Here is a 57305-nt window from a genome sequence, read left to right on the forward strand (position 1 = left end):
TTCAAACCGGGCAGCAGCCACGTGATGCTGTTCAAACTGAGCGAACCGCTGGTGGCCGGCGAGCATTTTCCGCTAACGCTGATTTTCGAGAACGCCGGTGAGGTGATCGTCGATGTCGCAATTCAGGAGCAGGCGCCGGAGCCAAGCACCCACGTGCACGAACATCACTGACATCGCCGATCCGGGAGCGGAAGCCTTGTCAGGTTTCCGCTCCCGGATCGGATCGGCTGAACGACGGCCCCTCCTCCTCGCTCCTTGTATCCGCGGTCAGAACCGCAGCCCCGACCGTTCTCTGCATAAAAAAGCAGCGTCGGTTCGTGATCAGATCCCCGTGGGCGTGCGCATGGTCACGAACTCTTCGGCCGCCGTTGGGTGGATACCGACGGTATCGTCGAAGATTCGCTTGGTAGCGCCCGCCTTCAATGCTACGGCCATGCCTTGGATGATCTCGCCAGCTTCCGGTCCGGCCATATGGCAGCCCAGCACCTTATCGGTTTCGGCATCAACCACCAGCTTCATCAGGCTGCGCTCTAGGCTACTAGTCATGGTCAGCTTCATCGGGCGGAAGCGGCTCTCGAACAGCACTACCTTGTGGCCCTGCTTGCGCGCTTCCTCTTCGGTGAGGCCGACCGTCGCCATGTTCGGCAGGCTGAACACCGCCGTGGCGATGGTGTTGTAATCAACCGGCCGATATTCCTCGGGTTTGAAGAGCTGACGGGCCACCGCCATACCTTCTGCAAGGGCGACTGGCGTCAGTTGAATTCGACCGATCACATCGCCAATCGCCAGGATCGATGGCGTCGAGGTCCGGAACTGCTCGTCAACCGCAATGAAGCCGCGGTCATCCAACGCGACATCGAGCTTCTGCAGCCCTAGCCCGTCGAGCATCGGCCGACGGCCCGTGGCGTACAGGATGCAGTCCGCCTCCAGCGTCCGACCATCTTTCAACGTGGCGAGCAGGCTGCCATCGGACTGTTTGTCGATCCGCGCAATGTCGGCGTTGAATTGCAGGTCGATGTCCTTCTTGATCATCTCGTCCTTGAGATGGTCGCGCAGCGAACCATCAAAGCCGCGCAGGAACAGCTCGCCCCGATACAGCAGTTTGGTATCGGCGCCACAGCCATGGAAAATCGATGCGAATTCAACGGCAATGTAGCCACCGCCGACTACCAATACGCGGCGCGGCAGCTTGTCGAGATAGAAGGCTTCGTTGGACGTGATGGCGTGCTCGCGACCCGGTATCTCCGGCACGAAGGGCCAGCCGCCGGTGGCGATCAGAATATGTTCAGCACTGTAATGCTGACCTTCGACTTCGACGGTGTGGGCGTCGATCAGGCGCGCATGCGCCTGCAGCAGCGTAACGCCGCTATCGATCAGTAAGTTCTTGTAGATGCCATTGAGCCGCTGAATTTCGTGGTCCTTGTTGGCGATCAGGGCCTTCCAGTCGAAGGTCGCGCCGTCGATAGTCCAGCCGTAGCCTTGGGCTTGGCCGATGTCTTCGGCATAGTGGGCGCCGTAGACCAGCAGTTTCTTCGGCACGCAGCCGACATTCACGCAGGTGCCACCCAGATAACGGCTTTCGGCGACCGCGACGCGGGCACCGTAGCCGGCTGCGAAACGGGCCGCACGGACGCCACCGGACCCTGCGCCGATGACGAATAGATCGAAGTCGTAAGCCATGAACTGTTGTCTCCCTTGTAGAACGCACAGCATAACCCAGGCTATCGGCCTGATTCATTCAAGGAGTGCCGCATGCGCCCTACCCTGACCCACCTCGCGTTGCACGTACCCGACCTTGACGCGTGCATCACCTTCTATGCGCAGTTCTGCGCAATGCGCGTGTTCCACGAGCGCGCCGGAAAAGGCTCGCGCATCGTCTGGATGGCTGAGCCCGGCAAAGAGCGTGAGTTCATCTTTGTGATCATGCCGGGCGGCCAGGATCGTAAGCTTGCTGACAACGACTACAGCCATTTCGGTTTTGCACTTCAGAGTCGCGGCGAAGTCGATGCGATTGCGGCACGTGCGCGCCAGGCTGGCTGTCTCATCTGGGAACCACGCGACGAACCCTATCCGGTCGGCTATTACTGTGGCGTTCGAGATCCGGCTGGCAACTACGTCGAGTTCAGCTACGGGCAGCCTTTGGGGCCGGGTGCCGAAGACATGCCGACCCCATGAAAACGAACGAGGCCACCCGAAGGTGGCCTCGTTCTCGACACGGCGTGGATCAGAACGCCTTGCCGGTGAGGTAGAAGTTCTCGTAGCAAAAGTTGGTAGCCGCGATGTAACCCTCGGCGCTACCACAGTCGAAACGCTGGCCTTTGAACTTGTATGCCAGAACGCAACCGTCCTGTGCCTGACGCATCAGCGCGTCGGTAATCTGGATCTCCCCACCCTTGCCTGGCTCGGTCTGCTCGATCAGGTCGAAAATGTCCGGAGTGAGAATGTAGCGGCCGATGATCGCCAGGTTGGACGGCGCGTCTTCCGGCTTGGGCTTCTCGACCATGTGGCTGACACGGAAAATGTCGTCGCGGATCATTTCGCCTGCGATCACACCATACTTGCTGGTCTCTTCCGGTGGCACTTCCTGAATGGCGACGATCGAACAGCGGAACTGGTTGTACAGCTTCACCATCTGGGCGAGCACCGGGTCGCCATCCACGTTGATACACAGGTCGTCCGCCAGGACTACGGCAAAGGGCTCGTCACCGATCAGCGGGCGACCGCTGAGAATCGCATGGCCCAGGCCCTTCATTTCGACCTGACGGGTATAGGAGAAGCTGCACTCGTCGATCAGCTTGCGAATGCCGACCAGGTACTTTTCCTTGTCGGTGTTGCGGATCTGGTGCTCGAGTTCGTAACTGATATCGAAGTGATCTTCCAGCGAGCGCTTGCCGCGACCCGTGACAATCGAGATTTGGCTGAGCCCTGCGGCCAATGCTTCTTCAACCCCGTACTGAATCAGGGGCTTGTTCACTACCGGCAACATCTCCTTGGGCATGGCCTTGGTTGCAGGAAGGAAGCGCGTGCCATATCCGGCCGCAGGAAAAAGGCATTTCTTGATCATGTGAGTCCTTGAAAAGATAGTTCCGGTTGATGCACTGCGCCTGGATTGGTCAGCAGCCATCCCTGCATGTCCCGCCGCCAGCGGCTGACTAGAGGCTACGACCATCGAAACGGCAAGGGGTTCGCAGGGTTCTACAGCTAAATTCGGTGGTACCTTCGAGCCAACGAGCTGACCGATGGCCGTTGACTTTCCAACAGGCATAGATTGATCGGTACCGAGCCGCTTGCCAAGTAGGCGCATGAAAGCCGTGAGGCTGGGGCTGGGTTTCGACTCGCCAGAAAATCGCGCAGCGCGGCAGCCTGGCATGGCATGGCATGCCATGGCACAGCGACACAGTATTCGAAGATCCGCTCTGATTCTTTCGAGCGCTTCGACGCGATTGTTTGATCCAAATCAGTGAACAGCAAATAGCGCCCCCTCACGGCGAGAGTCGCTAATCCCCAACTGATCGCTGCCTCTACCATATCGCCATCTGACCGCGTGCCTGGTAGCCCCCTCCCCTTGTTGCTGCGGCTCCGCGCTTGTTGCGGTAGGAGCGCGTGCATTACGCGGTTTCGACTCCGTGCAGTACTAAAGGAAAGACAATGCGCAACGCCCCCGCTAATCGACAACTGTCCGACTCGCTGGGCAAGCTCGACGAGCACGTTGCCGATGGACTGGTGGAGATCCGCGACGACGCTGTGGTGCTGATGCCCCTGGGGCATCTGATGATGCGTAACGTCGCGATGGCCTTCGACGCCTACCTCGGCGGTGAACAGCGCGGCCGGTTCTCGCGCACGGTGTGACGAGCGGTCCGCGGCGAACGCGGGCCGCAGGCCCGCCAAGAGTAAAAGCTTCGCCCCGAAAGCGAGCTTCCCACGAAAAAAAGGGCGGCCCCGATCATTTTGGCGCCCACGAGCTTGCCGATATCGCGTGACTACACCCGATCAAACCGTCGATCGTCCAACCGTTGCCAAATCGCCGAACAACTGTATAAATACCCAGTCAGTCGGGCCGACGCGCCCGTGTATGACCGAACCGGATGTTCGATGCGCCAGGCCCTGGAAAACCCCTTCTATTATCTCGATAACTTTCGGCAGGTGCTTGCCTGGGTTGGCGAACGCCATGGCGATCTGCTGGACGACGACGAGCGCGCGTTTCTCGACCGATTCAGCCAAGTCTCCCAAGCGTCGCAGGCGCTACTGGTCCGCATGGTGATGCGCAAGGGGACGCTGTTTCGTGCCAGCAAGCTGCGCTATGCGGAGATCGGCTGCCCACTGGAGGCCGCCGCCTCGCTGATCGAGCACGGCTGGATCGATGTCGACCCGACGCTGGATCTGGTTCAGCTCTTCAGCCTGCTGAAAAAGGACGAGCTGATCAGAGTATTCGGTGCCGCAGCTTGTCGCGGTCAGCGTAAGAGCGACCTGCTAACCGCTCTGATGGCGGAACATGCCGAGCCCAAATCCTTCCGCAGTTGGTGTGAGGCGCTCGACGAGGTCGCCTTCGGACTGAACATCAGCGAGCTCAGTGACCGGCTGCGGTTGATGTTCTTCGGCAATATTCATCAGGACTGGACCGAGTTCGTGCTCGCTGACCTGGGCATCTTTCGCTACGAGCAGGTGAGTTTCTCCGCTGCTTCCCGCGCGTTCCACAGCCGCGATGAGGTGAGCGCCTATCTGCATCTGCATCGTTGCCGCGAGCGCTTCGAGGCCGGCGAGGGCCCGGATCAAGTGCTGGCCGATATTCCAAGCGCGCCCTACGCCAACGAGTGGCTGGAGCATCGACGTGGCAAACTGCACCTGAGCATCGGCCGCCAATGCGAGCGTATCGGCGACCTGAACCAGGCCCTGCGTCTGCATGCGGCCAATGCCTATCCCGGCGCGCGTGAGCGAGCAATCAGGGTGCTCGAACGTTGCGGTCAGCCCGAGGCGGCGTTGCAGCTGGCAAACGAAGCGCATGCCGCTCCCGAAAGCGAACATGAAACCCAGCAGCTACAGCGCATCCTGCCACGCCTGCGCCGCGCCCTCGGTGTGCCTGGTGTACGTCGCGTCACGGTAGCCGAAGCGGAGCGCATCGACTTGCTTCTGCCCAGACAACCAGGCCTAAGTGTTGAACATGCGGCGCGAGAGCATCTGTCACACAGCGAGGCGCCGATTTACTACGTTGAGAATGCCTTGATCAATTCGCTTCTGGGCCTGCTGTGCTGGGACGCGATCTTCGCGCCGCTGCCGGGCGCATTCTTCCACCCATTCCACGCGGCGCCGGCGGACCTCGCCCGACCGGACTTCTATAGCCGTCGGGCCGGGTTGTTCGATGAATGCCTGGCCAAGCTGAAAACTGGCGAATACCGCGATTGCATTCGCCGGGTATATCGGGAGAAGTTTGGCGTTCAGTCGCACTTCGTCAGCTGGGGGCTGCTCGACGAGCAGCTGATGGAGCAAGCGCTGGCGTGCGTGTCCGCTGAGCATCTGCGCGTGTGCTTTCAGCGCATCCTGCTCGACGTACCGAATCACCGCAGCGGGTTGCCAGACCTTATCCAGCTTTGGCCCGGCGAAGGTCGCTACCGGATGATCGAGGTGAAAGGCCCCGGAGATCGTCTACAGGACAATCAAAAGCGCTGGATTGACTTCGCCTTGCGTCACGCTATTCCCATCGCCGTCTGTTATGTGCAATGGGCCGAGGACACGCCTTGAGCTATCGCGTTGCGGTCCGCGCGCTGTGCGAGTTCACCGCCAAAGAGGGCGATCTGGACCTTCGCTTCACGCCCTCTCCCACCGCGCTGGAAGGCATGGCCGGGCATGCCACCGTTACCGCTCGCCGAGCGGAAGGTTACGAACGAGAGGTGGCGCTGGAAGGCCAGCATCTGGACCTGCTGGTTCGTGGCCGTGCGGATGGCTATGACCCCGCCCAGAACCGGCTGGAAGAAATCAAGACCCATCGCGGCGACCTTGCTCGACAGCCCGCCAACCACCGTCAGCTGCACTGGGCCCAGGCGAAGATCTACGGCTGGCTTCTTTGCGCATCACGCGCACTGGCCTCCCTGAATATCGCCTTGGTCTACTTCGAAGTCGCCAGCCAGAAGGAAACGGTACTGGTCGAGTCTTTCACCAGCGAAGAGCTACAGGCCTTCTTTGATACCCAATGTCAGCGCTTTATCGCTTGGGCCGCGCAGGAACTGGAACATCGGAATAAACGCAATCAGGCACTCACGACGCTGAAGTTTCCCCATGGGGAGTTTCGCCGGGGCCAGCGGCAACTGGCCGAAGCGGTGTACAAGGCGGCATGCACCGGAACGCATTTGATGGCGCAGGCGCCGACCGGCATCGGCAAGACCCTCGCCACGCTGTTCCCGCAACTGAAATCGTTTCCCGGCCAGCAACTAGACAAGCTGTTCTTCCTTACGGCGAAGACCTCCGGGCGGCAGCTGGCTTTGGATGCGCTTCTCAGCCTGACGACGGGCTCCACGCCCCTGCGCGTGCTGGAACTGATCGCACGTGACAAGGCTTGCGAACACCCGGACAAGGCTTGCCACGGAGAATCCTGCCCGCTGGCTCGCGGCTTCTACGATCGGCTCCCCGCTGCGCGCGCAGCCGCCATCGCCCGCCCGATGCTCGATCGGCAGACGCTACGTGAGGTGGCCCTGGCGCATCAGGTCTGCCCTTACTACCTCAGCCAGGAACTGGCCCGTTGGGCCGATGTGGTGGTCGGCGATTACAACTATTACTTCGATCTGAGCGCCCTGCTCTACAGCCTGACATTGGTCAATCAATGGCGTGTCACCGTGCTGGTAGATGAAGCGCACAACCTGCTGGAACGCGGGCGAAGCATGTACACAGCCGAGCTTGATATTCGGAATTTCAAAGGTTTACGAACGGTATCTCCAAGTAACGTGAGAAAACCGATCGAGCGTATTTTGCGCTGCTGGAGTGAGCTGCATAGCGCGCAGATCGACTGTTACCACGTTCATCCGGAACTGCCGCAGAAGCTCATCGGCGCGTTGCAGCAGGCCATTAGCGCAATCACTGATCATCTGGCCGAGCAACCGGCGGGCCTCGATCCAGCGGTGCAGAGAGCGTACTTCGATGCGATGCATTTCTGCCGCCTGGCGGAGCTGTTCGGAACGCATTCACTGTTTGACTGCACGTTACTGCCCCAGCGTACCGCGCGCGACGGCCGCACATCGATTGTCTGCATCCGCAACGTGTTGCCAGCCCCCTTTCTCGGCCCGCGCTTTCTCGAGGCACGGTCCTGCGTGCTGTTCTCTGCCACGCTCAACCCGAGACGGTTCTATTCCGACACCTTGGGGTTTCCGTCGAATCAGATCTGGATCGACGTTGAGTCACCCTTCCGCGCTGAGCAGCTGGAGGTTCGCCTGGCGCGCCATATCTCCACGCGTTATCAGGACCGTGTCGCTTCATTGGAGACGATTGTCGAGTTGCTTGCACAGCAGTATCGCCAGCGCCCCGGCAATTACCTCGCGTTCTTCAGCAGTTTCGATTATCTACAGCAGGTGGCCAGTCTGCTGTCGGCCACCCATCCGGATCTCCCAATCTGGGAACAGACTCGTGGAATGGACGAACCTGCCCGCGTGGCATTCCTGGCGCGCTTTACTGGCGACAGCCGAGGCATCGGTTTCGCCGTATTGGGCGGCGCCTTCTCCGAGGGCATCGATCTACCTGGGGACCGGCTGATTGGCGCCTTCATCGCCACGCTTGGCCTGCCCCAAGTCAACCGGGTCAACGAGCAGATGAAGGTCAGGATGGATCAGCTGTTCGGCACCGGCTACGACTACACCTACCTCTACCCCGGCTTGCAGAAAGTCGTACAGGCTGCTGGCCGGGTGATCCGCACCACGGATGATCAAGGCGTGGTGCATCTGCTGGACGATCGTTTCGCACGTGCACAGGTCCGACGACTTCTTCCCGACTGGTGGCGTATCACGCAGTGAGCCAGGAGTCATCGCATCTCCTGCTTTTTCATGGCTTTCTCGCCTGCGCATCGGGCGATACGCCGCAGCCCCCTATTTCCATAGGGAAGAGTGATTAGACGAAGGTCGAAGGCCTAAAAAATCTTTACAAATTGCATTGACAAGCGTTTGTCTGCCGCCATAATCCGATGCGTCGTATGACAACTGATAACAGTTTTGTCGTGACACGCGCCGTCCACGGCCGCGCTAGATCCCGCTTCGTTCGGCCTACGGCTGCAAGAAGCGGACTACTTAAAAAAGGGAGCACAACAACAATGACCCCACGCAACCCCCTATCTGCCGCCATATTCGCTGGCACGCTGACGTTGGCGCTTGGCATTCCTGCCGTTGCTCATGCCGCGGACGGCTTTGTTGACGGTACCAAGGTCACGCTCAACGCCCGTAACTTTTATATCAACCGTAACTTCGTCGATCCGGCTTTCCCGAATGCACTGAATCCTCAGAACAAGGCCGAGGAATGGACGCAGAGTTTCATTCTTAACGTCCAGTCCGGCTACACCCCAGGTCCCATTGGTTTCGGCGTAGATACCTTGGCGATGCTGGCGGTCAAGCTCGACGGCGGTGGCGGCACGTACGGTACAGGCTTGTTACCTCGGCACAGCGATGGCAAACCCGCTGATAACTTCGGCCGTCTCGCCGTTGCCGCCAAAGCCAAGGTGTCCGAGACCGAGCTTCGCGTCGGTGAATGGCAGGTCGTGGTTCCGGTGCTCCGTGCAGACGATGGCCGCTCCCTCCCGCAAACCTTCCAGGGCGGCATGATCACGTCCAAAGAGATCAGCAACCTGGCGCTGTACGGTGGCCAGATGCGCCAGAACAGCACCCGTGACGACGCCAGCATGGAAGACATGTTCTTCGGTGGCGCGGGCTCCGATCGTTTCAACTTCGCCGGCGGTGAGTACTCGTTCACCGAGAAGACCAAAGTCGGCCTCTGGCATGCCCGCCTGGAAGACATCTACCAGCAGAACTATGTGCAGTTGCTTCATACCCAACCCTTGAGCGACAACCTCGCCTTCACCGCCAACCTCGGTTACTTCACTGGCAAGGAAGAAGGCAGTGCACTGGCTGGCGACCTGGACAACAAGACGTACTCGGGGCTGTTCGGTCTGCAAGCTGGCGCTAACACCTTCTATGTCGGTTTGCAGAAGGTCAGCGGCGATCAGTGGATGCGCGTCAACGGTACCAGCGGCGCCTCGCTGGCCAACGACAGCTTCAACTCCGCCTATGACGCGGCCGATGAGCGTTCCTGGCAGCTGCGCCATGACTTCAACTTTGCCGGTGTCGGCGTCCCTGGCCTGGTTCTGATGAACCGTTACATCAGCGGCGACAACATCACGACAGCCAGCGGCGAAGAAGGCAAAGAATGGGGCCGCGAGTCCGAGCTGGCTTATACCGTCCAGAGCGGCGCGCTGAAGAGCCTCAACATCAAATGGCGTAACTCCAGCATGCGTCGCGACAGCTCGTTCAGCCGTAACGAGTTCGACGAAAATCGTCTGATCTTCAACTACCCGATCTCGATTCTGTAAGCGTCACCACGCTGGACGCAACGCTCCTCGCTCCTGTTGCGGAAACTTTGGCCCGTCCTTGTGACGGGCTTTTTTTGCGTGACTTAAAGAATGATTACGGGTTTGCCAGGTGAAGTAAGGCAGCGGGAATCAATGCGTCTCGTAATCGTGGGCGCGGGCTCCTACGGGGTTCCTGGAGGCCTTACCGCAATACTCATGAGTCGGCGCCAGTGCGTTTGATTTCCATCTGTAAACTGACCCGCATCGTTTCGCCGGGCGCCAATATCCGCATTCCGTTCGCGACCGGATCGTCCATGCCGAGGGCATTGTTGGCGTGGGTTACAGGTTCCACCGCGAAGAAGCCCATATCAACGGGTGGCGTGAACACGACAAGGTGATCGAGCGCCTCGCTGGCGTTCATGATCAGCGCCACGCCCTTTTCCGGCCAGCGTATGCATACCGGCCCCGTACGGCTGACGAAGCAATTGTCCAACCCAGGCTCCTGCAACGTTCGGCCGTTAGAGAAGTCCCATTCCGCTGGAATCCTTGTCCGTTTCGACGGCAAATTTTGCGTATCGTTTTGCCAAACCGATCGGGCGGTGAACGCTAGTTTGCAGTCGTCGTGGCGCAGAAAGTACGGATGCCAGCCGAGCCCCGCAGGGGCCGAGCGGGTGTCGATGTTGCGCAGGCTTAGAACGAGCGAGGCGCCCTCCTCACTGAGCTGCAACCGGTGTTCCAGCTCGAAGGCAAATGGCCAATCCGTTACCGCCTCATCCTCGGGTCGATGCGTGAGGCTGAGAACCAGGCAGTCTGAGTCCTGCTGCGTTACCGCCCATGCCCTTTTCCAGGCGACACCGTGAATGGGTAGCGGAAAATCAGTCGACAGTCGGTTCAGCAGATAACGCTGGCCGTCATGCACGAAGGCACCATCACCCACACGATTGGAAAACGGCGCCAAGACGAAACAGCCGGTCCTACGAACATTGTCAGAGCCGTCCCAGGGGCGCAGCAAGTCAATGCCATCGATGCTCAAGCGGGTGATCGCTCCGCCCAACGCCGGACAGGCAGACAGCCGCAGTGGGCCATGCCGAAGCTCGATCTCGGTCAGGTTTGGGTGTGGGTCGGTCATGACTAACGCTCCTCTGGCGAGCCGACGCTGCTCGCAGGTCTGAATGAAAAGCGGCGCTCCACACTCGCGGGTTTGTGGCTCGCGGTGTGGTAGCGCCATGGGGGGGATTGCTCGGAAAGTGTCGCCCTGTCTTTTCGACGTGGGGTCGCGGCATGTGCCGCATTTATCTGAACCGGACAGGTAAGTGCGATCAGACCGCCGTCAGCAGTTCCCCGCACTCGAGAAACGCACGGAGATTCGCAAACAGCAATTCTTCCATCGCAAGCCGGGTTTCCTCGGTGGCGCTGCCGATATGCGGAAGCAGAACGACATTGGGCAGATCGAGCAGAGCCTGCGGCACCTTCGGCTCATGCGCATAGACATCCAGTCCGGCCCCGCCCAGGCGCCCTTCGAGTAGCGCCTCGACCAATGCCGGCTCATCCACCACGGATCCGCGGGAGACGTTAATCAATATGCCCTTGGGGCCAAGCGCATCCAGCACCTCACGGCTGACGAGGTGGCGGGTGGCGTCCCCTCCTGGGCAGGCCAACACGAGAAAATCGCTCCAGCGAGCCATCTCGATCAGGCTCGCCTCGTAGCCGTAAGGGCTGCCTTCGACCGGCCGCCGGTTGTGGTAACGCACCTGCATATCGAAACCGCTGGAGCGCTTGGCAACTGCTTCGCCAATGCGCCCGAGGCCAACGATACCGAGACGTTTGCCGCTGACCCGGGTCGCCAGAGGCAGACCACCCGAAGGCCACTCGCCGGCACGAACGAACCGATCGGCACGCGACATTTGCCTCGCGCAATCGATAACCAGGCCGAACGCGAGGTCGGCCACACAGTCGTTGAGTACGTCCGGCGTGTTGCTCACCGGAATGCCGCGCGCCTGGGCTGCCGCCACATCGATCGCGTCGTAGCCGACACCGAAGCTCACGATCGCGCGCAGGTTGGGCAAGCGTTCGATCAGCGCCGCGTTGCAACCGAAACGGGCTGAGGTCACAACGATCTCGATGCGCTGAGCGTGGCCGTCGAGCAGCGCATCGGCGGACTGCTCCCAGATGGTTAGCACTTCATGCTCCGCAGCCAGGCCGCGGTTGAAACGTTCGGTCAGTGGGCCGAGCTGAAGAATGCAGGTCATGTCATTGCCTCGTTGGAATCAGGGTGGCGTGTGGCGTGTGGCGTGAGCGGCTCAGATTACCTTGCCAGGGTTCATCAAGCCTCGCGGGTCAAATGTGAACTTGATTGAACGCATCAGTTCGAGTTCCAGCGGATCCTTGTAGCGCATCGCCGCTGTGCGTTTGGTCTGGCCGAGCCCGTGCTCAGCGCTGATGCTGCCGTGCAGGCTCACGGTGACGTCATAGATCGTCTGCATGACCGCTTCCTGTTGCGCCTTGAACGCTGCGTCTTCTGCGTCGATCGGTTTGCTGATGTTGTAATGTAAGTTGCCGTCGCCGACATGGCCGTAGGCGACGATGCGCACGCCTGGAAACTGCTCCAGAAGGTGGCGATTGGTGGTCTCGATGAACTCGGGGATGCGGCTCACCGGTACGCTGATGTCGTGCTTGAGGCTCGGCCCTTCATGGTTCTGCGCCTCGGAGATGCCCTCGCGCATACGCCACAACGCGGCGACCTGGGCTTCGCTGCTGGCGAGCACCGCATCGATTACCCACCCGCGTTCCAGTGCGTCGCCGATGCCCAAATCCAACAGCTCGTTGAGCGGAGCGTTGAGCTGGGTGTCGCTGAGCTCGATCAGCACGTACCAGGGATGCAGCTCAGCGAAGGGATCACTGCAACCTGCGACATGGCTGAGTACGAACTCGACGCTTTGCCGCGACATCAGCTCGAAGCCGGTCAGGCGATCGCCGCATAGCGCACGGATCAGGCCGATCAATCCGACCGCGGCCTGCGCGTTGGGCAAAGCAACCCAGGCGGTCGTCACGCTGCGCACGGCCGGATACAGCTTGAGCACCGCGGCGGTGATGATGCCGAGCGTTCCTTCCGAGCCTATGAATAGATGCTTGAGATCGTAGCCGGTGTTGTCCTTACGCAGGCCGCGTAGGCCGTTCCAAATGCGCCCGTCCGGCAGTACCACTTCCAGGCCCAGCGTGAGGTCGCGCATGTTGCCGTAACGCAGCACCGCCGTACCGCCGGCATTGGTCGCCAGGTTGCCGCCAACGGTGCAGCTGCCTTCAGCGCCCAGCGACAGCGGAAACAACCGACCGGCCTCGGCCGCGGCGTCCTGCACCGTCTGCAAAATCACGCCTGCCTCGACAGTAATAGTCTCGTTGGCTGGATCGACTTCGCGGATCCGTGTCATGCGTGTCAGCGACAGCACAACCTGGCTGCCGCTGGCGTCTGGGATCGACCCACCACACAGACCGGTATTGCCGCCCTGAGGAACCAGCGCGATCTGATTTTCGTGACACAGCCGTACCACAGCCGCGACTTCATCGGTGCTGGCCGGGCGCACCACCAGTGCCGCCGCGCCGTGGTAGGCGTTACGCCAATCGCTCAGGTAACTCTGCATGCGTCCGGCATCTTGGATGATGCCGGCAGCCCCGACTATTGCTTCGATGTTTCCAATGAAGTGTTCGGACAGTGCGGCCATTACGTCCTCCAGCAAAGTGCTCGTTTTGATTCAGCGTGGCGCGCCGAGGCGGCGCGCCAGCATGACATCAGACGCGGGACGATCAGGTGATGGGCGCAGGGTTGAACAGGGTAATGTCGTTGTGCAGCTTGTGCTGCTCGGCCCAGGTCTGCTTGCGGCCGCTGGCGACGTCCAGATAGTAGTGGAACAACTCCCAACCCAGTTCCTCGATGCTGGAGCGGCCGGTGGCGATGCGGCCGGCGTCCACGTCGATCAGATCGGGCCAGCGCTCAGCCAGTTCGGTACGGGTGGATACCTTGACTACCGGCGCCATGGCCAACCCGTAAGGCGTACCCCGCCCGGTCGTGAACACGTGCAGGTTCATCCCGGCTGCCAACTGCAACGTCCCACAAACGAAATCGCTGGCCGGCGTCGCGCAATAGATCAGCCCCTTGCCACTGAAACGCTCACCCGGACCCAGCACGCCGTTGATGGCGCTGCTGCCGGACTTGACGATGGAGCCCAGCGCCTTTTCAACAATATTGGATAAGCCGCCCTTCTTGTTGCCAGGCGTGGTGTTGGCGCTACGATCGGCGGCGCCGCGTTCGAGGTATTGGTCGTACCAATCCATTTCACGAACCAGCGCTTCGGCCACTTCGGGGGTTTCGGCGCGCGAGGTCAGCATGTAGATGGCGTCGCGAACTTCCGTGACCTCAGAGAACATTACGGTCGCGCCCGCTCGAATCAGCAGGTCCGAGGCGTAACCCAGCGCGGGATTGGCTGTGATGCCGGAGAAGGCATCGCTACCGCCGCACTGCATGCCGAGGATCAGTTCAGCGGCCGGCACGGTCTCGCGCTGGCGGCGGTTGAGCTTCTGCAGACGCGCTTCGGCCAGCGCCATGATCTGCTCGATCATCTCGCCGAAACCGGTATTGGACTCCTGCAGGCGATACAGCCAGGGTTCTCTCAGGTCAACGGACGCATCGCCTTCGTGCATCACCTGCTCGGCCTGCAATTTCTCGCAGCCGAGGCTGATCACAAGCGCTTCGCCCCCCAGGTTGGGGTTTCGCGCCAGGTTGCGCACGGTGCGGATCGGGATATAGGCGTCTTTGGCATTGATCGCCACACCGCAGCCGTAACTGTGGGTCAGCGCTACCACGTCGTCGACGTTGGGATACTTGGGCAGCAACTCCTTACGGATGCGGGCGACGGCGTGATCGAGCACACCGGTCACGCATTGCACGGTGGTGGTAATGCCGAGGATATTGCGTGTTCCCACTGTACCGTCGGCGTTGCGGTAGCCCTCGAAGGTGTAGCCCTCGAGCGGCTCGAGCCGGGCCGGGACAGCATCAGCCATGGGCAGACTGTCGAGCGGCGGCGCCGATGGCATGCGCAACTGGGTTTCCTTCACCCATGAGCCACGGGCGACAGGTTCCAGCGCATAGCCGATGATCTGGCCATAACGGCGTACGGGCTGGTCGACGGCGATATCCGCCAGCGCGACCTTGTGGCTCTGCGGCACCGACTCGACCGTGATCAACCCATCTTCAAACCGCGCGCCGATTGGCACGCCACCGTCGTTGACCACCACTGCGACGTTATCCGCTTCGTTCAGGCGGATGTAACGAGGTGAATCTTGATGCTGAATCAGTTCAACGGTTTCGTTCATTTAGGTCTCCGGAATGGCCCGGTTATTGTTATCGAAGGCGTTGCGACTGGCTTTCCTCCGCGAGCAAGCTTGCTCCTACAAAAGCGGTGCTGCATAACCCTGTAGGAGCGACCTTGGTCGCGAATAACGTCTCGGCTACGAGGCAGTCTTGTGGCATATCGCGAGCAAGCTCGCTCCTACGAAAAAGCGGTGCCGCATAACCCTGTAGGAGCGACCTTGGTCGCGAATGGCGTCTCGGCTACGAGGTGGCCTTGGGATCGTTCGCGAGCAAGCTTGCTCCTACAAAGACGCGGCTCAACGCACCATGCATGGCCGCTTGTTGTTGAATTTCCAATCCGGGATCAGGTACTGCATGGCGATGGCGTCGTCGCGCGCGCCCAGGCCTTTCTCCAGATACAGCTCGTGGGCCTTCTGCAGCGCATCCCGATCCAGCTCCACACCGAGCCCGGCCTTCGCCGGCACGGCCACTTTGCCGCCGACAATCTGCAGCGGTTCGCGGGTCAGGTACTGGCCGTCCTGCCAGATCCAGTGGGTGTCGATGGCGGTGATCTTGCCCGGTGCGGCCGCAGCCACGTGGGTGAACATCGCCAGGGAGATATCGAAGTGGTTGTTTGAATGCGAGCCCCAGGTCAGACCCCAGTCGTTGCACATCTGCGCCACGCGTACTGAACCGCTCATGGTCCAGAAATGCGGGTCGGCCAGCGGAATGTCCACCGACTGCAGTTGGATCGTGTGGCCCATCTGCCGCCAATCAGTGGCGATCATATTGGTCGCGGTCGGCAATCCTGTGGCACGGCGGAACTCGGCCATCACCTCGCGGCCGGAATAGCCGTTCTCGGCGCCGCAGGGATCCTCGGCATAGGCCAGCACGCCATGCAGGTCCTTGCACAGGTCGATCGCTTCGGCCAGCGACCAGGCACCGTTGGGATCGAGCGTGATGCGCGCATCGGGGAAGCGCTCGGCCAACGCGCGGATGGCGTTCACCTCTTGGCTGCCCGGCAGTACGCCGCCCTTGAGTTTGAAATCCTTGAAGCCGTAACGCTCATAGGCCGCTTCGGCTTGGCGCACCACGGTTTCCGGCGTCAGCGCTTCGTCGTTACGTACGCGGAACCAAGCGTCGCTGGCGTCCGATTCATCGCGGTAGCCGAGGTCGGTCTTATTGCGGTCAGCGATGTAGAACAAATAGCCCAGCATCTCGACCTCATCGCGCTGTTGGCCATCGCCAAGCAGTGCGGCAACCGGCACGCCAAGGTGCTGACCCAGCAGGTCGAGCAATGCCGATTCCAATGCGGTGATGGCATGGATGGCGATGCGCAAATCGAAGGTTTGCAAGCCGCGACCACCGACATCGCGATCAGCGAAGGCCTTGCGCGCCTGGTTCAGCAAGCCGTTGAAGTTGCCTACCGATTGCCCGACAAGAATGCTGCGAGCATCTTCCAGGGTCTGGCGAATCGCCTCGCCACCGGGGACTTCGCCGACACCCGTGTTGCCGGCGCTGTCCTTGAGAATGAGGATGTTGCGGGTGAAATACGGACCATGGGCGCCACTCAGATTGAGCAGCATACTGTCCTGACCAGCGACCGGAACCACCTGAAGCTCGGTGACGACCGGCGCGCCTTGATGCACTGGGTTGTTCATACGCGTCTCTCTATTGTTCTTATGGTCCGACGTTGCGGAAAAACTTTGCTCGTTGCCCAACGGCGCGATCCGGCTGGGTTCACCGGATCGCACCGCTCGAGCGCACCGGCTATCAGCCGATGTAGGTGGTCTTCACCGTGGTGTAGAACTCCTGGGCGTAGCGACCCTGCTCGCGTGGGCCGTAGGACGAGCCTTTGCGACCACCGAACGGCACGTGGTAATCCACGCCTGCGGTCGGCAGGTTGACCATCACCATGCCTGCCTGGGAATGACGCTTGAAGTGATTGGCGTACTTCAGCGAGGTGGTGCAGATGCCCGCGGACAATCCGAACTCGGTGTCGTTGGCCATCGCAAGCGCTTCATCGTAGTCCTTGACCTTCACCACGTTAGCCACCGGCCCGAAGATCTCTTCGCGGCTGATGCGCATGTCAGGCTTGCTATCGACGAACAACGTCGGCGCGAGGAAGTAGCCTTCGGTGCCGCAGCTGATACGCTCGCCACCACATGCCAGACGTGCGCCCTCTTCCTTGCCAATCTCGATGTAACGCAGGTCCTGCTCGAGCTGGGCCTGGGACACCACGGGGCCGACGTCGACGCCCTTCTCCAGTGCCGAGCCGACCTTGATCTTCTTGATGCGCTCGACCATGGCTTCGACGAAGCGGTCGTAAATCCCTTCGGTCACAATGATGCGGCTGGAGGCAGTGCAGCGTTGGCCGGTCGAATAAAAGGCGCTCTGGGTGGCCAGTTCGACAGCGGTGTTGAGGTCGGCGTCGTCGAGGATGATCTGTGGATTCTTGCCACCCATCTCCAGCTGAACCTTGGCCTGACGGCCTACGCAAGTCGCAGCAATGCCACGACCGACGCCTACCGAACCGGTGAAGCTGACGCCATCGACGCGCTTATCGCTGACGATGGCTTCGCCGACTTCGCGGCCCTTACCCATCACCAGGTTGAACACGCCAGCCGGGAAGCCGGAGCGCGAAATGATTTCAGCAATCGCCCAGGCGCAACCGGGCACCAGATCAGCGGGCTTGATGACCACGCAATTGCCGTAGGCCAGCGCCGGTGCGATCTTCCAGGCGGGAATGGCGATCGGGAAGTTCCACGGAGTGATCAGGCCGATTACGCCCAGCGGCTCGCGAGTCACTTCAACGCTGACACCTGGACGAACCGACTGCAGCGTTTCGCCGGCCTGGCGCAGGCATTCACCGGCGAAGTACTTGAAGATGTTGCCGGCGCGAGCTACTTCACCGATGGCTTCGGGAAGTGTCTTGCCTTCTTCGCGAGCCAGAAGCGTGCCGAGTTCCTCGCGACGTGCCAGGATTTCGAGGCCAACTTTCTCCAGCGCATCGGCGCGGGCCTGAATGCCGGATGTCGACCAGACGGGGAATGCCTTTCGGGCGGCGGCGATGGCGGTTTCAACCTGCGCGGCATCCGCCTGGGCATATTCACCGATCACGTCCGACAGGTCGGAAGGATTGATATTGGCTTGATAGTTCTTGCCAGCTACCCATTGACCATCAATGTAATTGTCATAACGTTTTATGTCTGCCACGTAACGCTCTCCTTCGTGAGGTCCGCCGCTGGCGCCTGGCAATGATGATGTCGGGCGCCTCTGTTGGGCGGGTGGGGCGAGTGATAGGTCGGGCGTACCGTTATTGGGCGCCCTGCTTCTCGATCAGCGCGGCGAGTGCCTTGTACTCGTCCGGGCGCAGGTCGGTCAGCGGTGCACGCACAGGCCCGGCATCGTAACCGGAGATCTTGGCACCTGCCTTGACGATACTGACCGCATAGCCTTTGCAACGGTTACGAATATCCAGATAGGGAAGGAAGAAATCGTCGATCAGCCTGCCGACCGTCTCATGGTCGTCGCGCGCAATAGCGCGATAGAAATCCATCGCCATTTTGGGAACGAAATTGAATACCGCCGAGGAGTAGACCGGTACGCCGAGGGCCTTGTAGGCCGCCGCGTAAACCTCTGCGGTAGGCAAGCCACCAAGGTAGGTCAGGCGATCACCCAGACGGCGGCGGATAGAGACCATCAGCTCGATGTCGCCCAGACCATCCTTGTAACCGATCAGGTTCGGGCAACGCTCGGCCAGTTGCTCTAGCAGCGGCGCGGTCAGGCGGCAGACGTTGCGGTTGTAGACCACCACGCCAATGTCGACTGATTTGCACACTTCTTCGACGTGGCGGGCAACCCCCTCCTGACTGGCTTCGGTCAGGTAATGCGGCAGCAGTAGCAGCCCCTTCGCACCCAGGCGCTCGGCTTCCTGGGCGTAGGCAATAGCCTGACGAGTCGAGCCGCCAACGCCGGCGAGAATCGGAACCTGGCCCGCGCAGGTATCGACTGCCGTCTTGATGACATCCGGATATTCCTGGGGCGTCAGCGAAAAAAATTCGCCAGTGCCGCCAGCAGCGAAAAGGGCCGTTGCGCCATAGGGCGCCAGCCATTCCAGTCGCTTGACATACCCGGCACGGTTGAAGTCGCCTTGCTGGTCAAAGTCGGTAACCGGGAAAGACAGCAGACCTGAGGAAAGGATGGCCTTCAGTTCTTGTGGATTCATTGTTTGAGCATCCTGTGAAGCTATCGGTAGGAGGTAGGGCTTCAGCCTTGAGATACGTTATCGTACAACTACAGCGGATGCCACCTGTTTGTTGAAGATTTTTGCCTTCGTATTCGCATTGCTTGCCGCCTCGGCGTGTGCGCCTGCTGGTAGGACAAGATGGCCGTTCGCCGATTAGTGAACTTGGCGAACCCATGCCTTACCCGAAGCCATGGCAACGATGCTCAATCATTTGACATCTATCCGTCGCGCTGCTAGAAAATCAATCACGTCATACGACAACGTATGACGAACAACAAGCAGAGCTCAAAAAGCCATGAATTTTTCCGCACTTTCCTGCATCTCCTGGCACTGCCCTCCTCCGCACCGAAGCACTTCCCGTGGCAGACACGCTGTGCCTGATCAGCGTTCTCCGCGGCTAGACCAGTATTACACCGCGGCGCCCATGCCCTACAGAGCGCATCGCCCTCGACGCCAGGATTCGATAAACCACGGCTGTCCGCCTTCTTCGAATCATCGCCGCATGCGTGAAAGAAAAGCCTCGACAGCCCTGCCCATGAGCTACGCCTTATCAAATCTCGCTCACAACAATAAGCAGGAGCTACACAGCAGATGCTAGACGCAAAGATGGTGACCCCGGCAGTAACCGAGATGCAGGTCATTCCGGTAGCAGGTTACGACAGCATGCTGTTGAACCTGTGTGGTGCTCATGCTCCGTACTTCACCCGAAATCTGGTGATTCTCAAGGACAGCGCCGGCCGTACGGGTATGGGCGAGGTTCCGGGTGGCGAAGGCATCCGTCAGGCGCTCGAGCGCACCAAGGGACTGGTCATTGGGCAGCCGATCGGTCGATACAACCGGGTGCTGAATGCGTTGCGTCACGCCATCGCTGGCGGTTCTGCCAGCGGCCCGCAGACTACACAGCATCAAGTGACCTCAGACGCAGAGGCCGCCGTATTGAAGCAGCCGCACGAGATCAACCTGCGACTGGACAATGTCATTACCGCGGTTGAAGCAGCCCTTCTCGATCTGCTCGGCCAGCATCTTGACGTGCCGGTTGCGGAACTGCTCGGCAGCGGTCAGCAGCGCAACAGCGTGCCGATGCTGGCGTACCTCTTCTATATAGGTGACCGCACCCGCACTGACCTGCCCTACCTGGCTGGTACCGGGTCGGCGGATGACTGGTATCACCTGCGCCACCAGCAGGCGATAACCCCGGAGTCGATTGTGCGTCTGGCCGAGGCGGCGACGGCGCGCTACGGCTTTAAAGATTTCAAACTCAAGGGGGGAGTCATGCGAGGCGACGAAGAAATGCAGGCAATCGCCGGCATCAAGGCGCGCTTCCCAGATTCCCGCGTGACCTTGGACCCCAACGGAGCCTGGTCACTGGACGAGGCCATCAGGCTGTGCAAGGGCCAGGGGCACATCCTGTCCTACGCCGAAGATCCCTGCGGTCCGGAAAACGGCTACTCGGGCCGCGAGATCATGGCCGAATTCAAGCGTGCCACCGGCATTCCCACCGCGACCAACATGGTCGCCACTGACTGGCGGCAGATGGGGCATTCGCTGCGTCTCGAAGCGGTCGACATTCCGCTGGCTGACCCTCATTTCTGGACCATGCAGGGCTCGGTGAGGCTGGCTCAGATGTGCGAGCAGTTCGGCCTGACCTGGGGCTCGCATTCCAATAATCACTTCGACGTATCGCTGGCGATGTTTACCCATGCCGCTGCAGCTGCGCCCGGCAACATCACGGCGATCGACACCCACTGGATCTGGCAGGAAGGCCAAGAGCGCCTGACTTGCGAACCGCTGCAGATCGCTGGCGGTGAGGTTCAAGTGCCAGACAAACCGGGCCTGGGTATCGAACCGGACATGGACCGGATCATGGCCGCGCACGAGCTCTACAACAAAGTCGCCACTGGTGCCCGTGACGATGCCATGGCCATGCAGTACCTGGTGCCTGGCTGGAAATACGATCCCAAGCAACCAAGCCTGGGGCGTCAGTAACCTCAAAAAAAACAAGACAAACAAAGCGCCGCAACCCAACCATCGGAGAGACCCAACAATGAAAAAAGCTATCAGCGCCTCCCTTGTTTCCGCCGTATTGGCAACCGCCGTCAGCGGTGCCTATGCCGCCGAAACCGAGTGGCCCACTCGTCCGGTACAGGTCGTGGTCATTGCTAATGCCGGCGGCGACACCGACTTCAATGCACGCACCATGGCCAAGTACTTCACCAAGATCACTGGCGAAGCGATGGTCATTACCAACGTTGCCGGTGGCGGCGGCACCTTGGCTGCCGAGCAGGTCAAGCAGGCCGATCCGGATGGCAACACCATCCTTTTCACCCATACCGGGCAGATGATCGTCAACGAGGTGGCTGGCCTGACCGAAGACAGCCTGGATGCCTTCGATATTTGCTGCATCGCGGGTGTCGACAAGGGCACCGTGTTTGTCGCGTCGAAAAGCTCGGGCCTGAAATCGCTGGAAGACCTGATTTCAAAATCCAAGGCTGAACCCAGCAGCGTTACCTATGGCACCGAGATGGGCAGCTATTCGCACCTGCAGGGGCTGATGTTTGAAGGCCTGACCGATACCAAGCTGAAGATGGTCGATGCCGGCACGGTGTCGGAAAAAGTCGTCGCTTTGCTGGGCAACCGTATCGATCTGGCCGCGATCAGCTATGGATCGGTACAGGACTACGTGACCAGCGGTGAAATGGTTGCTCTGGGCCAACCCAACGAAGAGCGCAACCCGCTGCTTGGCGACGTGCCGACGTTCAAGGAACAAGGCGTCGATTTCGTCATGGAGAAGCCGTACATCGTGGCGTTCCCGGACGGCACCGATCCGGCGATCATCGAAAAGATGGCTGGCATCGTGAAGCAGATCACCGAGATGCCGGAGTACTCCGAGGAACTGCGCAAAACCTTCAAGCAACCGGTGAGCTACTTCGGCACCGAGCCCTCCATCGAGCGCCTGCAGAAGACCCGCGAGGAGTTCATGCAATACAAGGATGAGCTGCGCCAGCGCTAATAGACACCGCAACGTCATGCCGGGCGCAATCGCGCCCGGCAGCCTTCCCTTCTAGACGAGATCCGCCCCATGGATGCCTATAAGAGAAAGGAGTTACTCGTCGGAGCCCTGATGCTGGGTGCTGGCCTGTTCTACCTGTTCCTGACCATCAATCTTCCGCGAAAAGGCTTTATCGACGCTTCGACCGTACCCTACGTTTTATCCGTCGGGCTGTGCCTGCTGGGCGCATTACAACTGCTCACTGCGACGAAGGCGACACAGCCCGCAGCCGATCCTGACGCAGAAAGCGAGCCCTCCGAGAAAAAACCTGACTACCCCACCGTTTTCAAAACGCTGGGGCTGATTGCCGTCTACGTCGCACTGCTACAAAAGGTCGGCTTCCCGATCATGACGGTGCTTTATCTGTATGCGCAGTTCATCGTGATCACGCCACGTGAACAAAAGATCAACCACCTCGCCTATATCGTGATTTCGGTCGTGGCATCGGCAGTCATTTTCGTCACCTTCCGCCAGGGCTTCGATCTGATGCTCCCGACTGGCTTTCTGAAATTCTAGGAGACGGAACATGTTCGAACTTCTCCAGGCCGGCTTCGGCGCCGTCTTCTCCCCCTACATATTTATCCTGATCACGCTCGGCGTCGCTGTCGGTATCGTCTTCGGTGCGGTTCCAGGGCTTTCCGCGACCATGGCCATCGCCCTGTGCCTGCCATTGACCTACGCGATGGGCCCCGCCGCCGGTCTGTCGCTGCTGGTGGCGCTGTTCATCGGCGCCACATCAGGCGGCTTGATATCGGCAATTCTGCTGAAGATTCCAGGAACCCCCGCCTCCATCGCCACCACCTTCGATGGCGGGCCGATGATGGACAAGGGCGAGGGCATGAAGGCTCTCGGGGTGGGTGTGGTGTTCTCTTTCCTAGGCACCATTTTCAGTATCGTCGCCCTGTTGTCCATTGCCCCCTCGCTGGCGAAGGTCGCCTTGCGCTTCGGCCCTCATGAATACTTCGCCATCGCAATCTTCTCGCTGACGCTGATCGCCACGCTGTCGACCGGGTCTCTGCTCAAGGGCATCTATGCGGGCACCTTGGGGTTTGCCTTTTCCACTGTAGGCATCGCGCCTGTCGATGCGATTCGCCGCTTCACCTTCGACTCCCCCAACCTGAACGGCGGCTTCGCCATGTTGACGGTGATGATCGGCATGTTCGCGGTGGCAGAGGTCATCAAGATCGCCGAAACCGGCCGCTCTGCGCATAAGACTCAGGTTGCCTCGGTGAGCATGAAGAACGTCAAGGGTTTCGGCTTTTCACTGAAGGAGTTCTTCGGACAGATCCCCAACGCGTTCCGCTCGGCGCTGATCGGGATTGGGATCGGCATTCTGCCCGGGATAGGTGCCGGCACCTCGAACATCGTGTCCTACATCATCGCCAAGAAGCGCTCCAAGCATCCCGAACAGTTCGGTAAGGGAGCGGTCGAGGGCGTTGTTGCCAGCGAAACTGCCAACAACGCCGGCATCGGTAGCGCCATGATTCCGCTGATGACGCTCGGCATTCCTGGCGACACCGTTACCGCGATCCTGCTTGGCGGCTTCATGATCCACGGGATTCAGCCCGGACCGCTGTTGTTCATCAGCCAGGGTGCGCTGGTCTACACCATCTTCGCCGCGCTGATCCTGGCTTCGGTGCTGATGCTGGTTCTGGAGTTTTATGGATTACGGATCTTCATCAAGCTGTTGGCGGTGCCCAAGCACATTCTTCTACCGATCATCCTGGTGTTGTGTGTGGTGGGTGCGTTTGGTCTGAGCAGTCGCCTGTTCGATGTCTGGACCATTCTGCTGTTCGGTCTGATCGGCTATGGGTTCGTCAAAGGTGGCATGCCGGCCGCGCCATTCATCATCGGTTTCATCCTGGGGCCGATGGCCGAAACCAATCTACGTCGCGGATTGATGTTGTCTGATGGCAGTTTCATGGGTTTCCTCGCCAACCCGATCTCGGCAGCCTTTCTGGCGCTGGCCCTGCTGTCCGTGCTCTGGCATCTATTCAGTGCACTACGCGGACGTAAGGGTACGGTGGCCAAGCTGCAGGCGCCTGAACGCACGGCGCCCGCCGAAACGGGTGTCGATGGGTAAAGCGCCGTACTTCACCGCGGTCAGATGCAGCGAGCCCCGCTTAGCCTTGGCGGGGTTTCGCTTTTCTTCGCTACGGCAATATCTTTCGGGGCTCCTCTCGTCCCACGCTTTACCTGATATCCAACGCTGACGCCCCGCGTCGGTTCCGCCTGCAAGCAGGACGCCAGGCACCTTCAGGCTCGCTCAGCCATCTGTGACTAGCTCCGCAGCCCGCTCGACGTCGTCATACAACGTCGAGAAGTAGCCGAACCCCATATCAGTACCGATTGCGTGCGGGAGCCCCTCGACTTTAGTGGTATGTGAAAGCTCTACGTGGGGGACTAGCGTGGCGGCTGAGGTTCAGGGAAGCGCTTGTGAGAACAAAGGGTGTGGCTCTATCCCAAGGCCCAACAAGCGGCGAAGAATGGGTTTCCGGCATGGCCATTCACGGTCGAAGATTTGAGTCAGCGGGTTGACAACTCTCCGGCTGACGCAAATAATCGAGCCAAGTCATATGACAACCGATGACATCAAGAACAATAAGCGACGGGCAGACCTACCATGACAAGCACGACGACTAGTCCCACACCCTTCAACCGCCTCCTGCTGACAGGCGCGGCAGGAGGATTGGGTAAGGTATTACGCGAAACGCTTCGCCCTTACGCCAACATTCTTCGCCTTTCCGATATCGCCTCGATGGACCCCGCCGCCGGACCACACGAAGAAGTCGTGCCCTGCGACCTGTCAGACAAAGCCGCCGTACATGCACTCTGCGAAGGCGTCGATGCCATTACACACTTTGGCGGAGTGTCAGTCGAACGGCCCTTCGAAGAAATCCTCGAAGCCAACATCCGCGGTGTATTTCATATCTACGAAGCCGCACGCCAGCACGGCATCAAGCGCGTTATCTTCGCCAGCTCTAACCATGTGATCGGCTTCTATAAGCAGACCGAAAAAATCGACGCCAATGTCGCTCGACGCCCGGATAGCTACTACGGCCTGTCCAAATCCTATGGCGAGGACATGGCGAGCTTCTACTTCGATCGCTATGGCATCGAGACCGTCAGCATCCGCATCGGCTCGTCCTTTCCCGAGCCGCTCAACCGTCGAATGATGGCCACCTGGCTCAGCTATCGCGACCTGACCGATCTGATCGAGCGATCGTTGTTCACGGCAAATGTCGGCCACACCGTGGTCTACGGCGCGTCGGCGAACCGTGACGTCTGGTGGGATAACCACATGGCGGCGCACCTGGGTTTCGAGCCCAAGGACAGCTCCGAGGTATTCCGCAGCAAAGTCGAAGCTCAGCCACCTTATGCGGCCAACGATCCGGCTGCGATCTACCAGGGCGGCGCATTTTGCGAAGCAGGCCCATTCGACGATTGATCTTCCCGCCACGCCGCGAACAACAACAAGAGAATCGCCATGGCAAACCAAGCAGAACTGATAATCGACGCGCGAAACGCAACCGGAGAGAGCCCGGTTTGGGTTGCGCATGAGCAAGCGCTGTACTGGGTCGATATTCCCAATCGCCAGTTGCTACGCTGGCAGTCGGCGGACGCAAAGGTAACCCGCTGGACAGGCGATCAGATGGTTGCCTGTATCGCTCGGCGCGACGATGACGGCAATCGCTGGGTCGCCGCGATGGAGGATGGGATCTTCGATATCGCTCCTCAGGATGACGGCACGCTCTCCTCGACACGTCTTGCCGACGTTCGACATAGCCATGACAACATGCGCTTCAATGACGGCCGCTGCGACCGCCAGGGGCGCTTCTGGGCCGGCACGATGGTGATGGACATGGCTGCGGGCATTCCGGCCGGTGCGTTGTATCGACTCGACGGCGACACCAGCAGCGGTCCGCTGAGCGCGCGTCTGGACGATCTCATCGTTCCCAACGGGCTGGGCTTCAGTCCGGACGGCCGCACCATGTACCTCTCCGACTCGCATCCCAGCGTGCAATGCATCTGGACGTTCGACTACGACATCGACAGCGGCACCCCTCACAACTGCCGCCTGTTCGTTGATATGAACCAGCACCCCGGCCGTCCCGATGGCGCCGCGGTGGACGTCGACGGCTGCTACTGGATCTGCGGCAACGACGCCGGCCTGATTCATCGCTTCACGCCAGACGGCCGTCTCGACCGCTCCCTCGAGGTCCCCGTGAAAAAGCCCGCCATGTGTGCATTCGGTGGGCCGGGCCTGGATACCCTGTTCGTCACATCCATTCGCCCAGGTGGGGATCTATCCGATCAGCCGCTGGCCGGGGGCGTGTTCGCCCTGCAACCCGGCGTCGCAGGACTGGAGGAACCCTTTTTCCGCTAACGCTTCACCCACCAAGGACAGGCTCGCAGTTGCCCGCCCTTGACGCTCGCAACGCTGCATACCAACAACAACAAGATGGAGATCCACATGAACTTCAAACGCAAGTTGCTCATCGCCGCGCTTCCCCTCGCCTTCTGCCTATCCAGCACGGCACATGCGGCCATGACCCTGAAGATCGCCGAGGTTCACCCGGCCGGTTACCCGACCGTCGTCGCTCAGGAAAACATGGGCAAGAAAATAGAAGAAGCCACCGACGGCGAGCTGAAGTTCCGCATGTTCTCGGGCGGTGTACTCGGCTCCGAGAAAGAAGTCGTCGAACAGGTGCAGCTCGGTGCCGTACAGATGACTCGCGTCAGTCTGGGCACGCTCGGCCCGGTCGTTCCCGACGTCAACGCCTTCAACATGCCGTTCGTGTTCCGAGATCATGAGCACATGCGCAAGGTCATCGATGGGGAGATCGGCCAGGAGATCCTCGACAAGATCACCAACTCCGAATTCAACATGGTCGGCCTGGCATGGATGGACGGCGGCGTGCGCAACCTCTACACCAAAGAGCCAGTGCGCAACCTTGAAGACCTCAAGGGCATGAAAATTCGCGTGATGGGCAACCCCTTGTTCATCGACACCCTGAATGCGATGGGCGCACAGGGCGTGGCGATGAATACCGGCGAGATCTTCAGCGCCCTGCAGACCGGCGTGGTCGATGGCGCCGAGAACAATCCGCCAACCATGCTCGAGCACAACCATTTCCGGGCCGCGAAGAACTACTCGCTGACCGGTCACCTGATTCTTCCCGAGCCGATCGTGATTTCCAAGGCAACCTGGAACAAGCTCACCCCTGAGCAGCAAGAGATCGTCAAGAAGTACGCCAAGGAAGCGCAGATCGAAGAGCGCAAGCTGTGGGACGAAAAAACCGCCAGCAGCGAGGCCAAGCTCAAGGAAGAAGGCGTCACCTTTATCGAAGTGGACAAGAAACCTTTCTACGATGCCACCGCCCCGGTCCGCGAGAAGTACGGCGCGCCTTATGCCGAGCTGATCAAGCGTATCGAAGCCGTCCAGTAATTCGTTCTCTCTGAAAACTCGCGGCGCGGCGGGCCTGAACCCGTCGCCCGCGCCTGCGGTGAAGTCTGATGAAAAACACGCTGCTGCGCGTCAATGACGCAATCTACATGACCTGTGTTTGGGTCGCGGGGGTGTCCATTGTGGTCATGTCCATGATCATCCCCTGGGGGATCTTCGCGCGCTACGTGCTGGGCTCCGGTGGCGGCTGGCCTGAACCGGTGGCCATTTTGCTGATGGTGATCTTCACATTTTTGGGCGCTGCGGCTAGCTATCGAGCCGGGGCGCATATGGCGGTGACTATGTTCACCGACCGGCTGCCCGAACACCTGCACCGCCACGTCGAGCTGTTTGTGCAAATTCTGATGGGCATCATTTGCCTGTTTATGGCTATCTGGGGCGTGAAGCTGTGCATCGCCACCTGGAATCAGTTCATGAGCACGCTGCCAACGCTACGTGTTGGCATTACCTATTCCCCAATTCCGATTGGCGGCGCCATTACATTGCTGTTCGTGCTCGAGCGAATCGTTTTCGGTGACCAGAGCCATCGGCGTGCGGTTAATTACGAGCTGGTCGAAGACAGCAAGGAGGCCGTGTAAATGGATGCGCTGATTCTGCTCGGCAGCTTTGCCGTCCTGTTCCTCCTTCGTATGCCCGTAGCCTATGCGCTTGGCCTATCGGCCCTGATTGGCGCCTGGTGGATCGATATACCGTTCGACGCGGTGATGATTCAGGTCGCCGGCGGCGTCAACAAGTTTTCGTTGCTGGCGATTCCGTTCTTCGTGCTGGCCGGGGCGATCATGGCTGAAGGCGGCATGTCTCGCCGGCTTGTTGCGTTCGCTGCCGTACTGGTCGGTTTCGTACGCGGTGGCCTGTCTCTGGTCAACATCATGGCCTCCACGTTCTTCGGCGCCATCTCCGGCTCCTCACTGGCCGACACCGCTTCGGTGGGTTCTGTGCTGATCCCCGAAATGGAGAAGAAAGGCTATCCACGCGAGTTCTCCACGGCGGTGACGGTAAGCGGTTCCGTCCAGGCGCTCCTGACCCCGCCCAGCCATAACTCGGTGCTGTATTCCTTGGCAGCCGGGGGCACCGTCTCGATTTCGTCGCTGTTTATCGCCGGCATCGGTCCAGGGCTGTTGTTGAGCGCAGTGATGATGACCATGTGTCTGATCTTCGCGCGGGTGCGCAATTACCCCAAAGGCGAAGTCGTCCCGCTCAAGCAGGCGCTGAAGATATGTGTCGAGGCACTCTGGGGCCTGATGACCATGGTCATCATTCTCGGCGGTATCCTGTCAGGCATCTTCACAGCGACGGAATCCGCCTCGATTGCGGTCGTCTGGGCGTTCTTCGTGACGATGTGCATCTACCGAGACTACAAGTGGCGCGAGCTGCCCAAGCTGCTCCACCGGACCGTTCGCACGCTGTCCGTCGTGATGATCCTGATCGCCTTTGCCGCGAGCTTTGGCTACATCATGACGCTGATGCAGATCCCGTCGAAGATCACCACGATGTTCCTGACGCTATCGGACAACCGCTACGTGATCCTGATGTGCATCAATATGATGCTGCTGGTTCTCGGCACGCTGATGGACATGGCGCCATTGATCCTGATCCTGACGCCTATCCTGATGCCAGTGATCTTGGGGATCGGGGTCGATCCGGTGCATTTCGGCATGATCATGCTGGTCAATCTTGGGATCGGTCTGATCACCCCACCCGTGGGCGCCGTACTGTTCGTGGGGGCAGCCATCGGCAAGGTCACCATCGAGAACACCGTCAAGGCCCTGCTGCCCTTCTACGGCGCGCTGTTCCTGGTTTTGATAGCCGTAACCTACATCCCGGCAATCTCCCTGTGGTTGCCGAGCATAGTGCTGTAACGCAACATGCCCGGCCCTCTGCGAGCCGGGCACCCACCCATCGTTTCATCGCGCCAGCCTGCCGGCTGGCGTTTGATTTTTCGGAACAGATTGAACGCCATGTCCGCTAACGCTACGCCCGACTCCCCTGCTCATTTCCCCCGCCATATCGCGGTTCTGATACTCGTCTGCCTCGGCTGTGCCTTCGCGGGCAACCATGTCGCTGCCCGTGTCGCCTTCGATGATGGCGCGGGCGTTCTGCTGGCCATCCTGCTGCGCTCGGGCGGTACGCTCATTGTGCTTGCCGGGCTGGTGTTCTGGCAGCGGCAGAGTATTCGTCTGGCACCCGGTGCCTGGCGCTGGCAATTGCTGCTGGGTTTGCTGATCGCGGCTCAAAGCATCTGCCTGTATTCCGCCGTTGCACGGGTTCCGGTTGCACTGGCGCTGCTGGTGGCCAACGTATTCCCGATCCTGTTGGCGTTGCTGACCTGGGCGTTGGGTGGCGCACGCCCAACGGCACGCACGGCGATGCTGATGGGGCTGATTCTGGTCGGTCTGATCTTCGTCCTTCAGGTACCGGAGCGCCTTTCTTCCAGCGAAGCCGTGGGCCCTGAGTGGGTGCTGGGGGTCGCGCTGGCATTCTGTGCCGCTACCGTATTTGCCACGGCGCTTTGGATCACCGACCACAAGCTTTCGCAGGTGCGCGGTTCGGTGCGCAGCATGCTGACTATGCTCGTGGTGTTCAGCAGCGCCAACCTTGCCGGGGCTAGCGGGCTGCTGCCTGGCGGCCTTTCATTGCCGCAGAGCGATACTGGCTGGATTGCCCTGGCTGTACTGGTGGGGCTTTACGGCGCCGGATTCATCACGCTGTTCGTTTCGGTACCGCGGCTGAACATGTCGCGCAACGCGCCTGTGATGAATATAGAACCGCTGGCCACACTGATCATGGGATGGCTGGTGCTCGACCAGATGCTTGCCGCTGGCCAGATTCTCGGCGGCGTCATCGTCATCTTCGGTATCGTCATGCTGACCTACCGCAAGACTGAAGAGCCAATAAGCCCAACGAAAGATGTAAAGCAGCCTCGGGTCTGTGTGGCTCAGGCCGATGAAGAACCCCGCTGATTAGGGCGGGGTTCGTTTCTCTGAAGGCGCGGTATCTGTGGAATGCACCGCGCAGCGGCCGCCGACTGTAGCTGCGTTCGCCAAGCCCCCTGCAGTTGATATGGGCGCTCGCCCTGAGGCGAGGAACTGGTGAAGCAGCGGAGCGAGCCTCGCGTTTGCGTCGTTGGCTCCGCGCGACGACACCGTCAGCTGGGCTTGTCGGTCTCCGCTTCCTCATGGGCTTGACGAAGACGCTCGCGACTGTTGGTCAGGTGTAAACGCATCGCTGCGCGAGCAGACTCAGCATCCTGACGGGCGATGGCGTCGTAGATCTGCTCGTGCTCACGACCAAGGCGCTGCTGATAGTGCGGCTGGTCGTCATGGGCCAGGCGTGCCGAATTGAGCCGGCTCCGCGGAATGATTGCCGTGCCCAGGTGATTCATGATGTCAGTGAAGTAGCGATTGCCGGTCGCCTCGGCGATCTGCAGATGGAACTGGAAATCCGAGACAGCAGCCTCGCTGGAGAGCGCTGCACTCTGCTGCAACGAGTCGAGGAAGGCCCGCATCGCCGCCAGCTGCTCCGGTGTCCGCCGTATGGCTGCCAACCCGGCCGATTCGACCTCAAGGCTAATGCGCAGCTCGAGAATCGATAACACGTCACGTAGCGTGCCGATGGTTGCCGGATCGATGCGAAGCCCCGTGGTACTGGGCGTATCGAGTACGAAGGTACCGATGCCATGGCGCGTTTCCACCAGGCCGGACGCCTGCAACCGTGAAATCGCTTCCCGAACCACCGTCCTGCTCACACCCTGCGCCTGCATGATTGCAGACTCGGTAGGTAGCTTGTCACCGCGCTTGATGACGCCGTCGCGTATCTGCTGGGACAGCTCCGCTACCAGTTCCTGCGCAAGACTGCGGTGCTTTCGGCGGACGCGTGGCTGAGCGCTCTGGTTTTCCATAGACACATCGATCTCTTTGAAGCGAAGTAAGCCGTATCATAGCCCAGTGGTTGTACGATAACTATCCAGCGAGCTTATATTGGCTGATATGACCTTGCGTCCGAAAACGGCACGGTTCCCCTTTGGCTCCTATACTGACGGAGCCACCCCCCTCAGGAGACCGACATCATGCGGCGCATAGTCCTATCCATCGCAGCTGCCTTCATCAGCATGCCCCTATGGGCGATGCAATGTCCCATGGACATGGCCAAAATCGACGAGCAGCTGAAAACGAACCCGCCAAGCGATCCGGCGATTCTGACCCGAGTCAAAGAGCTTCGTGCCGAAGGTGAAAAACTGCACAACGCTGGCGACCATGAGCAATCGGTAGAAGTGCTGGGAGAAGCACAAGAGTTGCTCGGCATTGAAGGATAAATCTGTCATCGCTTCCGCCGAGCAGCTGCCGCACAGCGTCGCTCGGCGATCAGACTCCGCCATCTTCGCTCGAGCAGCGAATACGTAGCTCCTTGCGGTCGAAATCCTCCTCGCTGCTTAGGGTTTCATAACCCTCCGGACAGACCTCTCGCGCTCGCGTCTCGCAGCCAGGCTGTCCGGCGATTTTGGTACAAGCGAATACATATTCATCGGCACCGTCCGCAGGCGGCACTGTTTCTATTGCGCTACAGCCGGCCAATAGAGCTGTCAGCCCGGCGATAGCGCTGTATTGCGTGGTGAAATTCTTCATCGGCAATCTGGACTCGATGTGGTTTGATAAAACTCCTGCAGCACCCATAACACCGTCATCGGCACGGATACGATCCGGGCGCTAGCTGCCTTGCCCTCCGCGCCCAATAGAGAGGCGCCAACGCATCTCAAGGGGGCTCGCTACCAGGCGCGGCTCAAGACAAGGCACAAACAAACGATCCAGCAGCCCATGCGGGCTTGGTGCCGCTGGCGCTAGCGCGGGTTGGGCGCGTCGTCCATCTCGGCCTTGTCGAGGTCGATATCAGGGGTCCCGCGCTCGGTGGGTGTGCCATGCGTGCGGTCACGCGGAGCCTGTGGTTCGTTGCCAGGCAGCTCGTCGACGCCGGCCTGGTCATCTGGATTCACATCCGTGCGCCCCGGGCTCAGCGGCGGCGCGGAGCCCGGGATCAGCACACCGTCGTCGTCACCCTCAGCACGCGTATTGGTACGGGATTCGCCCAGCGGTTGCCGATCTTCGTTTTCGATGCTCATCGCTCACCTCTGCTGGTTGCTGTGTACAGGTTAAGAGGATCAACAAGCGTCTGCGTTCAGGCGAATGGACCGCCACTTGTCATCCAAACGCATGATCCGTACATAGCTCCGCCGCCAGCGAGCACCGACCAACCATCAGCGGACGACGGATGCTGCCCAGCACGACCCTCGTGTCAAACCCTGCCCTTGCCCATGCTTGAATATGCATATGTCAGCCGCTTTTGTGCGATGGCACATAGATCACTGGTCGAGTTCGCCACTTAAAGTAAGTGCACCGCAGCCCGGTTCAGTCCCTTTCGGTATAGGCTCAACGGAGCCGGCTGGCGGCTAACCATCGTAACTTGCAGAACGCAGGTGTCTCGCGAAGGTGACACATTGAGCTGACCGCCGATCAGCCACACATTCGATCAGCCATAGCACCATCAGCGCAGCCCTACCGTTACTCGAGCCTCAGGAGAGCCACCCTATGCAAGATTCTGGCTTCGTCAGTCCAGATGAAATACGCGCACATTTTTCATGCGCCATGTCTGAGATGTACCAGACCGAGGTGCCCTTGTACGGGGCGTTGCTGGAACTGGTCGCGGAAACCAACAACGAGTTGCTGCACTCATCCCCCTCAGTCCGCAAGCACCTGACCCAGACAGGAGAAATCCAACGACTTTCCATGGAGCGTCATGGCGCCATCCGAGTGGGCACAGTTGAAGAGCTGGCGGCCATTCGGCGGCTATTCGCTGTAATGGGCATGCAACCGGTGGGTTATTACGATCTTGGCCCTGCGGGTGTTCCCGTACATTCAACCGCGTTCCGCGCGGTGCATGAAGATTCGCTGCAGGCCAGCCCCTTCCGGGTATTCACCTCCCTGCTGCGCCTCGAGCTGATCGACAATCCCGACCTACAACGACTGGCTAAGTCGATACTTGCCAAGCGAAGCATATTCACCCCCGGCGCCCTCGCACTGATCGCCAGGGCCGAGCGTGACGGTGGGCTGACAAAAGCCGATGCGGCGTCCTTCATTAGAGAAGCTCTGGAAACGTTTCGCTGGCACACCCACGCGACCGTTACCGCCAACGAATACACCAAGCTGCATGATCAGCACCGTTTGATTGCCGACGTGGTGGCATTCAAAGGGCCGCATATCAACCACCTGACGCCCCGCACGCTGGACATCGATAAGGTCCAGGCAGAGATGGCTGCACGCGGCATGAGCCCCAAAGCCGTGGTAGAGGGCCCGCCCCGACGCCAATGCCCGATCCTCTTGCGTCAGACCAGTTTCAAGGCGCTGGAAGAGCATGTCGCCTTTGCTGACCAGAACGGTCCGGAAGGACGCCATACGGCCCGCTTCGGTGAGATCGAGCAGCGCGGAGCGGCGTTGACGCCCAAGGGCCGGGCGCTATACGACAGGCTTCTGAACGCAGCTCGAGCGGAGCTGGGGGAAGCCCCGACCGAACGCAATGCCGTGCGTTATGCAGCCTTGCTTGTGGAGCAATTCGAGGCGTTCCCCGATTCGCTTGATGAGATGCGTCGTCAACAGTTGGCTTACTTCCGTTACTTCCCTACCGAGCAGGGCCTCGCTGCGCGGCATGTCGAGCGCGCTAGCTCCTTGCAGGCATTGATAGACGCCGGCCATGTCAGCTACGAACCGCTTGTTTATGAGGACTTTTTGCCCGTCAGCGCAGCAGGAATCTTCCAATCGAACCTGGGCGACAACGGCAATGCCCGCTGCAACAGCACGGGCAGCCAGGCGGAGCTGGAAGCCGCACTGGGTGTGCCGGTGCTAGACGAGATGAAGCTCTATGAGTCGTCGCAGGCCCGGTCCATCGATCTTTGCATGGAGCGCTGTCAGCCGAATTCCATGATCACGATGCATCGTTGATATTGAAGACGAGTGAATCGGCCGGAGCAGAACGCTCGGTGGTAGATATTCCAACCGGGACCAAAAAAAGCCGTGTTTGGCGGGTGCGTTGATCGTGCCCGCTTAACCATTGCTCGGGCGCGCGAACTGCGCAGCCTCACGCTTGGGCCAGCGCTGAGTCAATCGAGGTTTTGCAGCGCCTGGCCAACGGCATCGAATACGCGGTCGAGCTCTTCAGGCTTGGCATTGAAGGTTGGGCCGAACTGTAGGGTATCGCCACCGAAGCGGACATAGAAGCCAGCTTTCCACAACGCCATGCCGGCCTCGAAAGGACGAATAATGGCGTCACCATCACGGGGCGCGATCTGCAGCGCGCCAGAAAGCCCACAGTTGCGGATGTCGACGACATGCTTGGCGCCTTTCAAACTGTGCAACATCTTTTCGAAATGAGGGGCCAGCTCAGCGGACTGCTCGACGAGATTGTCTTTCTTCAACAGCTCCAACGTGGCCAAACCGGCTGCACATGCAACCGGATGTGCGGAATAGGTATAGCCATGGGCAAACTCGACCGCATGCTCTGGGCTGGGCTGGTGCATGAACGTTTCGTAGATCTCGCGGCTGGCAACAACCGCACCCATTGGGATGGCGCCATTAGTGATCTGCTTGGCCACGTTCATCAGGTCAGGGGTAACACCGAAATACTCAGCCCCCGTCCACTTGCCCAGGCGGCCAAACGCGGTGATCACCTCATCGAAGATGAGCAGGATATTGTTCTGGGTGCAGATCTCACGCAGACGTTGGAGATAGCCTTGAGGGGGGACGAGGACGCCGGCCGAACCGGACATCGGCTCGACGATGACAGCAGCGATGTTAGAGGCGTCGTGCAACTCGATAAGTTTGAGCAGTTCGTTTGCCAGCTCTACCCCGCCCGTTTCGGCCGCGCCCTTCGTGAACGCCATGCCTGGCTGCAAGGTATGCAGCAAGTGATCGACATCCATTAACTGTCCGAACATCTTACGGTTGCCACCGATGCCACCCAGGCTGGTGCCAGCGATATTGACGCCGTGATAGCCCCGTGCCCGACCAATCAGTTTGGCTTTCTCCGGCTGTCCCCTCAGGCGCCAGTAAGCGCGGGCCATCTTCACGGCCGTATCGGCACATTCGGAGCCTGAGCCCGTGAAGAACACATGGTCCAAATCCCCGGGGGTCAACTCAGCGATTTTCTCCGCCAGTTGGAAGGACAACGGATGACCGTACTGGAACGCCGGCGCGTAATCGAGCGTACCGAGTTGACGGGCAACTGCCTCTTGGATTTCCTTGCGAGCGTGTCCCGCCCCGCAGGTCCAAAGCCCGGACAGGCTGTCGTAAATCCGCCGGCCTTGGTCATCGATCAACCAACTGCCCTCGGCCCCAACGACCAGCCGCGGGTCACGTTGAAAGTTGCGGTTAGCCGAGAACGGCATCCAGTGAGCATCCAGCTTCAGTTGTTTGGCGATGCTCGAAGGAGACTGCAGAAGCTGATTCATGACGTGAACCCTGGTTAGGCTGGACGTGACTCAGCTTGTGCCTGCGGGTTAGGTGAGTTAAATCTATATCTTCTTTACTAAACATATGGATTTACTTACGTGTGAGCAAGAAAGCTCCGCTTAACCAGGTCGCCGATTTCGACCTTCGCCTTCTAAGGATTTTCCGCACTGTGGTCGAATGCGGCAGCTTTTCCGCTGCTGAGAGCGTTCTGGGAATAAGCCGCTCAGCCATCAGCCTGCACATGAGCGATCTTGAGAAGCGGCTTGGCATGCGCCTGTGCCAACGTGGTCGGGCCGGGTTTGCCCTGACCGATGAGGGACGAGAGGTGTTGCGCGCGGGTGACGCCGTGCTGGCGGCCATCGAGGGCTTTCGCAGTGAGGTCAACCAACTACACCAGCAGCTCCGCGGTGACCTCAACATTGGCATTGTCAACAACCTCGTCACTCAGCCGAAGATGCGCATCACCCGAGCTCTCAAAGCGGTCCGTGCTCAGGGTGTGGGGGTACGGATCAACATCAGCATGAGCACACCCGGCGACATCGAGCGTGGCTTGCTGGACGGCCGGCTACACGTCGGGGCAGTCCCGCTGGTTTCACCCCTTTCCGGGCTTGAGTACAGCCTGCTCTACGAAGAACACTCGAATCTGTACTGCAGCCGGGAACACCCATTGTTCGTGCGCGCCGCGAACGTCGACATGGAAGAGCTAAGCTGCGCCGATGCGGTGGTGCCCAGCTATCGCATGACTGCCGAAGCAATCGGACTGCATCAGCAGCTCAACTTGGCAGCGTCAGCGACCGATCGTGAAGGCATTGCATTTCTGATTCTGACCGGCAGCTACATCGGCTTTCTGCCAGACCACTACGCGGCGAACTGGGTCGATAAGGGATTGATGGCGCCGCTGAATCCGGGGCGGCTGTTCTTCGATACCAAGCTGGCGCTGGCCACGCGAAAGGGGCGTCGCCATCACCTGATCCTTGAGCATTTCATCGACGCTGTTCAGCACACCGCCTAGACCACGCGGTTGTCGTAATCACAGAAGGCGTACATTTGGGTCGACGGACCATGCTGTCACGGCGATGGAATGGGCGAATGCGGAAACGATTCGGATATTGCGGAAAATGACTTTCCCGAGATCGCTTTAACTGAGGTGTTACTAGTGCCCGGAGCGGGAATCGAACCCGCATACCCTTTCGGATGAGGGATTTTAAGTCCCTTGCGTCTACCAGTTTCGCCATCCGGGCAGGACGGTGAGCGCGATGCTCGATCGCGGCGCAGGACTATAACCAGCCACCCGCCGAGGTGCAACCCGAACGGTGCATCGTGACCGCTGTTTTGAGGCTCTGCAGCGTGTAGCCCAGCAAGCATGGAGCGCGTCGTTTCTAGTTGGCTAAACCTGATGCCCTACTGAGTGCGTCGCATACCCGCGATCAGCCAGAACACCAAACCGAGAACGGGAAACAGCGCGATACCTATCGCCCACAGCGCCTTGGCGCCAACCGTGCGGTCGCTTTTGAACACGCTGATGATAGCGAGCAGATCCAGCGCGACCACAATTACCGCAATGGCTATGGCGAAGTAACTCATTGCATCCGACATGCAGCTCTCCTTGGTCAGCTCATATGTAATGAGTCCAGGACGTCTCGCTACAGTTCCTTTGCGTTTCCCGATCCAGGCTGCCGCGTCGAGCCGGCACCTGTCTATCGGTACTGGGGACTACGAACGGCGTGCGTGCCGAACTCCAGGCATAAAAAAACCGCAAGCTTGCGCTTGCGGTTTCTTTACTAATGGAGGCCGATGTCGGAATCGAACCGGCGTACACGGATTTGCAATCCGCTGCATAACCACTCTGCCAACCGGCCTCAAAACGATGACGCCGCATACTGCGGCGTCATCGTCAACAAACTGGAGCGGGAAACGAGACTCGAACTCGCGACCCCGACCTTGGCAAGGTCGTGCTCTACCAACTGAGCTATTCCCGCATCGTCTTGGTGACGGGCGCCATTTTATAGTTTCGTCACGCCCCGTCAAGCCCTTGATTAAAAAAGTTTTTTATTTCTTTTCTGTAGGGCTGAGGTGGGGCCAGGCGGCCATCAAGTAATTGACCATGGACCACAACGTCAGCCCGGCGGCGACAATCAGCAAGGCATAGCCAAGCCCTACCCAGATAGTCGCAAGCGGCGGGTTGGCCAGCAGGATGACGAGCGCCACCATCTGCGCCGCCGTCTTCCACTTGCCCAGATTGGACACCGCCACCTGCGCCCGAGCGCCCAGTTCGGCCATCCATTCACGCAGGGCAGAGACCACGATCTCTCGCCCGATGATAATCGCGGCCGGCAAGGTCAACCAAAGGTTCGCATGCTCTTCAACGAGCAATACCAATGCCACCGCCACCATCAGCTTATCCGCGACCGGATCGAGAAAAGCACCGAACGGCGTGCTTTGCTGAAGCTTGCGGGCAAGGTACCCGTCCAGCCAGTCGGTGATCGCGGCGATGGCGAACACCGCGCTAGCGGCCAGATAGCTCCATTGGAAGGGAAGGTAGAACAACAGAATGATGATCGGTATCAGCAGTACGCGCAGCACGGTGAGAATGTTTGGAATGTTCATCGATACCACTGATCTGCGGGTTTAGGAGGTGATTCTACTCACTGTGCAGAGCGGCATAAATCGACTCGGCAAGCTTTTTACTGATGCCAGGCGCCTTGGCGATCTCGTCGAGGCTCGCGCGGCAGAGTTCCTGAAGACCACCAAAGTGCTTGAGCAGTTCGCGGCGGCGTTTCGGTCCGATGCCAGGCACGCCCTCCAGCGTAGAGGTCATTCGGGTTTTTCCGCGTCGTGCGCGGTGGCCGGTGATGGCGAAGCGGTGAGCCTCGTCGCGCACCTGCTGAATCAGATGGAGCGCAGGGGAATCGCCGGGCAGCGTGAATTCATTCGCTGCGTCGTTGAGATAGAGCGTTTCCAGACCCGGCTTGCGGGTGACGCCCTTGGCCACGCCCAGCAAAATCAGTTCCGGCACGGCGAGCTCCTGCAGCACCTCACGGGCCATGTTGAGCTGCCCTTTGCCGCCGTCGACTAACAAAATATCCGGGAGCTTGCCCTCCCCTTCGGCGGCCTTCTTGAAACGACGGGAAAGCGCCTGGTGCATGGCCGCATAATCATCGCCTGCAGTCACGCCTTCGATGTTGTAGCGGCGATAATCGGACTTCAGCGGTCCATCCGGACCGAACACCACGCAGGACGCGACCGTGGCCTCACCACTGGAATGGCTGATGTCGAAGCATTCCAGCCGCGTCGGCAACTCGTCCAGGTCCAGTGCCTCAGCCAGGGCCTGGAAGCGTGCGGCCAGATGCTGGCGGCTCGCCAGGCGCGCCCCCAGCGCCTGCTCGGCGTTGGTCAGAGCGAGTTGCTGCCAACGCGCGCGGGTGCCACGAACACGATGCGTAATCATTAGCTCGACGTCGCGTAGCTCGGTAATCGCACTGATCAAGGTGTCAAAGTCTTCATGGACGGCATTGACGATCAGCTCAGACGGCAAATCCCGCTCCATGGAGCTTAGGTAATACTGCTCGAGGAACGCCTGCAGTACGTCGCTGACGCTCTCTTCGATCGCGACCTGCGGGAAGAAATTCTTGCTGCCGAGCACCCGCCCTGCGCGCACGCTGATCAGGTGCACGCAGGCGCCCCCCGGACTCACCACGGCGGCGACGATATCGACATTGCCGCTGCCGCCTTCCATGCTCTGCTGATCCTGAACGCGGCGCAGAATACCGATCTGATCGCGGATCTCCGCGGCGCGCTCGAAATCAAGCGCCATCGCGGCCTTCTCCATGTTCTTCGACAATTCTTCGGCCAAGGCATTGCTACGCCCCTCCAGGAACATCACCGAATGCCGGACGTCTTCGGCGTATTCCTCGGGGTCGACTAGATTCACGCATGGCGCCTTGCAGCGCTTGATCTGATATTGCAGGCACGGTCGGGTGCGATTGCGGTAATAGCTGTCTTCGCACTGGCGAACGAAGAAAGCCTTCTGCAGAAGGCCCAGGCTCTCGCGGATTGCCCCCGCGCTTGGATACGGACCGAAATAGCGGCCCGGTTCCTTCTTCGCGCCTCGATGAATGCTAAGCCGGGGAAAGTCGCCGCTCGAGAGAAACACGTAGGGGTACGACTTATCGTCGCGCAGCAGGATGTTGTATGGCGGGCGCCATTGTTTGATCAACGTCTGCTCAAGCAGCAGGGCTTCGGTCTCGTTCGCCGTGATGGTGGTTTCGACCTGGGCGATCTTTGCTACCAGCGCAGCTGTTTTCGGCGCCTGCCCTGTCTTGCGGAAGTAGCTCGCCAGCCGCTTCTTGAGGTTCTTGGCCTTGCCCACATAAAGCAGCTTGGCCTCGGCATCGAACATTCGATAGACACCGGGACGCCCGCTGCAGGAGGCGAGGAATGCAGACGAATCGAAGCCGCTCATCAATTGATGGTATCGACCATGCCGTGCCGGACCGCGAGCAATGCCAACTCGACGTCACTGGTCACCGAAAGCTTCTCGTAAATGCGATAGCGATAGGTGTTGACCGTCTTCGGCGACAGGCAAAGTTTGTCGGAAATGGTCTGAACCTTCTGGCAGTTGGCAATCATCAAAGCGATTTGGATTTCGCGCTCGGACAGTAAGTCGAAAGGCGATCCGTTGACCTTCGGTTGGAATGACTTCAGTGCCAGTTGCTGAGCAATCTGCGGGCTAATGTAGCGCTGTCCGGCAAATACCATACGGATCGCCTGAATCATCTCATCGAGCGCCGCACCCTTGGTCAGGTAACCGGCGGCACCTGCCTGCAGCAGACGTGTCGGGAACGGGTCTTCTTCGCAGATGGTGACCGCAATGACCTTGATATCCGGATGACTACGCAGGAGCTTACGGGTGGCTTCGAGACCACCGATTCCGGGCATCTTGACGTCCATCAACACCACGTCCGGTTTGAGCTCACGCGATTTCTTTATTGCGGCCTCGCCGGATTCCGCCTGACCGATCACCTGAAGGCCATCGATATCGGCGAGCATCCTGGAAATGCCTGTGCGTACCAGATCGTGGTCATCGACCACCAGCACCCTAATCAAGCAGACACCTCTTTCAGTGCAAATTCAAAGCTGGCTGGCTGCTCGCTTCATAAGCGGCGAACTCTATCAAAAAATCCATCGGCATACCCAGACCATACATCGCAAGATGGCTATATGACAGCACGCAACTGCCCCGCTGTTCGGGACTTTGTTGTGAACGTAAGCGCGCGCGAGCAAGTCTGACCCATTGATCAACATAGCCCTAACCGCTGGTGTCGCCTTTGTTTCCAAGCCTCGTCGCAGCCCTTGCGCTAGCTGCGGTCCATCTCTTCGCGGGACGTCTGCGCAGACTCAACCGTCTGCCTCGCAGCCGCTGGCTTTCGATGGCCGGGGGCGTTTCAGTGGCTTACGTGTTCGTTCATCTTCTACCGGAGCTGGCGCGTGGTCAGGAGGTGATGGACGGTAGCGATATCGCGTTGCTCGGCTACCTCGAACATCACGCCTATCTGCTAGCACTGCTTGGCCTCGCCGCCTTTTATGGCCTGGAGCGCCTGATCAAAAGACACCGAGACGAACTGCCCGAGCATGAGGAGTCCCATGCGGGTGTGTTCTGGCTGCACATGACGGCGTTTGCCATCTACAACGGGCTGATTGGCTACCTGTTGGTGCATGGCGAGAATGGCAACCTGAGCTCGCTGATACTCTACTGTGTCGCGATGGGACTGCACTTTCTGGTCAATGACTTCGCCCTTCAGAGCGATCACAAGGATCTGTTCAGGCGACGTGGCCGCTGGCTGCTCGCGGTCATGCCCCTGGCCGGTTGGGCTGTGGGTAATGCTACCGAAGTCTCCGAGCTGGCCATTTCGGCGCTGACAGCGTTCGTTGGCGGCTCGATCATTCTGAACGTTCTCAAGGAGGAACTACCGGAGGAGCGCAAAAGCCGTTTCGGCGCCTTCCTGATCGGTTCGGTCGGTTATTCGATTCTGCTGCTCAGCTTTCAGAGCGGCTAATCGCGGCTCGCGTAAGGCTTCAGCTCTGCCGTAGTGTCAGGTTGTACCACTCACGGCTGCGATTAACCGTTCGAACCAGCCAAAGCATGACCGGCACTTCGATCAACACACCCACCACCGTGGCGAGCGCCGCGCCCGAGTTGAATCCATAAAGCACGATCGCCACTGCTACCGCCAGCTCGAAGAAATTCGATGCGCCGATCATCGCCGAGGGGCCGGCAACGTCATGACGCACCTGCCATTTGCGATTCAGCCAATAACCAAGGCCAGCAATGAATAGCGTCTGTAGCAGGATCGGCACTGCCAGCATGGCGATTATCAACGGCTGTTCGATGATTGCCTCGCCCTGGAACGAAAACAGCAGCACCAGCGTGGCCAACAGCGCCACAATCGAGAACGGTGCGCTTCGAGTCAGCGCCGCTTGGAATACCGCGGCCCCACGCACCATCATCCGAGCGCGAATGAACTGGGCGATGGCCAACGGAATCACGATATACATCAACACTGAGAGCAGCAGCGTGTCCCAAGGCACCGGAATGGATGACACGCCCAGCAGCAACGCCACGATCGGCGCAAAGGCGAACACCATCACGACATCGTTCAGCGCCACCTGAGTGAGCGTGAAATTGGCGTTGCCGCTGCAGAGATTGCTCCAGACGAACACCATCGCGGTACATGGCGCGGCGCCCAGCAGAATCAGTCCGGCCATGTAGCTATCCAGCTCAGCTGCGGGTAACCAGGGGGCGAAGATATGCTTGATGAAAAGCCAGCCAAGCAGCGCCATGGTGAACGGTTTTACCGCCCAGTTGATAAACAGCGTGATGCCCATGCTGGCACGCTGCGCATACACCTCACGCAGCGAGGAGAAGTCGATCTTCATGAGCATCGGGATGATCATTACCCAGATCAGCAATCCGACCGGAATATTCACATGCGCGACTTCCAGCGCGCCCACCGCCTGAGCGGCAGCTGGCGCATAGAGACCAAGCAATGTCCCGGCAACGATGCACAGAAATACCCAGAGTGTCAGATAGCGCTCGAAGAAACCGAGCGGCACACCCTCAGCCTTTTTGGCGGCCTCATATTGGCTGGACATTCAGAATCCTATTCTCGCTAGATCTAAGCCCGCATACGCTAATCCATATGTTTTTGCCCGTAAAGCACAGCGCGCTTACCACTCCGGTGTGACAAACATATAAATGGGCTGAGAATCGATTGATTTCGCCCGCTGCTTTACCTTACATCTGATAAACAATATATTCGCCAAAACGTATCTACTTCGATGGCGTCGACTCTCGATGATTGAGCACCTGACTCCTATTACCGTTTTCAAATGCCTGGCAGACGAGACCCGTGCGCGGATGACTCTGCTGATCGCCCGTGAAGGTGAGCTATGCGTCTGCGAACTGACCTGCGCCTTGAACGAGGTCCAGCCCAAAGTTTCGCGGCATCTGGCGCAGCTTCGCAGCTGTGGTCTGCTGGCGGACCGCCGTCAAGGTCAATGGGTCTATTACCGGCTCCACCCGCACCTACCCGATTGGGTTCATCTGATGCTGCAGACCATTCTCGATGCCAACAGAAACTGGTTGGCCTCCAACAGCCAGCGGCTGGAAGCGATGCGCAACCGGCCTGAACGCACCGCAGTATGTGGCTGAGCAAACAGGAGCTCCCATGACCGATCATGATTTGTTTCAGACTGAGGTACCGAACATCGACGGCGATTTGCTCGCCCTCCCCGACCTGGAGCGGCTTAGCAATCCGGGCGGCCTGTCCCACCCTCCGCGAATTCTTTTGCTCCATGGTTCTAACCGCGAACGGTCATTCAGCCGCCTGCTGGTCGAGGAAGCGTCGCGCCTGTTGCGCCGCCTTGGGGCCGAGACGCGCATTTTCGATCCATCGGGGCTGCCGCTGCCGGATGACGCACCGGAAACCCATCCGAAGGTGAAGGAGCTACGGGAGCTGATGACCTGGTCCGAGGGGCAGGTCTGGTGTTCTCCCGAACGGCATGGCTCGATGAGTGCGGTATTCAAGGCGCAGATCGACTGGGTCCCTCTCGCGCTCGGCGCCGTCAGGCCGACGCAGGGCAAGACCCTAGCCGTGATGCAGGTCTGCGGCGGCTCGCAATCGTTCAACGTTGTGAATCAGCTGCGCGTGCTGGGTCGCTGGATGCGCATGTTCACCATCCCCAATCAGTCCTCGGTGCCCAAGGCCTTCCTGGAGTTCGACGATGCCGGCCGAATGAAGCCCTCGGCCTTCTACGATCGGCTGGTCGACGTCATGGAAGAGCTGATGAAGTTCACCCTCTTGCTGCGCGACCGCCAGGACTATCTCGTCGATCGCTACTCCGAACGCAAGGAATCAGCCGAAGCGCTGTCCCGGCGCGTCAATCAGCGTTCCATCTAGCAGCGTGCCGACCCAGCGAGATATGAATGCTTAATACCTTTGCCTTGTTTGCCGTCACCGCCGTCGCCGAGATCGTCGGTTGCTATTTGCCCTATCTCTGGTTGAAGCAGGGCAAGAGTGTCTGGTTGCTATTGCCCGCCGCGCTATCGCTGGCGTTGTTCGCCTGGCTGCTGTCGCTGCACCCGACCGCCGCAGGACGGGTCTATGCCGCTTACGGCGGCGTCTACGTCGGCATGGCGATGCTCTGGTTGTGGCTGGTGGATGGCGTTCGGCCAACCCATTGGGACCTGCTCGGCTGCGCAGTAGCCCTGCTCGGCATGGCGATCATTATGTTTGCACCGCGTGCCGCCTGAATTTGCTATCTGGAGTGATCTAATATGACCGTAAAAGTAGGCATCAATGGCTTTGGCCGCATTGGCCGTTTGGCGCTTCGCGCCGCCTGGGGCTGGCCGGAGCTGGAATTCGTTCGGGTAAACGATCCGGCCGGCGACGCCGCCACCCATGCGCACCTGCTCAACTTCGACTCGGTCCACGGCCGCTGGCAACACGAAGCGAGCAGTGACGATGATTGCCTGTTGATCGAGGGTAAGCGGATCCTCGTGACCGCCAACAAGGCGATTGCAGACACCGACTGGTCCGACTGCGATCTGGTGATCGAGGCCAGCGGCAAAATGAAGACCGTTGAAGTACTGCAAGGCTATCTGGACCAAGGCGTGAAGCGCGTTGTGGTCAGCGCGCCGGTCAAGGAAGCCGGAGCGCTCAATATCGTCATGGGCGTCAACGACCAGCTGTTCGATCCGGCGCTCCACCGCATCGTCACCGCCGCGTCCTGCACCACGAACTGCCTGGCGCCGGTGGTCAAGGTGATCCATGAGCATCTGGGCATCCGTCATGGGTCGATCACCACCATCCATGACCTGACCAATACCCAGAGCATTCTCGATCAGCCGCACAAGGATCTGCGGCGGGCTCGCGCCTCCGGCATGAGCCTGATTCCGACTACTACCGGTTCGGCGACCGCGATTGCGGAGATCTTTCCGGAACTACGTGGAAAGCTCAATGGCCACGCCGTGCGCGTGCCGCTGGCGAACGCCTCGCTGACCGACTGCGTATTCGAGGTTGAGCGCCCAACCAGCGTCGAGGAGGTCAATCAGCTACTGCAGGCCGCCGCGAGCGAAGGCCCGCTAAAGGGCATCCTCGGTTACGAAGAGCGCCCGCTGGTTTCCATCGATTACCGCACGGACCCGCGCTCCTCGATCATCGATGCGCTGTCGACCATGGTCGTCAACGGTACCCAGGTGAAGCTATATGCCTGGTACGACAACGAGTGGGGCTATGCCAATCGCACCGTGGAACTGGCGCGCAAGGTCGGCCTGGCCGGGTAATCGAGTCCCCCAACGCAACAGGATCGTCCTATGCACGCCCTCTCCCGCCTCGCGCCCGAGGTTCGCCAGTACCTGCTGGTGACCGGCAACTACTGGGCCTTCACCCTGACCGACGGTGCGCTGCGGATGCTGGTCGTGCTGCACTTCCATGCGCTGGGCTATACGCCGCTGCAGATTGCCGCGCTGTTTCTCTTCTACGAGATATTCGGCGTAATCACCAATCTGATCGGCGGCTATCTGGGCGCGCGGCTGGGACTCAATCGCACCATGAACATCGGCCTTGCCATGCAGGTGGTGGCATTGCTGATGCTGACGATGCCTGCTGCGTGGTTGACGATACCCTGGGTGATGGCGGCGCAAGCACTGTCGGGTATCGCCAAAGACCTGAACAAGATGAGTGCCAAGAGCTCCATCAAGCTCCTGGTGCCGGACGGTCAGCAAGGCACGCTATATAGGTGGGTGGCGGTTCTCACTGGGTCGAAGAATGCGCTCAAGGGCGTGGGGTTTTTCCTAGGCGGTGCCTTGCTCGCGGGCGTTGGTTTTCGTGGTTCTCTGCTGGCCATGGCGACGGCATTGGCCCTGATCTGGGTCGCCAGCCTGTTCCTGCTGAAGAAAGACCTGGGCAAAGCCAAGGCGAAACCGAAGTTCCGCGAATTGCTCTCTAAAAGCCGCGCCATCAACGTTCTGTCAGCCGCACGGTTGTTCCTGTTCGGTGCGCGTGACGTCTGGTTCGTGGTCGCTCTGCCGGTTTACCTGTCTACCGTGTTTGGCTGGGATTTCTGGCAAGTCGGCGGCTTTCTCGCGCTCTGGGTGATCGGTTACGGCGTTATCCAGTCGCTCGCCCCGGCCATCACCGGCAAAAAAAGCGGCCAGGTCCCGGATGGACGCGCGGCTTTTATCTGGGCTCTGCTGCTGGCCGGCCTGCCAGCGAGCATTGCGCTGGGGCTAGGCACCGGGCTGTCGCCCCAGACGGTGCTACTCGGCGGCCTTCTGCTATTCGGCGCGTTGTTCGCGGTAAATTCATCGCTGCACAGCTACCTCATCGTCTCCTATGCGAAGGCCGATGGCGTGTCGCTGGATGTCGGCTTCTACTACATGTCCAACGCCATGGGCCGGCTGCTGGGTACGTTGTTGTCCGGCTGGGTCTATCAGCGCTACGGCCTTGAAGCCTGCCTCTGGATATCGAGCGCCTTCGTGCTGCTTGCCGCATTGATATCGGTGGGCCTGCCCCGGCACATCCAGGCAGCCCCATCGGCCAATTGAACGTGCCGATTACGGTCAGGTAAGCAAATCTTGCCGATGAGTCAGCTAATCAGAAGCAACGCGCCGGTTCACGCTCGGCCAGCACGGCCGCTTCCTGACGCGAGCCACTCTACCGGCGAATTGGCCGAGACCGTTCTCGGTGCAGATCGACTTCGCTTTTTTGCCAACGCTCGCGCCTATCATTGAGCAGATGGCTCAGGACCGAGCGCATCTTTCCGGCCTTGACCGGCTTGTTCAGCACTGGCACGCCGAGCCCCTGCAGTTGCCGGCGGCACTGGTCGCTGCGATCAGCTGTGACCATCACGACGGGAATCGACTGGCCGAAGTGCGCCCGCAGCGCAGTGACCACATCCCAACCCGTCACGCCTCGATCAAGGTGATAGTCGGCAAGTATGACCTCCGGCGGCGATCCGTCGAGTACGGCCAAAGCCGCCTGCTGATCGGTGGCGATCAGCACTTCGCAGCCCCACTGCCCAAGTAACGCCGCCATGCTGTGCAGGATGCTCAGCTCGTTATCCAGAACCAGCAGGCGCCGACCGGGGAGTGGATCGCCGAGCACCGGCACTGCCATCGGCGCCGCGGTTGCCGGCGGCAAGGGGTTGTCGGCAAGCGGTACATCGATGCTGAACACCGAGCCCTGCCCCGGCTGGGAACGCACCTGGACGCGGTAATCGAGCATGGAGGCGATGCGGTCGACGATGGCCAGACCGAGCCCGACTCCGGCGCGCTCGGCAGCCCGTTGCACACCTAATTGATTGAACTCGAGGAAGATCGACTGCATCTGATCCGCCTCGATGCCCCGGCCGGTATCCCAGACTTCGATCCGCAGGCTGTCGCCACGTTTGCGTGCGCCCAGCAACACTCGCCCTCTGTCCGTATAACGGCAGGCATTGCTAAGAAAGTTGCGCAAAATGCGCGTTAGCAGCCTGAAGTCGGTACTCAGCGCGTAGGCTGGGATGTAGTGATCGAAGCCGAGCCCTTCCGCTTCGGCCACTGACTGAAATTCGGAGACCAACGGCAGCAGCAATTCATCGAGGCGATAGACCTCAATGTCGGGTTTGATCGCCTGCTGGTCCAGCTTGGAAATGTCCAGCAAGTCAGTCAGCAGATCCTCCGCGCCTTCCAGCGCCTGGTGCGCGCGCTCGACAAGGTTCTGCTCGGACTCCGCCAGCTCCCGCTCGCGCAAGGTCGAGATCAGCAGGCGCGCCGCATTGAGTGGTTGCAGCAGGTCATGGCTGGCGGCGGCCAGGTACTTGTCCTTGCTGTGATTGGCCGCCTCGGCCGCATCACGCGCCTTACGCAGTTCCAGGGTACGTTCCGCGACCCGTTGCTCAAGCTGCTCGTTGAGTTGCAGCAACCGCAGCTGTGCCAGCTTGCGCTCGGTGATGTCAGCGACGAAGCCCTCGACCAGACCATCCTCGTCGGGCTTGAGCAGCAGGTTCATCATTACGTCGAGCGCGCTGCCATCCTTGCGTCGCAACCGGGTTTCATAGCCGAACAGCCCATGCTGGTCGCTCAGGACCTGACGGATCTGCTTCAGCTCTTGCTCACCACCGATAAAGAGGTGGTGGGACAGATCGGTCAGTGTCCAGAGCGCCTCGGCGGGGCTTTCGTATCCGAGCATGCGTGCCAATGCCGGATTGGCTGCACGGATGCCTTCCTGCAGGCTCGCCTGAAAGATGCCGTGCACGGCATGCTCGAACAACCACTTATAACGGTTACGCTCGGCTTCCAGCTCCTCCAGACGCGCCACCAGCTCGGGGTAGTGGCTCTTGCGCGCCGAGTGCGTCCCGAGCCCGAGCAATCCGGCCAGCGCGTCCGGCTGGTCAGAGTGCTTCGGCATAGACCACCTCGACGTCGCGTTGGGTCGAGGAGCGCGGGTTGGTGAGGATGCACGGGTCCTGCATTGCGTGGTGGGAGAGGAACGGAATGTCTGACAGATTCACCCCGTGCAAGCCCAATGTTTCGTTGAAGCCGATGGCCTTCTTGAGGCTAATCAGGTGCAGCACGAGACGTTCACGGATCTGTCGGTGACTCATCCCGCGACTATCGACGCCTAAGGTTTCCGCGACGACTTTGAAGCGATCCGGCGCCGCATCGTAGTTGAACGCGACCACGTGCTCGACCAGTACCGCATTACACAACCCATGGGGCAAATCCAGGAAACCACCGAGGCTGTGCGACATCGCATGCACCGCGCCCAGGATGGCATTGGAGAATGCGAGCCCCGCCTGCATGCTGCCGAGCATGACCTTTTCACGGAGCTGAATATCGGCCGGGTTGGCGATCATCTGCACCAGATGGCCATTGATCAAGCGCATGGCTTCCAGCGCATGGGGATCGGTCAAGGGGCCATGGCCGGTGGAAACGAAGGCTTCGATGGCATGCACCAGCGCATCGATGCCAGTGCATGCCGAAAGGAACGGGTCCATGCTCAGGGTGGTTTCCGGATCGATCAGCGATACATCGGGCACCGCGCCCTTGCTGACGATGGAAAACTTCATCCGCTCTTCCTGGTTGGAGATGATTACGAACTGCGAGACGTCAGCCGAAGTACCTGCGGTGGTCGGGATCAGAATGATCGGTGGACTCGGCACCCGTAGGGTATCGACGCCTTCGAATTCGATGATATTGCGCCCATGGGCGACGGCGATGCCGATGCCCTTGGCACAGTCCATCGGGCTCCCGCCACCGACCGCGACGATGACGTTGCAGCCCTCGCTGCGATAGACCTCCGCACCGGCCATTACCTCCTCGGTGCGAGGATTAGCAGACACCTGGGTGTACAGGCAGTACTCGATGTTCTGACTGATCAGGCTGGCCTGAATATCAGCCACCCATCCAGCGATGACGACGCCGGGATCTGACACCAGCAGTACCTTGCGGGCACCGAAGTTTTTGGCGTAGTTGCCGGCGCTATGGCGGCATCCGGCTCCGAATACGATTTCGGGAGAAACGAACTTGCGCTGCAGGCTGATATTGGGGCTCATACAACGGCCTTGGTTATTTTTATATGTCCGGCAAGCGTACTGTTTTCCGTCACCAAAGCAATCCGCTAAAAGCCCCAGCATGCCGAGGAGAATGGCTGAGCGTGACGTGCGCCAGGCCCCGCCTGCTCAGCGCAGCACGCGCTGATAGAAGCGGCACTCCTGCTCCAGCGCGTCCGCCAGGTTGGCCGCCTGTCGGAAACCGTGACGTTCTTCTGGGTAGAAGCAGTACTCGACAGGCACGTTTCGCTGACGTAACGCTGCCACCATCGACTCGGTCTGTTCGGGCAGCACGACGGCATCCTGCCCGCCCTGAAAGAAGATCACCGGTACGCTGATGTGCTCCGCGTTATGCAACGGGGCGCGTTGACGGTAACGGTCGGCGTGACGCTCGGGGTCGCCGATCAGCCAATCCAGATAATCCGCCTCGAATTTATGCGTGGCAGCTCGTAGTGCAAGCGGATCGCTGACGCCATAGAGACTCGCGCCGCCGCTGAAGCCTGCGTCGGACACCAGCGCACAGAGCGCGGTATAACCCCCGGCGCTCGAACCACGAATGAACGTGCGCGCCGCATCGATCTGCCCGCCCGCCGCCAGTGCCCTGATAACGGCACGCGCATCCTCTACATCGACAACGCCCCATTGCTCGCGAAGTCGTTCACGATAGGCACGACCGAACCCGCTACTGCCTCGGTAGTTGAGGTCGGTGACGGCGAAACCGCGCTGGGTCCAGTACTGGACCCGCGGATCGAATATTGGATAGCACGCTGAAGTGGGGCCTCCATGCAGGAAAACCACCAACGGTGGACGCTCCCCCTCCAGACTGCGGCAACTGGCATTACAGGGTGGGTAGAAAAACGCATGGGCAGTTTCATCTTCCCCGGTGGCGAAGCTGAACGGCTGCGGGCGCGACAGCTGATCGGCCGGCAACGGCTGTGACCCGCCAGCGAGGATGCAGGTCTCCCCGGTCTTACGATCCAGAGCCAGCACTGCTGGCACGCGATCGGCCGCACCGGCAATGCAGTAATAACGCTGGTCATCCGCGGCCAACTGTCGACAACGACTGAACCCGGTCGCCAGCTGACGCTCATGGCCCTCCTGGCCCCGCTCGAACAGCAGGCCGTAGCCATCGACCATGCGTGTCAGCAGCAGGCCGCTATAGGCCAGCGGTAGATAACTGACTGTGCCCAGCTGCCACGGCGCTGGCGCGTGATCGAAGGCCGGCAAAGCAGCCGCGCCGGAGCCCTTCTCGTCGTCCACGGGTGTAAAGGCAGGAACCAGTCGATCACCCTGTTCACGCCAGGGCTGCCACCAGCCCGCGCGATCGCTCAAGCAGTAGAGCGTACCGTCCGCTGCAAAGCGCGGCTGTTGCAAGGATTCGCCGCCTTCCGCCCCGGCCAGGCATCTCGGCGTTTGCCATGCGCCATCACCGCCGCGTTCGGCCATCCACAGGCAAGTCGACGTCCAGGGCTGATCGGGGCGCTGCCATTGAATCCAGGCCATGCGCTGCGATTCGGCATCAATGGTTGGTGAAGAATAGAAATCCGCGCCTTCGGCAAGGACGCTGCGAGCGCCGTCGCGCACCGAGAAGCAGACCAGCCGATGTGCCACTTGCTCGTCGGCTTGTGTTTCCTCGACGGCCAAGATGGTCGATCGCACCGGATCGAACTGCAAATCACCGTAGCGACAATACGGGCGCTGCGTAAGCGCAACGGGTTCGGCTGCGGTTTTGTGGCCAATGGACTGCAGATAGATCTGCTGGTCCTTCTCATTGACGAAGGCCACCCCCTGATCCATCAGGCAAAAGGCCCCGCCGCCATACTCGTAGACCCGGCTGCGCAGCGATACATCTGCCGGCGTCACACAGACGGCGCGACCGGCTCGCCAGTACCACAGCGTACTGCGAGCATCCGCCGGATCGTATTCGATCCAGAACACCCCGCCATGGCCTGCCCGGATCTCAGCGAAGTCACGGCTCGCTGATGCGGCCTTCTCGGCGCTCCAGTCGCTGTGCCAAAAGCCATAGGGAATCGCAGTCTTGGTCATTTTGAACTCGCTAGACAGGCATAGATCGGATCGGACGACCTTACACCTTGAGGATCAGTTTCGATGCCTTCTCGTTGCGGAAGGTCAGCTCATCCAGCCCACTCGGGGCCTGCTCGGCCTCGGTACGCGCAGCGAGAATCGTGCCGTGATGGGCGGATTTGCTGCACACCGGGTCGGCATTGGTCGCATCGCCAGTGAGCATGAACGCCTGGCAGCGGCAACCGCCGAAGTCCTTTTCCTTTTCATCGCAGGATTGGCAAGGCTCGGGCATCCAGTCGAAACCACGAAATCTGTTGAAGCCGAACGAGTGCTTCCAGATCTGCTCAATGCTCTGGTCGCGCACGTTTGGAAAGTTGATCGGCAACTGTCGCGCGCTATGGCAAGGCAGTGCCGTGCCGTCAGGGGTAATGTCGAGGAACAGGTTGCCCCAGCCGTTCATGCAGCCCTTGGGACGCTCTTCGTAGTAATCTGGGGTGACGAAGATCAGCTTGCAGGGATGGTTCTCGGCGGCGAGTTTGTCGCGCCACTCGTTGGTGATGCGTTCGGCGCGCACCAGCTGCGCCTTGCTTGGCAGCAGCCCGGCGCGATTGAGTTCGGCCCAGCCGTAGAACTGGCAGGTGGCGAGCTCGACGAAGTCGGCTTCCAGCTCCAGGCAGAGCTGGATGATGCGGTCGATGTTGTCGATGTTGTGCCGGTGGGTGACGAAGTTAAGCACCATCGGGTAGCCATGGGCTTTCACGGCCCTAGCCATGGCGAGTTTCTGCGCGAAGGCTTTCTTGGAGCCGGCGAGCAGATTGTTCACCTCTTCATCGGCCGCCTGGAAACTGATCTGGATGTGATCGAGCCCGGCATCAGCAAATGAGGCGATCTTCTCCTCGGTCAAGCCGATGCCGGAGGTGATCAGGTTGGTGTAATAGCCGAGGTCACGCGCCGCCTTGATCAGCTCGGCCAAGTCCTGGCGGACCAGCGGCTCGCCGCCGGAAAATCCCAGCTGCGCCGCGCCCATTTCCCGCGCCTGCCGGAACACCTCGACCCATTCGGCAGTGCTCAGCTCATCGTGGCTGCGGGCGAAATCAAGCGGATTCGAGCAGTATGGGCACTGCAGCGGGCAGCGATAGGTGAGCTCGGCAAGCAGCCAGAGCGGCGGACCGGGCTCGAAGCCCGGTTTAGCGAAGCTCGATCCAGAACCGTTCAACGGCTACCTCCAGGAACGCAACGATGTCCTCCTCGATCCCTTCCGCATCGGGATAGCGCGCCTGCAGATCGGCAACGATGGCACCGACCGTGCGCGCACCATCCACCTCACCCAGCACTGCCGATGCGCTCTCGTTCAGCTTGATCATGCCCTCTGGATAGAGCAGCACGTGGCAGTCCTGCGCGGGCTCGAACTGAAAGCGAAAGCCGCGGCGAAATGCCGGAATCTTGGTCAGCATGTCAGTCATTGCCAGCTCCTCAGGCTGTGCGCCAGGTGCGGTCATGTTCGGGCTCAAAACGTGATGCCTTTATGCCAGACGCGCTCGCTCGTCACCGTATGGTACGGCGGGCGAGCCAGCTCGTAGGCCATGCTCATGGCGTCCAGCATGCTCCACAAGACGTCGAGTTTGAATTGAAGAATGTTCAGCATGCGTTCCTGGGCTTCGCGGGTGGTGTAGTGCTCCAAGGTGATGCGCAGACCATGTTCGACATCGCGGCGCGCTTCCTTCAAGCGCTTGCGGAAATAGTCATAGCCAGACGGATCGATCCAGCTGTAATGCTGAGGCCAGGCGTCCAGACGGGACTGATGGATGGTCGGTGCGAACAGTTCGGTAAGCGAACTGCTGGCCGCCTCCTGCCAGACCGCGCGACGGGCGAAATTGACGTAGGCATCGACGGCGAAACGCACGCCCGGCAAGACCAGTTCCTGGGAAAGCACCTGCTCGCGATCCAACCCGACCGACTCGGCCAACCGCAGCCAGGCCTCGATACCGCCCTCCTCACCCGGCGTTCCGTCGTGATCGATGATGCGCTGTACCCACTCCCTACGCGTATCACGATCCGGGCAGTTGGCCATGATCGCGGCATCCTTCACCGGAATGCATACCTGATAGTAGAAGCGGTTCGCCACCCAACCCTGGATCTGCTCGCGAGTTGAGCGGCCTTCGTACATCGCACGATGGAACGGGTGATGGATGTGGTAGTAGTCGCCCTTGGCGCGGAGTGCCGCCTCGAACTCGGCGGGGGTCATGGCAGGGAGGGTCATAACAGTTTCCTTACGGGGTGTTGTGCGGGCTGCCTTTTCCAGGTCGCGACGGCCGCGGCCACCCGCGACTGACTGTCCGGGTGCGCCGAGCACCGCTTGCGCTACAGCTCGATGCTCATGCCATCGAACGAGACTTCGATTCCGTGCTGGTCCAGCACCGCGCGCTCGGCGGAATCCTCGTCGAGGATCGGATTGGTGTTATTGATATGGATGAGGATCTTGCGTGCCTCCGGCATGCCGTCGAGCACCTCGATCATGCCGCCAGGGCCGCTCTGCTGAAGGTGGCCCATTTCGCTGCCGAGCTTGGTCCCTACTTCACGCACGCGCATTTCATCGTCGCGCCAGAGCGTGCCGTCGACCAGCAGGCAATCGGCGCCGCGCATGATTTCCAGCAGCTCAGGGCTGACTTTGCCCAGTCCCGGCGCATAGAACAGCTTGCCGCCGGTCTTGCGGTCCTCGATCAACAGCCCGATGTTGTCACCCGGATGTGGGTCGTTACGGTGCGGCGAATACGGCGGCGCTGAGCTGCGCAGCGGGATCGGCGTGAGCGTCAGGTCCGGGCAAACCGGAATGGTAAAACTGCCCTCCAGCGCGATGGGGTTCCAGCGCAGGCCGCCGTTCCAGTGCTTGAGCATCTTGAACAACGGAAAGCCGGTACTGAGGTCCTGGTGAACCATGTCGGTACACCAGACGTCATGCGGGCAGCCTTCACGCAGTGTCAGCAGGCCGGTGGTGTGATCGATCTGGCTGTCGAGCAAAATGATCGCACCGATCGCCGTGTCACGCGGTCCACGCGCTGGCTGCAGCTTCGGAAAAGACTCCAACTGGGCGCGGATATCCGGCGAAGCGTTGCAAAGTATCCAATCCTCGCCGTTATCGCTGATCGCAATCGACGATTGAGTGCGGGCTTTGGCGCGCAAGGTCCCATTGCGAAGCCCTGCGCAGTTGGCGCAGTTGCAGTTCCACTGAGGAAAGCCGCCGCCAGCAGCCGAGCCGAGAATCTGGATGAACATGGGCAGCTCCCTGAAAGCAAAGCCCCGGTCAGAGCCGGGGCGGATAAATCAGCGGTTGGCGAAGTACATGGTGACTTCAAAACCAATGCGCAGGTCGGTAAAAGCAGGTTTGGTCCACATGGTGCGATTCCTCTCTTATGGGTGCCGGGTTATCCCGACGGCTCATTAAGCACTCTAGTCTGCTAAAAGCAGAATGGTACTTTGGAAGGAGACAACGCCCTGCCTTGGTAGTGCCTGGGAAGTAGCCCCAGCCATTTACCGTACCGGCGTGTCTTTGCAAACATCGAGATGGCAAGCTAGCGCCGACGTGTTGCCGGGCGATCATTCACACCGCGCCAAGCCAGTTCGTTGGTCAGCGTGGCCATCGGCGAGAACATGTCGAAATCAAACTCGGTCATGGCATCGCCGTCCTGCACGCGTAACGGCCAGTCGTGGTTGGCCAGGGCGGCCTTGCCGACAGCCACAAGATCAAGCTCGCCGTCATCGAGCAGCTTTTGCGCCTGCTCGCCGGTCGTCACGCTGCCGTTGCCAATCACCGGAATCGACACGCTTGTCTTTGCGATCGCCGACAGGGTTGCCCCCTCTGCGAAGGCCGGCGCACCCACGTCATATTCAGTGATATGCAGATAATCCAGCCCCGCCTCGGCCAGCATGGCGAAGCGAGTCCTGGCCTCTTCGACCCCGCCCTCCCACTTCAGCCGGCTCGCGGTGACCATGCCTTGGGATAGCCGCATGCCCACCAGGAAATCAGGGCCGACTGCTTCGCGTACCGCATGGATAACCGCCAGTGGTAATGCCAGCCGGGCCTTATAGTCGCCGCCCCAGCGGTCAGTACGCTGGTTGAACTCACTGCTGATGAACTCATGAAGCAGGTAGCCATTGGCGCCGTGCAGCTCCACTCCATCGAAGCCCGCGTCGCGCGCATGGCGGGCCGACTGAACGAACCCGGCGATTGCCTCCTGGATTTCCTTCTCGGTCATCTCGGCAGGTGTGGCGTAAGGCCCCTCGCCGCCATAGAAACTAAGCTGCGTTCCGCCCGGTTGAACCGCTGAGGGCGCGACATGACGAGCATGGTGGATGTTGCCCTGGGTCTGCGCGCCGCCGTGCATCAGCTGCGCGATGAAGGCGGCGCCGGCCGTGTGCACCGCTTCGACCACCGGTACCCAGCTGTCGCGCTGGATCTCGGTGGCCAGGCCCGGCTGATTGAAATAGCCCTGGCTGTAGACCGTATCGGTGTAGGTCCCTTCGGTGATCAGCAGGCCGAAGCCGCCCTCGGCGAACGCCTGGTAGTAGTCGCGCATCAGCTCGTTGGCGTTACCTTCCGGCTCTGCGCTGACGCGCGTCATTGGCGCTAACACGGTGCGGTTGCGCAATTTCAGCTGACCCAGCTGGACGGGTTCGAGTAGTGCGGGCATAGGCGATTCCTCACGAAATAAGGGACGTGCTAAATCTGAGGCGCTTAGGGATGCTGGAGTTCGGCCAGCGCGATAGCTGGTCTGCCAGACGCCAAAAAAAACGCGACCTGAAGGCCGCGCTGCGTTGATGAACCATCGAGACCGCACTCACCCAGCCCGTGGTCCCCGCACTTAGGTGCGAGCAAAATAATGCCGGCGCGCAGGAGCGAACGCGCCGGGTCCTCCGAGTTACGATTCGCAGGCTTAGAAGAAGCCCAGCGGGTTGATGTCGTAGCTGATCAACAGGTTCTTGGTCTGCTGATAATGGTCGAGCATCATCTTGTGGGTTTCGCGGCCGACCCCGGACTTCTTGTAGCCACCGAACG

The 57305-nt window shown here is 60.2% G+C and carries 52 protein-coding genes, 3 tRNA genes and 1 pseudogene (2 of these 56 running past the window's edge); 25 read left to right on the forward strand and 31 right to left on the reverse strand.

The features are described 5' to 3' along the window. Window positions 1–171, forward strand: partial view of a copper chaperone PCu(A)C gene (locus tag H3028_RS11685; RefSeq protein WP_181297187.1) — the final stretch only. It extends 321 nt beyond the left edge of the window; the window shows 171 of its 492 coding nt (coding positions 322–492); its start codon lies beyond the left edge, outside the window; its stop codon occupies window positions 169–171. Window positions 172–321: 150 nt separating this feature from the next. Here H3028_RS11685 and gorA read toward each other — a convergent pair whose 3' ends face one another. Further along, a complete protein-coding gene (gene gorA, locus H3028_RS11690; RefSeq protein WP_181297188.1) occupies window positions 322–1680 on the reverse strand; it encodes a glutathione-disulfide reductase in 1359 nt (452 codons plus the stop codon). A 72-nt stretch (window positions 1681–1752) separates the two neighbouring features. Here gorA and H3028_RS11695 point away from each other — a divergent pair, with 72 nt between their 5' ends. Then, window positions 1753–2175, forward strand: a complete 423-nt coding sequence (locus H3028_RS11695) for a VOC family protein (protein ID WP_181297189.1) — start codon at window positions 1753–1755, stop codon at window positions 2173–2175. A 49-nt stretch (window positions 2176–2224) separates the two neighbouring features. On the opposite strand, the gene galU is transcribed toward H3028_RS11695, so the two are convergent. Beyond that, window positions 2225–3064, reverse strand: a complete 840-nt coding sequence (gene galU, locus H3028_RS11700; protein WP_181297190.1) for a UTP--glucose-1-phosphate uridylyltransferase GalU — start codon at window positions 3062–3064, stop codon at window positions 2225–2227. 614 nt (window positions 3065–3678) lie between these two features. Here galU and H3028_RS11705 point away from each other — a divergent pair. From H3028_RS11705 to H3028_RS11720, 4 genes and pseudogenes are all read left to right on the forward strand, one after another. After that, window positions 3679–3849 (forward strand): annotated as a pseudogene (locus tag H3028_RS11705) (coproporphyrinogen III oxidase); the annotation flags it as partial. Window positions 3850–4092: 243 nt separating this feature from the next. Then, a complete protein-coding gene (locus H3028_RS11710; RefSeq protein ID WP_181297191.1) occupies window positions 4093–5736 on the forward strand; it encodes a VRR-NUC domain-containing protein in 1644 nt (547 codons plus the stop codon). Continuing rightward, a complete protein-coding gene (locus H3028_RS11715; RefSeq protein WP_181297192.1) occupies window positions 5733–7991 on the forward strand; it encodes an ATP-dependent DNA helicase in 2259 nt (752 codons plus the stop codon). Before H3028_RS11710 ends, H3028_RS11715 begins: the two co-directional genes overlap by 4 nt. Before the next feature lie 293 nt (window positions 7992–8284). Next, the gene (locus tag H3028_RS11720) at window positions 8285–9553 is read left to right on the forward strand and encodes an OprD family porin (RefSeq protein ID WP_181297193.1); all 1269 of its coding nucleotides are present in this window, start codon (window positions 8285–8287) and stop codon (window positions 9551–9553) included. Between the two features lie 193 nt (window positions 9554–9746). On the opposite strand, the gene H3028_RS11725 is transcribed toward H3028_RS11720, so the two are convergent. The 7 genes from H3028_RS11725 to kdgD form a co-directional block, all read right to left on the reverse strand. After that, complete coding sequence (locus H3028_RS11725; RefSeq protein ID WP_181297194.1) at window positions 9747–10661, reverse strand: aldose 1-epimerase; 915 nt, start codon at window positions 10659–10661, stop codon at window positions 9747–9749. A gap of 190 nt (window positions 10662–10851) precedes the next feature. After that, window positions 10852–11781 (reverse strand): 2-hydroxyacid dehydrogenase, encoded by a 930-nt coding sequence (locus H3028_RS11730; protein WP_181297195.1) that lies wholly within the window; start codon window positions 11779–11781, stop codon window positions 10852–10854. Between the two features lie 51 nt (window positions 11782–11832). Next, the gene (locus H3028_RS11735; protein ID WP_181297196.1) at window positions 11833–13251 is read right to left on the reverse strand and encodes an FAD-binding oxidoreductase; all 1419 of its coding nucleotides are present in this window, start codon (window positions 13249–13251) and stop codon (window positions 11833–11835) included. 82 nt (window positions 13252–13333) lie between these two features. Beyond that, entirely contained in the window at window positions 13334–14899 is a 1566-nt protein-coding gene (garD, locus tag H3028_RS11740; protein ID WP_181297197.1) for a galactarate dehydratase, read from the reverse strand. A gap of 294 nt (window positions 14900–15193) precedes the next feature. After that, complete coding sequence (gudD, locus tag H3028_RS11745) at window positions 15194–16537, reverse strand: glucarate dehydratase (protein ID WP_181297198.1); 1344 nt, start codon at window positions 16535–16537, stop codon at window positions 15194–15196. Window positions 16538–16649: 112 nt separating this feature from the next. Continuing rightward, a complete protein-coding gene (locus H3028_RS11750) occupies window positions 16650–18092 on the reverse strand; it encodes an aldehyde dehydrogenase family protein (RefSeq protein ID WP_181297199.1) in 1443 nt (480 codons plus the stop codon). Window positions 18093–18192: 100 nt separating this feature from the next. After that, window positions 18193–19104: a 5-dehydro-4-deoxyglucarate dehydratase gene (kdgD, locus tag H3028_RS11755; RefSeq protein WP_181297200.1), complete on the reverse strand. Its 912-nt coding sequence runs from the start codon at window positions 19102–19104 to the stop codon at window positions 18193–18195. Window positions 19105–19716: 612 nt separating this feature from the next. Between kdgD and H3028_RS11760 the strand changes: the two genes are divergently transcribed. The 10 genes from H3028_RS11760 (at window position 19717) to H3028_RS11805 (ending at window position 30601) form a co-directional block, all read left to right on the forward strand. Further along, window positions 19717–21111 (forward strand): enolase C-terminal domain-like protein, encoded by a 1395-nt coding sequence (locus H3028_RS11760; RefSeq protein WP_181297201.1) that lies wholly within the window; start codon window positions 19717–19719, stop codon window positions 21109–21111. A gap of 58 nt (window positions 21112–21169) precedes the next feature. Then, window positions 21170–22135 (forward strand): tripartite tricarboxylate transporter substrate binding protein, encoded by a 966-nt coding sequence (locus tag H3028_RS11765; RefSeq protein ID WP_181297202.1) that lies wholly within the window; start codon window positions 21170–21172, stop codon window positions 22133–22135. Between the two features lie 69 nt (window positions 22136–22204). Then, window positions 22205–22690 (forward strand): tripartite tricarboxylate transporter TctB family protein, encoded by a 486-nt coding sequence (locus H3028_RS11770; RefSeq protein WP_181297203.1) that lies wholly within the window; start codon window positions 22205–22207, stop codon window positions 22688–22690. Window positions 22691–22700: 10 nt separating this feature from the next. Continuing rightward, on the forward strand, window positions 22701–24257 hold the full coding sequence (locus H3028_RS11775; RefSeq protein WP_181297204.1) for a tripartite tricarboxylate transporter permease: 1557 nt from the start codon (window positions 22701–22703) through the stop codon (window positions 24255–24257). A 540-nt stretch (window positions 24258–24797) separates the two neighbouring features. Further along, window positions 24798–25622, forward strand: coding sequence for an NAD(P)-dependent oxidoreductase (locus H3028_RS11780; protein ID WP_181297205.1), 825 nt, complete (start codon window positions 24798–24800; stop codon window positions 25620–25622). Window positions 25623–25661: 39 nt separating this feature from the next. Beyond that, entirely contained in the window at window positions 25662–26561 is a 900-nt protein-coding gene (locus H3028_RS11785; RefSeq protein WP_181297206.1) for an SMP-30/gluconolactonase/LRE family protein, read from the forward strand. 87 nt (window positions 26562–26648) lie between these two features. Then, window positions 26649–27623 (forward strand): TRAP transporter substrate-binding protein, encoded by a 975-nt coding sequence (locus H3028_RS11790; protein WP_168424451.1) that lies wholly within the window; start codon window positions 26649–26651, stop codon window positions 27621–27623. A gap of 68 nt (window positions 27624–27691) precedes the next feature. Then, window positions 27692–28219 carry a TRAP transporter small permease gene (locus tag H3028_RS11795; protein ID WP_181297207.1) on the forward strand — a complete coding sequence of 176 codons (528 nt, stop codon included), beginning with the start codon at window positions 27692–27694 and terminating at the stop codon, window positions 28217–28219. Further along, entirely contained in the window at window positions 28220–29500 is a 1281-nt protein-coding gene (locus tag H3028_RS11800; RefSeq protein WP_181297208.1) for a TRAP transporter large permease, read from the forward strand. A gap of 99 nt (window positions 29501–29599) precedes the next feature. After that, entirely contained in the window at window positions 29600–30601 is a 1002-nt protein-coding gene (locus H3028_RS11805) for a DMT family transporter (RefSeq protein ID WP_181297209.1), read from the forward strand. Between the two features lie 185 nt (window positions 30602–30786). On the opposite strand, the gene H3028_RS11810 is transcribed toward H3028_RS11805, so the two are convergent. After that, the gene (locus H3028_RS11810) at window positions 30787–31539 is read right to left on the reverse strand and encodes a FadR/GntR family transcriptional regulator (protein WP_181297484.1); all 753 of its coding nucleotides are present in this window, start codon (window positions 31537–31539) and stop codon (window positions 30787–30789) included. 168 nt (window positions 31540–31707) lie between these two features. Between H3028_RS11810 and H3028_RS11815 the strand changes: the two genes are divergently transcribed. Further along, the gene (locus tag H3028_RS11815; RefSeq protein ID WP_181297210.1) at window positions 31708–31953 is read left to right on the forward strand and encodes a hypothetical protein; all 246 of its coding nucleotides are present in this window, start codon (window positions 31708–31710) and stop codon (window positions 31951–31953) included. 49 nt (window positions 31954–32002) lie between these two features. Here the strand turns inward: H3028_RS11815 and H3028_RS11820 are convergent, their stop codons facing one another. Further along, entirely contained in the window at window positions 32003–32263 is a 261-nt protein-coding gene (locus H3028_RS11820) for a hypothetical protein (protein WP_181297211.1), read from the reverse strand. Window positions 32264–32475: 212 nt separating this feature from the next. After that, complete coding sequence (locus H3028_RS11825) at window positions 32476–32754, reverse strand: hypothetical protein (protein WP_181297212.1); 279 nt, start codon at window positions 32752–32754, stop codon at window positions 32476–32478. A 466-nt stretch (window positions 32755–33220) separates the two neighbouring features. On the opposite strand from H3028_RS11825, the gene H3028_RS11830 reads away from it, so the two are divergent. Beyond that, the gene (locus H3028_RS11830; RefSeq protein WP_181297213.1) at window positions 33221–34627 is read left to right on the forward strand and encodes a VOC family protein; all 1407 of its coding nucleotides are present in this window, start codon (window positions 33221–33223) and stop codon (window positions 34625–34627) included. Between the two features lie 158 nt (window positions 34628–34785). Here the strand turns inward: H3028_RS11830 and H3028_RS11835 are convergent, their stop codons facing one another. After that, window positions 34786–36132: an aspartate aminotransferase family protein gene (locus H3028_RS11835; protein WP_181297214.1), complete on the reverse strand. Its 1347-nt coding sequence runs from the start codon at window positions 36130–36132 to the stop codon at window positions 34786–34788. A 101-nt stretch (window positions 36133–36233) separates the two neighbouring features. Between H3028_RS11835 and H3028_RS11840 the strand changes: the two genes are divergently transcribed. Further along, window positions 36234–37145, forward strand: coding sequence for a LysR family transcriptional regulator (locus H3028_RS11840; RefSeq protein ID WP_181297215.1), 912 nt, complete (start codon window positions 36234–36236; stop codon window positions 37143–37145). 145 nt (window positions 37146–37290) lie between these two features. Here H3028_RS11840 and H3028_RS11845 read toward each other — a convergent pair. The 7 genes from H3028_RS11845 to uvrY form a co-directional block, all read right to left on the reverse strand. Continuing rightward, a tRNA-Leu gene (locus H3028_RS11845) sits at window positions 37291–37374 on the reverse strand. Between the two features lie 160 nt (window positions 37375–37534). Beyond that, window positions 37535–37729, reverse strand: a complete 195-nt coding sequence (locus H3028_RS11850; RefSeq protein ID WP_181297216.1) for a PLD nuclease N-terminal domain-containing protein — start codon at window positions 37727–37729, stop codon at window positions 37535–37537. Window positions 37730–37918: 189 nt separating this feature from the next. Then, window positions 37919–37992 (reverse strand) — tRNA-Cys (locus H3028_RS11855). A 44-nt stretch (window positions 37993–38036) separates the two neighbouring features. Next, a tRNA-Gly gene (locus H3028_RS11860) sits at window positions 38037–38112 on the reverse strand. Window positions 38113–38182: 70 nt separating this feature from the next. Then, on the reverse strand, window positions 38183–38740 hold the full coding sequence (pgsA, locus tag H3028_RS11865; RefSeq protein ID WP_181297217.1) for a CDP-diacylglycerol--glycerol-3-phosphate 3-phosphatidyltransferase: 558 nt from the start codon (window positions 38738–38740) through the stop codon (window positions 38183–38185). 34 nt (window positions 38741–38774) lie between these two features. Further along, window positions 38775–40595 carry an excinuclease ABC subunit UvrC gene (uvrC, locus tag H3028_RS11870; protein WP_375154408.1) on the reverse strand — a complete coding sequence of 607 codons (1821 nt, stop codon included), beginning with the start codon at window positions 40593–40595 and terminating at the stop codon, window positions 38775–38777. After that, complete coding sequence (gene uvrY / locus H3028_RS11875; protein WP_168424463.1) at window positions 40595–41239, reverse strand: UvrY/SirA/GacA family response regulator transcription factor; 645 nt, start codon at window positions 41237–41239, stop codon at window positions 40595–40597. Before uvrY ends, uvrC begins: the two co-directional genes overlap by 1 nt. A 341-nt stretch (window positions 41240–41580) precedes the next feature. On the opposite strand from uvrY, the gene H3028_RS11880 reads away from it, so the two are divergent. After that, window positions 41581–42189 carry a hypothetical protein gene (locus tag H3028_RS11880; RefSeq protein ID WP_309109542.1) on the forward strand — a complete coding sequence of 203 codons (609 nt, stop codon included), beginning with the start codon at window positions 41581–41583 and terminating at the stop codon, window positions 42187–42189. A gap of 19 nt (window positions 42190–42208) precedes the next feature. On the opposite strand, the gene arsB is transcribed toward H3028_RS11880, so the two are convergent. Further along, window positions 42209–43285 (reverse strand): ACR3 family arsenite efflux transporter, encoded by a 1077-nt coding sequence (gene arsB, locus H3028_RS11885; RefSeq protein ID WP_181297220.1) that lies wholly within the window; start codon window positions 43283–43285, stop codon window positions 42209–42211. A 202-nt stretch (window positions 43286–43487) separates the two neighbouring features. Here arsB and H3028_RS11890 point away from each other — a divergent pair, with 202 nt between their 5' ends. Genes H3028_RS11890 through arsJ form a run of 5 tightly spaced genes read left to right on the forward strand, consistent with a single transcriptional unit; the run spans window position 43488 to window position 47240 of the window. Then, a complete protein-coding gene (locus tag H3028_RS11890; RefSeq protein ID WP_181297221.1) occupies window positions 43488–43844 on the forward strand; it encodes a metalloregulator ArsR/SmtB family transcription factor in 357 nt (118 codons plus the stop codon). Window positions 43845–43860: 16 nt separating this feature from the next. After that, window positions 43861–44592, forward strand: coding sequence for an arsenical resistance protein ArsH (gene arsH, locus H3028_RS11895; protein WP_181297222.1), 732 nt, complete (start codon window positions 43861–43863; stop codon window positions 44590–44592). A gap of 26 nt (window positions 44593–44618) precedes the next feature. Beyond that, window positions 44619–44945, forward strand: a complete 327-nt coding sequence (locus H3028_RS11900; RefSeq protein WP_181297223.1) for a YnfA family protein — start codon at window positions 44619–44621, stop codon at window positions 44943–44945. Between the two features lie 24 nt (window positions 44946–44969). Continuing rightward, a complete protein-coding gene (locus H3028_RS11905) occupies window positions 44970–45977 on the forward strand; it encodes an ArsJ-associated glyceraldehyde-3-phosphate dehydrogenase (RefSeq protein WP_181297224.1) in 1008 nt (335 codons plus the stop codon). A 30-nt stretch (window positions 45978–46007) separates the two neighbouring features. Beyond that, a complete protein-coding gene (arsJ, locus tag H3028_RS11910) occupies window positions 46008–47240 on the forward strand; it encodes an organoarsenical effux MFS transporter ArsJ (RefSeq protein WP_181297225.1) in 1233 nt (410 codons plus the stop codon). A 109-nt stretch (window positions 47241–47349) separates the two neighbouring features. On the opposite strand, the gene H3028_RS11915 is transcribed toward arsJ, so the two are convergent. The 10 genes from H3028_RS11915 to H3028_RS11960 form a co-directional block, all read right to left on the reverse strand. Further along, the gene (locus H3028_RS11915) at window positions 47350–49083 is read right to left on the reverse strand and encodes a NahK/ErcS family hybrid sensor histidine kinase/response regulator (protein WP_181297226.1); all 1734 of its coding nucleotides are present in this window, start codon (window positions 49081–49083) and stop codon (window positions 47350–47352) included. Continuing rightward, entirely contained in the window at window positions 49067–50230 is a 1164-nt protein-coding gene (gene ercA / locus H3028_RS11920; protein ID WP_181297227.1) for an alcohol dehydrogenase-like regulatory protein ErcA, read from the reverse strand. Before ercA ends, H3028_RS11915 begins: the two co-directional genes overlap by 17 nt. A gap of 126 nt (window positions 50231–50356) precedes the next feature. After that, a complete protein-coding gene (locus H3028_RS11925; RefSeq protein WP_181297228.1) occupies window positions 50357–52273 on the reverse strand; it encodes a S9 family peptidase in 1917 nt (638 codons plus the stop codon). Window positions 52274–52313: 40 nt separating this feature from the next. Continuing rightward, complete coding sequence (gene pqqE / locus H3028_RS11930; RefSeq protein WP_181297229.1) at window positions 52314–53468, reverse strand: pyrroloquinoline quinone biosynthesis protein PqqE; 1155 nt, start codon at window positions 53466–53468, stop codon at window positions 52314–52316. Next, a complete protein-coding gene (gene pqqD, locus H3028_RS11935; protein ID WP_181297230.1) occupies window positions 53440–53715 on the reverse strand; it encodes a pyrroloquinoline quinone biosynthesis peptide chaperone PqqD in 276 nt (91 codons plus the stop codon). The genes pqqE and pqqD overlap by 29 nt, the downstream gene beginning before the upstream one ends. A gap of 44 nt (window positions 53716–53759) precedes the next feature. Then, window positions 53760–54512, reverse strand: a complete 753-nt coding sequence (gene pqqC / locus H3028_RS11940; protein WP_181297231.1) for a pyrroloquinoline-quinone synthase PqqC — start codon at window positions 54510–54512, stop codon at window positions 53760–53762. A 101-nt stretch (window positions 54513–54613) separates the two neighbouring features. Beyond that, the gene (pqqB, locus tag H3028_RS11945) at window positions 54614–55525 is read right to left on the reverse strand and encodes a pyrroloquinoline quinone biosynthesis protein PqqB (protein WP_181297232.1); all 912 of its coding nucleotides are present in this window, start codon (window positions 55523–55525) and stop codon (window positions 54614–54616) included. 48 nt (window positions 55526–55573) lie between these two features. Beyond that, window positions 55574–55645, reverse strand: coding sequence for a pyrroloquinoline quinone precursor peptide PqqA (pqqA, locus tag H3028_RS11950; protein WP_003253598.1), 72 nt, complete (start codon window positions 55643–55645; stop codon window positions 55574–55576). A 176-nt stretch (window positions 55646–55821) separates the two neighbouring features. Beyond that, window positions 55822–56940, reverse strand: coding sequence for an NADH:flavin oxidoreductase (locus H3028_RS11955; RefSeq protein WP_181297233.1), 1119 nt, complete (start codon window positions 56938–56940; stop codon window positions 55822–55824). Window positions 56941–57183: 243 nt separating this feature from the next. Further along, window positions 57184–57305, reverse strand: partial view of an aldehyde dehydrogenase family protein gene (locus H3028_RS11960; RefSeq protein ID WP_181297234.1) — the final stretch only. The gene runs 1399 nt beyond the window's last position; only the last 122 of its 1521 coding nucleotides appear in the window; its start codon lies beyond the right edge, outside the window; it ends in the stop codon at window positions 57184–57186.

It is taken from the genome of Pseudomonas sp. Q2-TVG4-2 (assembly GCF_013620795.1).
In the GTDB taxonomy this organism is placed as follows: Bacteria; Pseudomonadota; Gammaproteobacteria; order Pseudomonadales; family Pseudomonadaceae; genus Stutzerimonas.

Coding starts and splice junctions, on each gene's coding strand:
- gorA (WP_181297188.1), bottom strand. CDS start 1,680: ATGGCTTACGACTTCGATCTATTCGTCATCGGCGCAGGGTCCGGTGGC.
- H3028_RS11695 (WP_181297189.1), top strand. CDS start 1,753: ATGCGCCCTACCCTGACCCACCTCGCGTTGCACGTACCCGACCTTGAC.
- galU (WP_181297190.1), bottom strand. CDS start 3,064: ATGATCAAGAAATGCCTTTTTCCTGCGGCCGGATATGGCACGCGCTTC.
- H3028_RS11710 (WP_181297191.1), top strand. CDS start 4,093: ATGCGCCAGGCCCTGGAAAACCCCTTCTATTATCTCGATAACTTTCGG.
- H3028_RS11720 (WP_181297193.1), top strand. CDS start 8,285: ATGACCCCACGCAACCCCCTATCTGCCGCCATATTCGCTGGCACGCTG.
- H3028_RS11725 (WP_181297194.1), bottom strand. CDS start 10,661: ATGACCGACCCACACCCAAACCTGACCGAGATCGAGCTTCGGCATGGC.
- H3028_RS11730 (WP_181297195.1), bottom strand. CDS start 11,781: ATGACCTGCATTCTTCAGCTCGGCCCACTGACCGAACGTTTCAACCGC.
- H3028_RS11735 (WP_181297196.1), bottom strand. CDS start 13,251: ATGGCCGCACTGTCCGAACACTTCATTGGAAACATCGAAGCAATAGTC.
- garD (WP_181297197.1), bottom strand. CDS start 14,899: ATGAACGAAACCGTTGAACTGATTCAGCATCAAGATTCACCTCGTTAC.
- gudD (WP_181297198.1), bottom strand. CDS start 16,537: ATGAACAACCCAGTGCATCAAGGCGCGCCGGTCGTCACCGAGCTTCAG.
- kdgD (WP_181297200.1), bottom strand. CDS start 19,104: ATGAATCCACAAGAACTGAAGGCCATCCTTTCCTCAGGTCTGCTGTCT.
- H3028_RS11760 (WP_181297201.1), top strand. CDS start 19,717: ATGCTAGACGCAAAGATGGTGACCCCGGCAGTAACCGAGATGCAGGTC.
- H3028_RS11765 (WP_181297202.1), top strand. CDS start 21,170: ATGAAAAAAGCTATCAGCGCCTCCCTTGTTTCCGCCGTATTGGCAACC.
- H3028_RS11770 (WP_181297203.1), top strand. CDS start 22,205: ATGGATGCCTATAAGAGAAAGGAGTTACTCGTCGGAGCCCTGATGCTG.
- H3028_RS11775 (WP_181297204.1), top strand. CDS start 22,701: ATGTTCGAACTTCTCCAGGCCGGCTTCGGCGCCGTCTTCTCCCCCTAC.
- H3028_RS11780 (WP_181297205.1), top strand. CDS start 24,798: ATGACAAGCACGACGACTAGTCCCACACCCTTCAACCGCCTCCTGCTG.
- H3028_RS11785 (WP_181297206.1), top strand. CDS start 25,662: ATGGCAAACCAAGCAGAACTGATAATCGACGCGCGAAACGCAACCGGA.
- H3028_RS11790 (WP_168424451.1), top strand. CDS start 26,649: ATGAACTTCAAACGCAAGTTGCTCATCGCCGCGCTTCCCCTCGCCTTC.
- H3028_RS11795 (WP_181297207.1), top strand. CDS start 27,692: ATGAAAAACACGCTGCTGCGCGTCAATGACGCAATCTACATGACCTGT.
- H3028_RS11800 (WP_181297208.1), top strand. CDS start 28,220: ATGGATGCGCTGATTCTGCTCGGCAGCTTTGCCGTCCTGTTCCTCCTT.
- H3028_RS11805 (WP_181297209.1), top strand. CDS start 29,600: ATGTCCGCTAACGCTACGCCCGACTCCCCTGCTCATTTCCCCCGCCAT.
- H3028_RS11810 (WP_181297484.1), bottom strand. CDS start 31,539: ATGGAAAACCAGAGCGCTCAGCCACGCGTCCGCCGAAAGCACCGCAGT.
- H3028_RS11815 (WP_181297210.1), top strand. CDS start 31,708: ATGCGGCGCATAGTCCTATCCATCGCAGCTGCCTTCATCAGCATGCCC.
- H3028_RS11820 (WP_181297211.1), bottom strand. CDS start 32,263: ATGAAGAATTTCACCACGCAATACAGCGCTATCGCCGGGCTGACAGCT.
- H3028_RS11825 (WP_181297212.1), bottom strand. CDS start 32,754: ATGAGCATCGAAAACGAAGATCGGCAACCGCTGGGCGAATCCCGTACC.
- H3028_RS11830 (WP_181297213.1), top strand. CDS start 33,221: ATGCAAGATTCTGGCTTCGTCAGTCCAGATGAAATACGCGCACATTTT.
- H3028_RS11835 (WP_181297214.1), bottom strand. CDS start 36,132: ATGAATCAGCTTCTGCAGTCTCCTTCGAGCATCGCCAAACAACTGAAG.
- H3028_RS11850 (WP_181297216.1), bottom strand. CDS start 37,729: ATGTCGGATGCAATGAGTTACTTCGCCATAGCCATTGCGGTAATTGTG.
- pgsA (WP_181297217.1), bottom strand. CDS start 38,740: ATGAACATTCCAAACATTCTCACCGTGCTGCGCGTACTGCTGATACCG.
- uvrC (WP_375154408.1), bottom strand. CDS start 40,595: ATGAGCGGCTTCGATTCGTCTGCATTCCTCGCCTCCTGCAGCGGGCGT.
- arsB (WP_181297220.1), bottom strand. CDS start 43,285: ATGTCCAGCCAATATGAGGCCGCCAAAAAGGCTGAGGGTGTGCCGCTC.
- H3028_RS11890 (WP_181297221.1), top strand. CDS start 43,488: ATGATTGAGCACCTGACTCCTATTACCGTTTTCAAATGCCTGGCAGAC.
- arsH (WP_181297222.1), top strand. CDS start 43,861: ATGACCGATCATGATTTGTTTCAGACTGAGGTACCGAACATCGACGGC.
- H3028_RS11900 (WP_181297223.1), top strand. CDS start 44,619: ATGCTTAATACCTTTGCCTTGTTTGCCGTCACCGCCGTCGCCGAGATC.
- H3028_RS11905 (WP_181297224.1), top strand. CDS start 44,970: ATGACCGTAAAAGTAGGCATCAATGGCTTTGGCCGCATTGGCCGTTTG.
- arsJ (WP_181297225.1), top strand. CDS start 46,008: ATGCACGCCCTCTCCCGCCTCGCGCCCGAGGTTCGCCAGTACCTGCTG.
- H3028_RS11915 (WP_181297226.1), bottom strand. CDS start 49,083: ATGCCGAAGCACTCTGACCAGCCGGACGCGCTGGCCGGATTGCTCGGG.
- ercA (WP_181297227.1), bottom strand. CDS start 50,230: ATGAGCCCCAATATCAGCCTGCAGCGCAAGTTCGTTTCTCCCGAAATC.
- H3028_RS11925 (WP_181297228.1), bottom strand. CDS start 52,273: ATGACCAAGACTGCGATTCCCTATGGCTTTTGGCACAGCGACTGGAGC.
- pqqD (WP_181297230.1), bottom strand. CDS start 53,715: ATGACTGACATGCTGACCAAGATTCCGGCATTTCGCCGCGGCTTTCGC.
- pqqC (WP_181297231.1), bottom strand. CDS start 54,512: ATGACCCTCCCTGCCATGACCCCCGCCGAGTTCGAGGCGGCACTCCGC.
- pqqB (WP_181297232.1), bottom strand. CDS start 55,525: ATGTTCATCCAGATTCTCGGCTCGGCTGCTGGCGGCGGCTTTCCTCAG.
- H3028_RS11955 (WP_181297233.1), bottom strand. CDS start 56,940: ATGCCCGCACTACTCGAACCCGTCCAGCTGGGTCAGCTGAAATTGCGC.